Origin of the sequence: Aliivibrio sp. A6, from assembly GCF_028765505.1 — a bacterium.
Lineage (GTDB): Bacteria > Pseudomonadota > Gammaproteobacteria > Enterobacterales > Vibrionaceae > Aliivibrio > Aliivibrio finisterrensis_A.
Window position 1 is genome coordinate 57,672 of sequence record NZ_JARACR010000009.1, and the last position, 57,671, is coordinate 115,342.

Here is a 57,671-nt window from a genome sequence, read left to right on the forward strand (position 1 = left end):
GATAGTGATGTTTATAGCGCAATTCAGCGTGCTGCTCGAAAGCTAGCAACTCAAGGTCTTGTTGCTGTTGAGCTGCAAGGTCCAGAGTGGGATTTAGAGTCTATTTGGTCTTTTGTTCAGGGTTTTCGTGATTCAAAAAGCAATAATGACGTTACTTGGGCCGCACTTGTTGAGGTGGATGAAAAAGAGCTGAATGATCGCATATTAACAACTAACTGGACTCGTGAACTTATTAATAAGACGGCGGAAGAAGTCGCTCCTCGTCAACTTACCACAATGGCTGCTGAGTTTATTAAATCAGTTGCACCAGCCGGAACAGTAACGGCTAAAATAATTAAAGATAAAGATTTACTAACGGAAGGTTGGACAGGTATTTACGCGGTAGGTCGTGGTTCTGAGCGTACTTCAGCGATGCTGCAGCTAGATTACAACCCAACTGGCGATGCTGATGCTCCTGTTTTTGCGTGTCTTGTAGGTAAGGGTATTACCTTTGACTCTGGTGGTTACAGCATTAAACCTTCTGGCGGCATGGCGTCAATGAAAGCCGACATGGGAGGCTCTGCGCTAGCAACAGCTGGTCTTGCAATGTCGATTCTTCGTGGTTTAGATAAGCGCGTTAAATTGATTTTATGCTGTGCTGAAAATATGATTTCAGGCCGAGCATTAAAGCTAGGCGATATCATTACCTATAAAAATGGTAAAACAGTAGAGATCTTAAATACTGATGCAGAAGGTCGCTTAGTATTAGCTGATGGTCTTCAGTTTGCCTCAGCACAAAACCCAGAACTTATTATTGACTGTGCAACATTAACAGGTGCAGCAAAAATGGCGGTGGGTAATGACTTCCATTCTTTATTAAGCTTTGATGATGAGTTGAGCCAAAAAGCATTAACGTCAGCTCAAGAAGAAAATGAAGGACTATGGCGTTTACCGTTAATGGAATTTCACCGTACTATGTTACCGTCAAACTTTGCAGATTTAGCTAATATTGGCTCAGGAGCATATTCTCCAGGAGCAAGTACAGCAGCCGGCTTCTTATCTTACTTTGTTGAAGATTATCAGAAGGGATGGATGCATATGGACTGTTCGGCAACGTATCGTACCGCGCCATCAGATAAATGGTCAGCAGGGGCAACAGGCGTTGGTGTTAGAACACTTGCTAATATATTAACTAAGTAATTAATATAAGAAGTAAAAGAAACCTAAAGGAAAGTAGAATGACAATAGAACGTACTTTTTCAATTGTAAAACCGGATGCCGTTAAGCGTAACTTAATTGGTGCTATTTACCGTCGTATTGAAAAAACAGGTATGCAAATCGTTGCTGCTAAAATGCTTCGTTTAACTAAAGAACAAGCAGAAGGCTTTTATGCAGAGCATGAAGGTAAAGAGTTTTTTAATGATCTAGTCGCTTACATGATGTCTGGCCCAGTAATGGTACAGGTATTAGAAGGGGAAAATGCGGTGGCTCGCTACCGTGAGCTAATGGGTAAGACTAACCCAGAAGACGCTGCCTGTGGCTCATTGCGTGCCGATTATGCAATCAGCATGCGTCATAACTCAGTTCATGGTGCAGACAGTCCTGAATCTGCAGCACGCGAGATTGCTTACTTCTTTGCTGAAGATGAAATCTGTCCACGTCCAGCAGAGTAAAGGACTAAGGATTCAGATCGGTCGCAAGCTCCCTTGAAGGTTTCAGAGGAGCTTGCTGTTAGTCTGGTATTTAAAATAATATAGTCAATACAGTAAATTTTTCTTTTCTATAACAGATTAATCATACACCCGCTTTAAACCTCGACCCTCTAGTAATATTCTCTCAAAACTTGTACAATTCTGCGCCCGATATTCGCGGTGATGTTATTTATCAGAGAGGCAACATGACTACAGCTAAAATCAATCTACTGGACTTTGATCGTAAAGGACTTCGAGCATTTTTTTCTGAGGAATTAGGAGAGAAAGCATTCAGAGCCGATCAAATCATGAAGTGGATGTATCACTTTGGTTGTGATGACTTCGATCAAATGAACAACATCAACAAAAAACTTCGTGAAAAACTAAAGCACAAGTGTGAGATCCGCGCCCCTTATGTTTCAGAAGCTCAGCATTCGGTTGATGGCACCATCAAATGGGCGATGAAAGTAGGCGATCAAGATGTTGAAACGGTTTATATCCCTGATGGTGACCGTGCTACATTATGCGTATCTTCTCAAGTAGGTTGTGCATTGGAATGTAAATTCTGTTCAACTGCTCAACAAGGCTTTAACCGTAACCTTAAAGTGTCTGAAATTGTAGGCCAAATTTGGCGTGCAGCTCGTGAAATTGGTTTAGAAAAAGAAACGGGTCGTCGTCCAATTACAAATATTGTAATGATGGGCATGGGCGAACCGCTGCTTAATATGAAAAACTTAATTCCATCATTAGAAATTATGCTTGATGATCTAGGTTTTGGTTTATCTAAGCGTCGTGTAACGGTATCGACCTCAGGTGTTGTATCTGGCTTAGAGCAAATGATTGGGAAAATCGATGTAGCATTAGCGATCTCTCTTCATGCGCCAACGGATGAACTACGTAGCGAAATCATGCCAATCAATGATCGTTGGAATATTGATGCATTTTTATCGTGCGTTCGCGAATACATTGCATCATCAAATGCTAACCGTGGTCGTGTAACGGTAGAGTATGTCCTTTTAGATCATGTTAATGATGATATGAATCATGCAAGACAACTCGCAGAATTACTAAAAGATACCCCTGCAAAGATTAATTTGATTCCATTTAACCCATATCCTGGGTCACCATACAAAAAACCAAGTAATTCACGTATCGATCGATTCATGAAGACACTAATGGAATACGATTTTACGGTAACCGTTCGTAAAACTCGTGGCGATGATATTGATGCTGCTTGTGGTCAATTAGTGGGTGATGTAATCGATAGAACTAAACGTACTCAAGTTAAACAGCAAGGTGAGGCTATCCCTGTTAAAACTGTTTAACCTTGATGTATAACAGCAAGGGAAGGCAGTATGAGAAAATGGAGTGCGGCACTATTAACAATTGGAGTGTTAATCAGTGCTGGTTGTGTCACGGTAAATGAAGCCGATGACATGACCCAAGAAGAGATAATTCGAGCTGCTGAGGCTCGAATTACCCTTGGATTAAGCTATTTAAATGCGGGCAACATGATCAAAGCCCGTGAAAATTTGGAACTGGCTGTACAATACGCTCCCGACTATTACCGCTCTCAAACTTCCCTCGCTTATTATTACCAACAAGTAGATGAAGATGCATTAGCTGAAAAGGCTTACAAACGAGCATTACGTTCTTCATCAAAAAATGGTAATGTATTAAATAACTACGGCGTTTTTCTTTGTAAAAATGGCCGTTATGAGGAAGCTCAACAGAAGTTTGCTCAAGCAATAGACCAACCTTACTACTACCTTGTTTCGGCAAGTTATGAAAATGCAGCCATGTGCGCATTAAGTAGTGGGGATAAAGTGACAGCAAAAACGTATTTTGAGCGCTCACTGGCTCATGATCCGAATCGAGTTCGTTCCACCCTTCAATTGGCTAAATTGAATATTGATGAAGGTAACTATTCAGAACCGAGAATTGCGCTGTTTAAATTTACTAAGAAGTATGGATACAAACCCGTTAGCCTAAGCTTACTCATAGAATTAGAAAAAAAAGCAGGCAATACGCATTTGGTTAAAAAATACGTAAATATTCTCGGGAAAGAGTATCCAGACTCAACAGAATATCAGAATTATATAAATTATGACGATTGAACATATTGAAGAAAAAGTAGAAACATTGGTAGCTCCAGGCTTGTTACTTAAAGAAGCGCGTGAGGAGCAAGGGTTATCACTTGAAGATATCTCATCACGCTTACGTTTACGCGTTGAAGTTTTACAGCAAATTGAAGCTGATCAATTTGATATGGGTAAATTAGCGACGTTTACTCGTGGCTACTATCGTTCTTATGCCAAAATTGTCAATGTGCCTGAAATCAAAGTATTAAATGCTTTAGACCAATTAGGTAAAGCATTGATAGAAGAGCATGATATGCAGAGTTTTTCTCGTAAAACGAAAAGAGAAAAACACGATAACCGCATAATGAAACTGACATGGGTTATTTTTGCGTTAATTCTTAGTATGTCTGTTTTGTGGTGGTGGCAAGAGCAAGCTCAATTAGAGAGCAAACAAGACGCAGAATTAATTACAGAAGTGACATCTGAAGCACCAACTCAAGTGACAGAAAGCACGACTGGTGAAGATGGCGCTACAGATGAACATTCAGTGCTTAATGAGACGAATGCTCTTGAGGTTGATACTAAACTTTCAGAATTAGAAACAGCTTCTGAAGAACTTGAAGCACCTATTGCAGAAGACGTAAGTACCAATGAAGCAGTAGATGCAACTTCAGAAACAAAAGCTGAAGAAAAAGTCGCAGTAGTAGAGCCAGTAGCAATTGCTGAAGATGTACTAATGACCTTTAATAATGATTGTTGGCTACAAGTTCAGGACGCAGCAAATAACCGTCTATACTCAGGCGTGAAAAAAGCAAATCAAACACTAAAACTGACAGGTAAAGCGCCTTATAAACTAGTTATTGGTGCTCCAAGTGCCGTAACATTAACTTATAAAGGTAAACCTGTTGATTTATCTGCATATCCTGCCGGTAAAGTTGCACGATTAACCCTACCTCAATAATGAGTTGATTCCATGCATACAGAATCCCCAATTAAACGCCGTCAATCTACTCGCATTTATGTGGGTAATGTTCCTATTGGAGATGGCGCTCCGATCGCAGTTCAGTCAATGACAAACACGTTAACGACTGATGTTGCTGCGACAGTTGCTCAAATTAAAGCACTTGAGAAAGTCGGTGCCGACATTGTTCGTGTTTCAGTACCCACAATGGATGCTGCTGAGGCGTTTAAGCTAATTAAACAACAAGTATCAGTCCCTTTAGTTGCTGATATTCATTTTGATTATCGTATTGCACTAAAAGTTGCCGAGTATGGCGTAGATTGCTTACGTATTAATCCGGGTAATATCGGTAATGAGCAACGTATTCGCTCTGTTGTTGATTGTGCTCGTGATAAAAATATTCCAATTCGTATTGGTGTTAACGGCGGCTCATTAGAAAAAGACATTCAAGCTAAATATAAAGAGCCAACAGCAGAAGCGTTACTTGAGTCAGCAATGCGACATGTTGATATATTGGACAAAATGAACTTTGACCAGTTTAAAGTTAGCGTTAAAGCATCAGATGTATTTCTCGCAGTTGATTCATACCGCTTGTTAGCAAAACAAATCGCTCAACCACTGCATTTAGGTATTACTGAGGCTGGTGGTGCGCGCGCAGGCTCTGTAAAGTCAGCTGTTGGTTTAGGGTTACTATTATCTGAAGGTATTGGTGACACACTACGTATTTCTTTGGCAGCAGATCCTGTTGAAGAGATCAAAGTTGGTTTTGATATCTTAAAATCATTGCGTATTCGCTCTCGCGGCATTAACTTTATTGCTTGCCCTACATGTTCTCGTCAAGAGTTTGATGTGATCGCAACGGTTAATGAGCTTGAGCAGCGTTTAGAAGACTTAATCACACCAATGGATGTATCTCTTATTGGTTGTGTTGTAAATGGCCCTGGTGAAGCTGAAGTTTCGCACATGGGAATTGCGGGAAGTAACCGCAAAAGTGCGTTCTATGAAGATGGTATACGTCAGAAAGAGCGTTTTGATAATGATAATATTGTGGATAAATTAGAAGCAAAAATTCGTGCTAAAGCAGCAACGTTATCAAAAGAAAACCAAATTGATATTAATCAGATAGACTGATTAATTGTAGATATAAATAAACCCATTGGGAAGTGAACGTGGCTAAAGCAATCCAAGCAATTCGAGGCATGAATGACTGCCTTCCAACACAATCGCCATTGTGGCACAAAGTTGAAAATAGCGTAAAACGCGTTATCAGTGCATACGGTTATAACGAAGTTCGTATGCCTATCGTTGAGCAAACGAATCTTTTTAAACGAGCTATCGGTGAAGTTACTGATGTTGTTGAAAAAGAGATGTATACGTTTGAAGACCGTAATGGTGATAGCTTAACGCTTCGTCCTGAAGGGACTGCGGGTTGTGTTCGTGCAGGAATTGAAAATGGTCTACTGTACAACCAAGAGCAACGTTTATGGTACATGGGCCCAATGTTCCGTCACGAGCGCCCTCAAAAAGGTCGTTACCGTCAATTCCACCAAGTTGGTGTTGAAGTATTTGGTTTGAACGGCCCTGATATTGATGCTGAATTGATCATGATGACAGCGCGTTTATGGCGTGAATTAGGCATCGATCAACACGTTCGCTTAGAGTTAAACTCGATTGGTTCATTAGAAGCGCGTGCTAACTATCGTGTTGCACTTATTGCTTTTCTAGAACAACACCTAGATGTATTAGACGAAGATTGTAAGCGTCGTATGCACACTAATCCAATGCGTGTTTTAGATACAAAGAACCCAGATGTTCAAGCAATTTTAGGTGATGCACCTAAGTTATCTGAGTACTTAGATGATGATTCAAAAGCACATTTTTCTGGATTATGTGAACTACTTGACGCTGCTGGTATCCAATATCAAGTTAATGAACGTTTAGTTCGTGGATTAGATTATTATAACCGTACTGTTTTTGAGTGGGTTACTGAAAGTTTAGGCGCTCAAGGCACGGTATGTGGCGGTGGTCGTTATGATGGTCTAGTTGAACAACTAGGCGGTAAAGCAACGCCAGCGGTTGGTTTTGCTATGGGTCTAGAGCGTTTAGTATTACTAATGGAAACATTAGAATTAACTGACGTTCGTCGTTCAGTTGATGTGTACATGGTGACGTCTGGCGAAGGTACATTAATGGCTGGTATGAAACTGGCTGAGTCCCTACGTGAACAAGTACCAGGCTTACGCGTAATGTGCCACTTTGGTGGCGGTAACTTTAAAAAACAATTTAAACGTGCTGATAATGCCGGTGCCGCAGTTGCTCTTATCTTAGGTGAGAGTGAAGTCGCTGAGCAGACAGTTAACGTAAAAGATTTACGAACTGGCGAGCAAGAAACTTTAGCTCAAACAGACGTATTCGCAAAATTAGCTGATTTGATTTAAGAGGATAGGACGTGGAAGCCTACGAAACTGAAGAACAACAAGTTGAAGCCATTAAAAGTTGGTGGAAAGAAAATGGCAAGGCAGTCGTTGTTGGTGGCGTTGTTGGCATTGGTGCCATTTTAGGTTGGAAATATTACCAATCGGCGCAAATTGAAGCAAAAGATACAGCGTCAATGTCTTATGAGAAAACATTAACGACATTGCAAGCATCTGGTGCAGAAGCCGCTGAGTCAACTCAAGCGTTTATTAATGCAAATGCAAAAAGCGAATACGCAACTTTAGCGGCTCTTCAGCTAGCAAAGGTACAAGTAGAAGCTGGCCAACTTGATAATGCAATAACGCAGTTAAATTGGATTGCAAGTAACAGCAAAGATGAGTCTTTGATTGCTACGGCACAAATTCGAATTGCTCGTATTCAAGCACAACAAGAAGAATTTGATGCAGCACTAACAACACTAGAAACAGTGAAACCTGCAAGTTGGGCTGCGCGTGTTGCTGAAGTTAAAGGTGATATTGCACTTCGTCAAGGTGATATAGCAACAGCTCGCTCTGCTTATACAGAGGCACTGCAAGCTGGTATGAACCAAGCGGTTCAAATGAAACTGGATGATTTAGCAGAGTAAGGACAACTGAATGCGTAAGGTGTTAAAAAAAGCGGCATTATGTACCTTTGGTTTCTCGATGCTTTTTGGCTGTGCGAGTGAAGAAGATACAATCGTAATGGCACCGGTTCCTGTTGTTCAAAATCAATTTGAACCAACTACGGAATGGACAAGTTCAATTGGAGATGGCGTTGGGCATTATTTTTCTCGTTTAACGCCTGTTTACGCTTATCAAAAAGTTTATGTTGCAAGTCGAGATGGTTTGGTTAAAGCGCTTGATCCTGAAAATGGTAAAACAATTTGGGAGCAAGACTTAGAGCAAGATGATACCGCTCGATTATCTGGCGGCTTAACACTGACATACGGCAAGGTCTTTATTGGTTCTGAGAATGGTGAGCTTATCACTCTTGATGCAGAGACGGGTGAAGAATTATGGCGTGAGAAAGTGGATGGTGAAGTACTTGCAAAACCATTAGCTGATGAAGGTTATGTTATTATTCATACAAGTCGTGGAGCATTGGTTGCTTTTGATGCTGAAACGGGTGTAGAACAATGGCAAATTAACAGTGAAGTGCCTAACTTAACCCTTCGTGGTGACAGTGCACCAGTGAGTATCTCAGGTGGTGTGTTTTGGGGAATGTCTAATGGTCGTTTAGCAGCTGCTTTGATCTCTAAAGGTCAGCTATTATGGCAACAACCAGTAGGTACACCAAAAGGGGCAACAGAAATTGATCGCCTCGTTGATGTTGATGCATCTCCACTTATTTTAGGTGGGCGCTTATATACCATTGGCTACAATGGTCAGTTAATCGCATTAGATCTTCGTACAGGGCAACCTGTTTGGAAGCGTAATTACTCATCAGCGATGAATATGTCATCAGATGGAAAGCGACTTTTCTTAGTGACAGAAAAAGATCATGTTGTCGCTGTTGATGCACGAAGTGGTACCGAGCTTTGGAATAATGAAGAGCTTGAATACCGCCAGTTAACATCGCCAACGATTATTGATAATTACATCGTAGTTGCTGATAGTGAAGGCTACCTACATTGGTTGGATAGAGATACCGGGTTGTTTATGTCTCAGCAAGAGATTGACAGTGACGGTATCGCAGTATCCCCAATTTTGGTGGAAGATAGCTTTGTTATTGTGACTCGCGAAGGCGATATCAAAAAAATGCGAATTAAATAAGTTTTATTTGCTATAATTGTGAATTGGCTCCAAGTCCTTTGGCTTTGGAGCCTTTTATTGTTTTTAGATAGTGAAAGATAATCCAATTTGGTGATGGCTTTACTACTTGATAAATCCGTTAAAACCATCATCAAATTGGTATTAGCTCGCGCTATGCCTATGATTAAATAAAGAGGTATGTATGATTCCTGTTGTTGCTCTGGTAGGGCGTCCAAATGTTGGTAAATCGACGCTGTTTAACCGTGTTACACGCACAAGGGATGCATTAGTTGCTGATTTTCCTGGTTTAACTCGTGATCGTAAATACGGCCGTGCTAAGTTAGAAGAGCAAGAATTCATTCTTATCGATACCGGTGGTATTGATGGAACAGAAGAAGGTGTAGAGACTAAAATGGCAGAACAGTCATTAGCTGCGATTGAAGAAGCTGATGTTGTGTTATTTATGGTTGATGGCCGTGCTGGTTTAACATCATCTGATGAAGCTATCGCAAAACACTTACGTTCACGTGAAAAACCAACCTTCTTAGTAGTAAATAAGATTGATGGTATTGATGCAGATGCAGCAAGTGCTGAATTCTGGCAGCTAGGCATGAACAAGGTTTATCAAATTGCAGCTTCACATGGCCGTGGTGTTACATCACTTTTAGAACTTGCTCTAGCTCCTTTTATGGAAGAGCTTGTTGAAGAGTCTTTGAAAGATGAAAACGGTGAGATGACTGATCTTACTGAGTTTGAAGATTTCGAAGAAGAAGAAAAAGATCTAACTGAAGAAGATGCAGAAAGAGATTTTTCTCGTCTTCAAGATCAACCAATAAAACTTGCAATTATTGGTCGTCCTAACGTAGGCAAATCAACACTAATTAACCGTATTCTTGGTGAAGAGCGTGTGGTTGTTTATGACATGCCTGGCACCACTCGTGACTCTATTTACATTCCTATGGAACGTGAAGGTCAAGAGTATGTATTAATCGATACAGCAGGCGTTCGTCGTCGTGGTCGTATTAATGAAACTGTTGAGAAATTCTCTGTAATCAAAACTCTAAAAGCAGTAGAAGACGCTAACGTTGTGCTTTTGGTTATCGATGCGCGTGAAAATATTTCAGATCAAGATCTAAGCTTACTAGGCTTTGCATTGAACGCTGGTCGTTCATTAGTTATTGCTGTGAACAAGTGGGATGGACTTGATAATGAAGTTAAAGAGAAAGTGAAATCTGAGCTAGATCGTCGTCTTGGCTTTGTTGATTTTGCTCGTCTTCACTTTATTTCAGCTCTACATGGTACTGGTGTTGGTCATTTATATGAATCTGTACAAGAAGCATATGTGTCTGCAACTAAGCGTGTAGGTACGTCTGTTCTTACCCGTATTATGAAAATGGCTCAAGAAGATCACCAACCGCCAATGGTTCGTGGTCGTCGTGTGAAATTGAAATACGCTCACGCAGGTGGTTATAACCCACCGCTTATCGTTATTCACGGTAACCAAGTAAAAGAACTACCTTCTTCTTACAAGCGTTTCTTAATGAACTATTTCCGTAAATCATTAGAAATTATGGGAACTCCTATTCGTATTCAATTCCAGAATAGTGAAAACCCATTTGAAGATCGCGGTGGTAAATTGACTCTATCTCAAGAGCGTCAACGTAAGCGTCTAGTTGGCGCTGTGAAAAACCGCAATAAGAAGTAACCTAGAGCTACTTTATTAATATTATTCAATAATAAAACGCCCACCTATTTGTTGGGCGTTTTTTTTAGGTAAAAATCATGACTCAGCTATCAGCAACAGAGATTTTATTTTGTCATAACACGTGGCAATCTAATTCCATTGTGAAACTTATTAAAGAAACAGAGCAAGGAAAGTGGGTTGTTACTAAAGAAACTCCGTTTCATCCTGTTAGCCATATTTGGCCAGATCACCCAGAAGACAAAGGTGTACTTCAAATCAACAATGTTGAATACCCTGTACTTACTTGCCAAACAGGTGCAATCGAACTGTCTACAGGTGAGCTTTATATTGGTAAAGATATTCCAATTAAACGTGGAGAAGAGGGCTGGGTTTTTGTTGTTTCGCATTTAATATCTAAAGATGCCGATATAGCAGTAGAAAATACTGTTGAGCTAAAGGTTGATAAAGAATACCAAGACTCATTGAGTCGCGGACACAGTGCTGGTCATATCGCTTATTTAGCATTAAACAAAGTGCTTCATGCTAATTATTGGCGTAAAGATGCAGATAGAAAAGATGAACTGGGTCATTACAATTTCAATAGCTACGCTCAAGAAACCAGCTTTGTTACAGAAGATCATTGCGAAGATGTATACCGTTTAGGTAAAACATTACGTAAGCGAGGATTGAATAGTGCAGAGATGATGTCGGATCTTGAGAGTATTGCAGCGCAAGTGAATCAGCAGATTAGTGTGTGGCTTGCCTTAGAAAATGAAGTTTCTATTGAGTGTGAAGGTAAAGCGTTAACTGATTCACGTTACTGGATAGCAGACTTTGGTATAGATGGTGTTGCTAAGCTTCCTTGTGGTGGAACGCATGTCTCTTCTTTTAAAGAATATCAAGAGATTAACGTTCAGCTTAACGCACAAGGTGAGCAAGAATTATTAATGTTAACTCGCTCTACTAAGCGAGTATAAAGTCGAAATTACATGAGATGTAACTCTTCTTCTGTATTTGGTATTATTTCCATGTTTTCGACTGAAATAGAAAGGTTAATACTGATTGATGTGCTGGATCTTCTGTTTTGAATGAACTGTTTTGATATTTTATAGCGTTTAAAATTGAAAAACAGGATATGTAACTAATGCTTTCGGGGTGTGGTTATATAAATGTTCTTAAAGGGCATGATCGCTGATCAGATCCCTATAAGCATAAAGATCCACACTTTTAAATGCGTACAGAGACACTGTGTTTATTTGAAATTGATTAAGAAGGAAACAGCGATGCAAACAAACGAATGTCCTAAATGCCAGTCTGAATTGCGTTGGCAGCGAGAAGGATATCATTGTGATTTTTGTCAGGTTGATTTTACAAAAGTAGCTTATTGTCCAGATTGCAATAAGGAGATGGAAAAGCTTAATGCGTGTGGTGCAGCAAGCTATTTTTGTCATGATTGCAATGAGTTGAAATCTAAGTCTCGTGCAAAAACTAACTTTGTAGAGATGAGATCTAACTAGCCTAAGTTCAGGCTAGTTAATTATTGTTGAGGTAATTTCGCCATCAGCAAAACGAGTGGTTATGCTTTCACCAGTCACAACTTGTTTTGTTGAAGTGACAACCGCTCCTTTGTTATTACGAGTAATGGAATAGCCGCGTTGTAATGTCGCTAATGGACTAACGGTATCGAGCTTCTCTGCTGCTAATGCTAAGTGATGACGCTGCATTAATAGATTTCTGTCCATTGAATCGAGTAAACGGCGCTTTAGTTCCTCTATTCGTAATTTATCTTGAGATACTTTTTTGGCAGGAGATAGATTACTTAAGCGTAAAGTTAGGTTCTCAACCTTATATTGGTGACGTTGCAAACGTTGCTGCATATACGCCATCAAACGTTGATTCAAATCATCAAGCTTTTGGCTTTGATTGTTTAACTGCATTTGTGGGTGCTGTTTTTCAAGACGATGCTGAAGAGTTGATAGTTGACGCTGCTGTTTTGATAAATAGCGATCCATTGCACTGTTTAATCGTCGTTTCTGATGACTAACCGTTTGCAGTTGAGAAGACAAATCACGACTTACTAATTCAGCCGCAGCAGAAGGTGTTGGCGCTCGCACATCTGCGACAAAATCGGCAATGGTTACGTCGATCTCATGCCCAACCGCACTCACTATTGGGATCTCACTTGCCGCAATGGTTCTTGCCACGATCTCTTCATTGAAGCACCAAAGATCTTCCAATGAGCCTCCGCCTCGACCCACGATCAAAATATCACACTCATTACGAGTATTAGCACGTCCAATCGCTTGTGCAATTTGAATTGCTGCACCAGCACCTTGAACCATGGTTGGGTAAATGACTACGGGTAGGTTAGGATCACGTCGTTTCAATACGTTTAAAATATCAAATAAAGCAGCGCCTGTTTGCGAGGTAATGATACCGACACGTTTTGGCTGTTCTGGTAAAGGCTGTTTAGCCGTTTGTGCAAAGAGGCCCTCTGCAGCAAGTGACATTTTAAGCTGGTCAAACTCTTGTTGAAGGCGGCCATCGCCTTCGGGCTGCATACTTTCAATAATTAATTGATAGTCGCCGCGGGGTTCGTATAAAGAAAGGCGAGCTTTAACAAGAACTTGTTTACCGTTTTGAGGCTTAAAAGTAACCCGACGATTATTGCCTTTGAACATCGCACATTTGACTTGTGCTTGGCTGTCTTTAAGCGTGAGATACCAATGCCCAGAGACGGGAACAGTAAGGTTTGAGATTTCCCCAACAAGCCAAACAATGCCCATTTCATTTTCTAATAATAGGCGAACTTCAGAGTTAAGACGTGAGACTGTAAAGATGCGAGGATTAGAATCGAGAGACATGATAATGCCTTAGACATGGCTATAGGAATTAGCGGCAATATAATACATAGCAAGGGGGATAATGCAAATTAAAAATAAATAAATGTGTAGCCAAGCGATTGCGCCGTGCGTATAATCCGTCTGCAATATCAAATCCAAAACACTTTATTATGCGAAACGATAAAGTGGGATTTATTCCTTTAAACACTTATTGTTGTGAGATATTGCAAATGCTACGAATCGCAAAAGAAGCTTTAACCTTCGATGACGTTTTACTCGTCCCAGCACACTCCACAGTTCTTCCTAACACCGCTGATCTTCGCACTCAGTTAACGAAGACTATCTCTCTAAATATCCCTATGATTTCAGCATCAATGGATACAGTGACAGAAGCGCGCCTTGCTATTGCATTAGCGCAAGAGGGTGGCATCGGTTTTATCCACAAGAACATGTCTATTGAACAGCAAGCTGAACAAGTTCGCTTAGTAAAAATCTTTGAGGCAGGCGTTGTATCTGCTCCAGTAACCGTTCGTCCTGACGCAACTATCCAAGATGTGAAAGATCTGACTGAAAAGCACGGTTTTGCTGGCTTCCCTGTAGTAACTGAAACTAACGAACTTGTTGGTATCATTACTGGTCGTGATGTTCGTTTTGTAACAGACCTATCTAAGAAAGTTGACGTTGTTATGACGCCAAAGGCACGCTTAGCTTCTGTTAAAGAAGGTGCAACTCGTGAAGAAGTTCAAGAGAAAATGCATGAAGCGCGTGTTGAAAAAGTATTGGTAGTGAACGATGAGTTCCAACTAACCGGTATGATTACAGCAAAAGATTTCCACAAAGCAGAACGTAAACCAAATGCATGTAAAGACGAACGTGGTCGTCTACGTGTAGGTGCTGCTGTTGGCGCCGGCGCTGGCAATGAAGAGCGTGTTGCTGCTCTTGTTGAAGCGGGCGTTGATGTTCTACTTATCGATTCATCTCACGGTCATTCAGAAGGCGTCTTACAACGTATTCGTGAAACTCGTGCATCTTTCCCAGACCTACAAATTATTGGTGGTAACGTTGCTACTGGTGCGGGCGCTAAAGCATTAATCGATGCTGGTGTAAGTGCTGTAAAAGTAGGCATCGGCCCAGGTTCAATCTGTACTACTCGTATCGTTACGGGTGTGGGTGTTCCTCAAATTACGGCTATTTCAGATGCAGCAGAAGTTGCAACGGCTCACGATATTCCAGTCATTGCAGATGGCGGCATCCGTTACTCTGGTGATATCTGTAAAGCGATTGCAGCTGGTGCATCATGTGTAATGGTTGGTTCAATGTTTGCGGGTACAGAAGAAGCACCGGGTGAAGTGATTCTTTATCAAGGTCGTTCATACAAATCTTACCGTGGCATGGGCTCTCTTGGTGCGATGTCTCAAGGTTCTTCAGACCGTTACTTCCAATCTGATAATGCAGCGGACAAGCTTGTGCCTGAAGGTATCGAAGGTCGTATCGCATACAAAGGTCGTCTAAAAGAGATCGTTCACCAACAAATGGGTGGTTTACGTTCAAGCATGGGCCTAACAGGTTCAGCAACAATTGAAGACATGCGTACTAAAGCTGAATTTGTTCGTATTTCAGGTGCAGGGATGAAAGAGTCTCACGTACATGATGTTCAGATCACGAAAGAAGCACCTAATTATCGTTTGGGTTAAAAGAAGCGCCTAGGCTAATTTTTCTTAATTTTCTTTGCAGAATCTTCCGATTTCGTTGTCAAAGGTGCTCATTTACACTTGTAAACTCCGTGCCTTTTTCTAGAACTCGAATGATTCTGCTGTGAAATATAAAGAAAAAACTTTGTACCAAATTCAATTTTAAGCGTGTGGTTTTATAGTGAAACCACACTAAATAAATGACTTTTTGAGAAAGACTAATGACGACTAATATCCACGATCAACGCATTCTTATTTTAGATTTTGGTTCTCAATACACGCAGCTTGTTGCGCGTCGTATCCGTGAGATTGGTGTTTACTGTGAGCTTTGGAGCTGGGATGTAGAAGAATCTGACATCCGTGATTTTAACCCAGATGGCATCATCTTATCTGGTGGTCCTGAAAGTGTTACTGAAGCAAATTCTCCTCGTGCTCCTCAATATGTATTTGATTCTGGTGTTCCTGTATTTGGTGTGTGTTACGGCATGCAAACAATGGCAGAACAACTTGGCGGTAAAGTAGCAACGTCTACTGAGCGTGAATTTGGTTATGCTGCGGTACAAGTAACAGGTGAATCAGCGCTGTTTAAAGATCTTGAAGCAACTCAAGATGTTTGGATGAGCCACGGTGATAAAGTTGTTGAAATCCCATCTGATTTCGTAAAAATTGCAGAGACAGAAACTTGTCCTTACGCAGCAATGGCGAACGAAGAGAAAAAATACTACGGTGTTCAATTCCACCCAGAAGTAACTCATACTAAAAACGGTCTAAAAATGCTTGAGAACTTTGTTCTTAATGTATGTGGCTGTGAAGGTCTGTGGACTTCAGCATCAATCATTGAAGATGCCGTTGCTCGAATTAAAGAGCAAGTAGGCGATGATGAAGTGATTCTTGGTTTATCTGGTGGTGTAGATTCATCAGTAGTCGCTATGCTTGCTCACCGTGCAATCGGTGACAAACTAACGTGCGTATTTGTTGATAATGGTCTACTTCGTTTAAATGAAGCAGAGCAGGTAATGGAAATGTTCGGTAACAAGTTTGGTCTTAAGATCATTCATGTTGAAGCTGAAAAGCGTTTCCTAGATGCACTTGAAGGTGAATCAGATCCTGAAGCGAAACGTAAGATCATTGGTCACGTATTTGTAGATATCTTCGATGAAGAGTCGAAGAAACTATCAAATGCAAAATGGTTAGCTCAAGGCACTATCTACCCAGATGTTATCGAATCAGCAGCATCGAAAACAGGTAAAGCACACGTTATCAAATCTCACCACAATGTTGGTGGTCTTCCTGATGACATGGAGATGGGTCTTGTTGAGCCATTACGTGAGCTATTTAAAGATGAAGTGCGTAAGATTGGCCTAGAATTAGGTCTTCCATATAACATGCTTTATCGTCACCCGTTCCCTGGACCAGGTTTAGGTGTTCGTGTTCTTGGTGAGATTAAGAAAGAGTACTGTGACTTATTGCGTCGTGCTGATGCTATCTTCATTGAAGAGCTGCACAATGCGGATCTTTACCACAAAGTATCTCAAGCGTTCACGGTATTCTTACCAGTACGCTCTGTAGGTGTAATGGGTGATGGTCGTAAATACGATTGGGTTGTGTCTCTACGAGCAGTAGAAACTATCGACTTTATGACAGCGCATTGGGCACATTTACCATACGATTTCTTAGGTAAAGTATCTAACCGCATTATCAATGAAGTAAGTGGCATTTCTCGTGTTGTTTACGATATTTCTGGTAAGCCACCAGCAACAATCGAATGGGAATAATCTCTGATTCAATGAATCTGATTTAATTTAAGAAAGCGCCGGAAGGCGCTTTTTTTGTTTCAGTTGTAAAGTATAATAATTTATATTGTTAGTTATATGTTTCAATGAAAACTTATCTTACAAAATATATGTTTGCACTTCTAAATTATTCAACTAAATGCTCTATTTCTTTCTTAAGTGGTTTACACTGTTTCAGCAAAAGAAAAGTTAAGAGAAGTCACATAATTTCCAAATTCTTTTCTGAAAATACAACATTAATAATAGATGGAGTTACGGATGAGTAACCAAGCAGCAGAGAAAGCATCTAAGCCAAGTGGTATGGATCGTTTTCTAAATACAATCGAACGAGTAGGTAACAAGATCCCAGATCCTGCACTACTGTTTTTCTGGGGCCTTTTAATTGTTTGGGGTCTTTCAGCGCTATTATCACAAGTACAATTTGACTTGATTCATCCTGTTACTCAAGATGCAGTTCAAGTGAAAAACCTTTTAACTGGTGATTCTTTAGCAAACTTTTTAGCAACAATGGTGAAAAACTTCACCGGTTTTGCTCCACTAGGTATCGTATTAGTAGCGATGCTAGGTGTTGGTGTTGCTGACTCTTCAGGCTTTATTCAAACTGGCCTAAAGAAAATGCTTAACTTCACTCCAGCGAAACTATTAACGCCAATGCTTATTCTTGTTGCTATCGTGTCACACACAGCAGCAGATGCAGGTTACGTTTTAGTTATCCCACTAGGTGGTATCATTTTCCACGCGGCAGGTCGTCACCCATTAGCGGGTATCGCAGCTGCATTTGCGGGTGTATCTGGTGGTTTCTCTGCAAACTTTATCCCATCGGGAATCGATCCATTACTGGCTGGCTTTACACAAACAGCAGCACAAGTACTCGATACGACTTACATTGTTAACCCATTAGCAAACATTTACTTTACAGGCCTTTCTTCAATTCTAATTGTTGCGATTGGTTGGTATGTAACTGATAAAATTATCGAACCACGTTTAGCAAATACTCCTGTTGATGAAGATGCAGAAACAGCACCGGATTTAGGCTCTTTTACAGAGATTGAATCGAAAGCATTTAAGTTCGCTGGTTGGGCAATGGTTGCTGGTATCGCACTGTTAATTGCACTTATTTATCCTGAAGATTCAGCACTGCGTTCTCCTGATGGCCAAATTACGTCATTCTCAGCGCCTTTAATGCAGTCAATTGTACCGCTTATTTTCATTCTGTTTATTATTCCAGGTATCGTTTATGGACGTGTATCAGGTACATTTAAAAGCAGTAATGATGTAATTAAAGCAATGTCAGAAACGATGGGCACGATGGGGGCATACATGGTTATGTCATTCTTCTGTGCACAATTCTTAGTTGCTTTCAGTCAATCAAACATCGGTACAATTTTAGCAATGTACGGTGCTGATTTCTTAAAAGCATTAGATCTTCCTGGTCAATTAACGATTATTGGTATGATCTTACTAACGGCATTCGTTAACTTGCTTATCGGTTCGGCATCAGCGAAATGGGCTCTAATTGGTCCTGTATTAGTTCCAATGTTAATGGGTGTTGGTATCTCTCCTGAGCTTTCTCAAGCGGCATACCGTGTAGGTGATTCTGTTTCAAACATCATCTCACCATTAATGGTATTCTTCCCGTTAGTTGTGGTTTACTGCCAACGCTATGTTAAATCAACGGGTATCGGTACATTGGCTTCTCTAATGATGCCTTTCTCTATCGCAATGCTAATTGGTTGGACAATCTTCTTACTAGCATACTGGGCTCTAGGTATTCCACTAGGTATCCAAGCGCCATACACATATAACCTTCCTGGTTAATTTGTATTAGTAAAAATAAAAGCCCTGAGAATGGTAAGTTCTCAGGGCTTTTTTATGAAAGTGAAGAAGAGGAGGGGAGATTACTTAAATTTTCTTAGATAACGATACACAGAGTCTTTCGACACATTAAGAATATTGGCGGTGATCTGAGTAGCGTCTTTGATATTGAATGCACCTTGGTGGTGTAAACGTTCAACAATGGTTCTGACTCTTCGAGAGACGGCTATACTTTCATCTTCTAACACTTCACTCTGTATTCTTGAAATCGAATCCGTTAGCATTTCTATACTGTCCTTTGCAAAGGTTTCTGGTGACGCTGCTAACTGAGCTGATTGTGGAAATAAATCCATAAAAAAGCTGTTCATTGGTACATCAAGATTTGAGTTAATGCAAAGTAAAGCAATAGGTATACCTGCCTCATTTCGAATCATCGAAGTAACAGAACGCATTAATTCGCCTTTATCTGTTCGTGTGAAATAAGGGGTTGATACATCAGAACCCGCTTTTAACTTTTCTAATGCTAAGTTGGTTATAGGCGCGCCAATACCACGGCCCGTGACATGCCCATTAGCAATTTTAATGATTGATGGATTGTCTGAATCTAAAGAGTGCAATACGACTTCGACATGTTTTCCAAACATAGCAGCAATGCCATCAACGATACTAAAGGTTGATTGAAGAATTAGCTTATCGGCGGTAGATAGTTTATGTAGCATAGATACTCTTATGTTAGTGGAAAGTGATGTCACTAGCTAATAGTGACATCTTTTCATTATGATGCCATTATTTCAATGATTTCATGGTCAATATTCGGCATGCCTGTTGTTATCATTCTACCTATATTTTTAATGGTTTTTTCTACATCTTCTGCGATAACACCTTGCTTTGTTACACAATGGTCATTCAAAGCAAGAAGAGATGATTTCATGGCTGATTGAGCACTACTGCCGACTTTCATTGCACAGGTTGATTTCGCTCCATCACAGATCATTCCACTCGTATCACTAATGGTATTTTGAATCGCAGAGCAAGATTGTTCGAATGTCCCACCAGCTAAATAAACCATTGCCATAGCGGCGGCGGCTGAGGTTACAGCATTGCCACAAAATGCCGATAGTGGTGGGTAATGAGATTTAATGTAAATAGCACCAAGATGACTCATGATAAAGGCTCTTGCTAATGCTTCGTCATCGGCATTATAAAAATCAGCCATTTTTACCACAGGGATTGTTGCTGCGATACCTTGGTTACCACTGCCATAATTAGACATCGCCGGTAAGGTCGCACCGCCCATTCGTGCATCAGATGCTGCTGAGGTATAAATTAAAATATCACTATCTAAACTTTTTGATAGCAAGCCAGTTTCAATATTTTTTTGATAGGTACGGCCAACTTCTAAGCCGTATGGATTCTTTAATCCTTCTTGAGCGAGTGCAATATTGAGTTCTTTAGCTTTAAGAATAAATTTAATGTCATCAAATTCAGCCTGAGTAGCGAAGTTATAAATTGATGATATTGTGATATCTACGCCATCACAAATAGAAGCCGTAGAAGCTTTTGGTAATAAAGAATCAAGGGAAAAAATGATATTACCATTTAGACGTTTTTCAACAATGAGCGTATGACCTCCGCTGATCGTTACTTCTGCTCGCTGTTGTGAGCTTTTAACGATAACGCGACAATAGATAAATTCATCTGTGGCTTCTCGTTTTACTTGAACGTGTCCTGCATCAATCAGCTGCTGAGCTTCGTTGAGTTGAGATTCGTTTAATTTTGCTAGTACTTCCAACCCGGCTTCTGGATCTCCGCCAGTAGCTCCTGTAGCTGCAGCAATGGCAAGACCAACTCTACCTGTTCTTGGAACAAAAACACCCATACTATTTTTATACAAATTATCAGAGACAAAAACATCAATAGTTTCTGGTTTTTCTCCAAGCATCTGTGTTGCTACGCTTGTCGCATAGGCTGCACAAATAGGTTCAGTACACCCAAGGGCTGGTTTCACAACATTTTTTAAAATAGTGATGTATTGTTTCCAGGTAGAGTTCATTTTGTTCGCCTTTATCTAATTATTATTTTTGATGCGCAATTGCTTCTACTTCAACTAATACGCCAAGCGGAAGATCTTTTACCGCAAAGCAAGAGCGTGCAGGGCAGTCGGTATGAAAAACGGTTTTATATACTTCATTAAATGCAGCGAAATCAGTGATGTTAGCAAGGTAGCAGGTTGTTTTTAATACCGTATTTACATCGCCATTTGCTGCTTCGATTACTGAAATTAAGTTTTTAAGAGACATTTCAGATTGAGCAGCAATTCCCCCTTCAACAACTGAGCCTGTTGAACCATCTACCGGTAATTGACCCGATGTAAAAATAAGCCCATTAAATGCGGTGCCGTGAGAGTAAGGACCGATTGCTTCTGGTGCTGATTTTGCCACGATAATTTGCTTCATATGTATTGTCCTTTTTTTTGCAACTATTTTTGATTTTAAGTTTTAGTTTAAAATATGCAAAAATAATTGCATTTAGTTTGTGTGAGTTGAATTTATGCTTATTTGTAAGGGATTGCAATGACTTTGTAGTAAATTTTTGTTTGTTTTACGAACTGAGATCTCGCTATAATTTCAAATAAAATTGCATTGTTATTTTTAGATTAGAGAGTAAATTCTTCAAAAGTTGCAAGTTGGCGGCAATTTGTCGCTTTAAAATTATAAGAATAGTGATCCCTACAAAGATGGAGTTTTATATGAACACAGCTACATTAGCAGGACTTGGTCGTGATCAAAGTAATATGACTGATTCTGAATGGAAAAAAGCCACTAAATTTGACAGCACTGATATTGGTTGGATAGTGATTAGTATTGGTATGGCTATTGGTGCGGGTATTGTTTTTCTACCTGTTCAAGTAGGTATTATGGGACTTTGGGTTTTCCTTCTATCTTCAATTATTGGCTATCCAGCCATGTATTTGTTTCAAAAACTTTTTATTAATACTCTTGCCGAAGCAAAAACATGTACAGATTATCCAGGTGTCATTACTGGTTATTTAGGTAAGAACTGGGGAGTGGCCTTAGGTGTCCTTTATTTCATTATGTTGGTTATTTGGGTATTGGTTTACTCATTAGCGGTAACCAATGACAGTTCTTCATACTTACACTCGTTTGGTGTAACGGAAGGGCATTTAAATGACAATGTTTTTTATGGTTTAGGGCTGATCTGTGTTCTTGCTTTTATTGGCTCTAAAGGTGAGAAAGTACTATTTAAACTATCTGGCTTTATGGCTGTAACGGTACTTTCATTAGTTGCAGTTATGGGTTTATTACTGGTTTCTCGTTGGGATTTTTCTAATATCCCAGCAATGGGATCGTTTGGTCCAATGTTAAAAGATGCGATTATTACGCTTCCATTTACCCTAACGTCTATTCTTTTTATTCAATCTCTTAGCCCTATGGTTATCTCGTATCGTTCACGTGAGAAATCAATTGAAGTTGCGCGTTATAAATCATTAAGAGCGATGAATATTGCTTTTGCTATCTTATTTGTTGTTGTGTTCTTTTTTGCAGTGTCATTTACCTTTGCAATAAGTCAAGAACAAGCGGTTGAAGCAATGAATAAAAACATCTCTGCATTAGCGATTATTGCTCATTACTTCCCAGGAAGTTGGGCAACGGTTACCGGCATTGTGATTAATATTTTTGCTGTCGTAACTTCATTCTTTGGTGTGTTTATGGCATTTCAAGAAGCGTGTCGTGGTATTGCAATGAACTTATTGTTAAGACGTATGGATGAGTCTGTAATTAATAAAGAGTTAGTAAATAAACTCATTACGGTGTTTATTATTTTGCTTGCGTGGTCTGCTGTTGCGTTAAATGCGCCTATCTTATCTTTTACTTCGATTTGTAGCCCTGTTTTTGGTCTAGTAGGTTGTTTAATTCCAGCTTACCTTGTGCATAAAGTGCCAACACTTCATAAGTACAAAGGCTTATCTACTAATCTAATTATTGTTACAGGTATTCTTCTTTGTATCTCTCCAGTGTTAGCGTTTATCTAATTATAGAAAATTAATATATAGACATAAAAAATCCCAGAGGAAGGAGAACCTACTCTGGGATTTTTCTATTTATACTTTGCTTATTTTAAATCAGTATTATTTATTTAAATAAGCAGCATGAAACTCTAAATGCTCATCAATAAAAGTAGAAATGAAGAAGTAGCTGTGGTCGTAACCTGGTTGCATTCTTACTTCTACATCGGCACCAGATTGCTCTGCTGAAGAAAGTAGGTATTCCGGTTTTAACTGTTCTTCCAAAAAGCCGTCCGCTTCACCTTGGTCAACTAAGATCGGAAGTTTTGAGTCTTTTTTAAGAAGTTCAGCACTGTCGTATTCTAACCAAGCTTCTTTATTATCACCTAGGTATAAACCTAACGCTTTTTGTCCCCAAGGGCAGTTAATTGGACTAGCAATAGGACTAAATGCAGAAATTGATTGGTACATATCTTGGTTTTTTAAACCGATAGTAATAGCACCATGACCACCCATACTGTGACCAGAAATCGATTTTTTATCTGATACCGGAAAGTGTTCTTCGATTAATGATGGTAGCTCTTTTGTCACATAGTCATACATATGATAATGACGGTTCCAAGGAGCTTGAGTTGCATTTAAGTAGAACCCAGCACCTAGACCAAAATCGTATGCGCCTTCTGCATCATCAGCAACGTCTTCACCACGAGGGCTTGTATCCATAGCAACAATCGCAATGCCTAATTCAGCCGCTTTTTTGAATGCGCCCGCTTTTTGCATGAAATTTTCATCGGTGCAGGTCAAGCCTGATAACCAGTATAAAACAGGAACTGGGTTTGTCTCAGAAGCGTTTGCAGGAAGAAAAATAGCAAATCGCATATCGCAATTTAATGCTGATGATGTATGTGTGTATTGTTTGTGCCAACCACCGGCAACTTTTGCTTGGCTGATATTTTCGATTGTCATGATGAGCCCTTTTATATTTTGATTCATATCAGCGAGATCACTGTATTGAATAGAAATCTACTGGTTGATTTTGAAGTGCTTTAAAATAAAGAATGGAGCATTCAGTAATGCTTATCTATAAATTACGCTACCCACGCAGATAAACATACCGTCTTTATATAAAGCACTTAGAGATCAAAAGTAGAATAGGGGCTAGAGTATCTACCCCCTCACTTTTACTTATTTATCCATATGTAGAACAGTACGGATAGATTTACCTTCGTGCATTAGATCGAACGCCGCGTTTACATCCGCAAGACCCATAGTGTGAGTGATGAAATCATCAAGAGCGAACTCACCTTGCATGTAACGGTCAACGATACCTGGAAGCTCAGTACGGCCTTTAACGCCACCGAATGCAGAGCCACGCCATACACGACCAGTCACAAGTTGGAATGGACGAGTTGAGATCTCTTGGCCAGCACCAGCAACACCGATGATGATTGATTCACCCCAACCTTTGTGACAACACTCAAGAGCAGCACGCATAACGTTTACGTTACCGATACACTCAAAAGAGTAATCCACGCCGCCGTCAGTCATTTCAACAATCACTTCTTGAATTGGCTTATCGAAGGTTGTTGGGTTGATGCAATCAGTCGCGCCTAATTTTTTAGCTAGCTCGTATTTGCTTTCGTTCAAGTCAACACCGATGATGCGACTTGCACCCGCCATTTTAGCGCCGATGATAGCTGAAAGACCGATACCACCTAGGCCGAATACAGCAACCGTGTCGCCTTTTTCAACTTTAGCCGTGTTAAGAACCGCACCCATACCAGTCGTTACGCCACAACCTAGAAGACACACCTCTTCAAGAGGGGCATCTTTAGATACTTTCGCTAAAGAGATTTCAGGAAGTACTGTGTATTCAGAGAACGTAGAGCAACCCATGTAATGGAAAATAGTTTCACCGTTAATAGAGAAACGACTTGTTCCATCAGGCATAAGGCCTTGACCTTGAGTTTCACGAACCGCCTGACAAAGGTTAGTTTTGCCAGATTTACAGAATTTACACTCACCACATTCAGCAGTGTAAAGAGGGATAACGTGGTCACCGACTTCAAGACCCGTTACGCCTTCACCCACCATTTCAACAATACCGCCACCTTCGTGACCTAAGATTGAAGGGAAGATACCTTCTGGATCATCACCAGATAGAGTGAATAAGTCAGTGTGACATACACCAGTAGCAACGATGCGAACTAAAACTTCGCCTGCTTTAGGAAGTTGAACATCCACTTCTTCCATTTTAAGAGGTTCGCCAGCAGCCCAAGCTACCATTGCTTTAGATTTGATGTGAGTTTGACCAGGTTTAATATCAAGAGCCATTGGATTTTCCTTATTGGGATAATGTAATCGACGACATATATGCAAGTTTCATTTTAAGCATAGTGCTATTTTTTGTTTGTGCTCGTCGTCTTGTTGGGTGCCATTATAAGTATTTCGCATCAATTGATAATACGGTAGAATAGTAAATAATTTTTACGAATATGTAATAATACTAGTGGGGAATTGCCTGTGATTGATTGGGAAGGGGTAACTGAGTTTGTTGCCGTTGCTGAAGCGCAAAGCTTTACCGGAGCGGCCAGAGCTCTTGATACATCAGTGGCTCAAATTAGCCGTAAAGTTGCTGCGTTAGAAGATCGTTTATCAATTAAGTTATTGATCAGAACAACGCGAAAGGTGTCGGTAACTGAAGCAGGACAAACTTATTATCAGCATTGTCGTCATTTAGTTGAAGGATTAAAACAAGCAGATAGAGCGATCACTGAGCTTAATGCAACACCTCAAGGACGCTTAAAAATCACATCGTCGGTGACGTATGGTGAGCAGTTAATTGCGCCATTGCTTAGTGATTTTATGCTGATGTACCCACAGCTTGAGCTTGAACTTGTTTTATCAAATCAGACATTAGATTTGGTTGAGCAAGATTTTGACCTGGCGATTCGATTAGGCCGTTTAACCGATTCAACTATGATGGCAAAGCGCTTATCAAGTCGACAGGTTAGAGTGTGCGCTTCTCCTAGTTATATTGAAAAACATGGTGAGCCTCATACCTTATCTGAATTATCTCAGCATAACTGTTTGATTGGTAGTTTGCCTATTTGGCGTTTTATTGAAAAGAAAAAAGAAAAAAGCGTAAGAGTGAAAGGGTCTGTTCATTGTAATAGCGGTGCAGCCTTAACTAATGCAGCGTTAAAAGGCTTAGGTATCGTTCAATTGCCTGATTTTTATGTTCAGGAATCAATGGATAAAGGTGAGTTGGTTGAAATACTCGTACCTTATCGTGAGCCAAAAGAGGGGATTTGGGCGGTGTATCCAAATAACCGACATCTTTCCACTAAGGTTCGTTTATTGGTTGAATTTTTAGCCCAAGAGTTAGCTGAATAGATGAGTGTTGAAAAAGAAAATAAAGATGCGAACTTCTATATGCAGCGAGCAATAGAACTGGCCGCAATTGCTGAAGAGGAAGGTGAAGTTCCTGTTGGTGCTGTGATTGTCTTAGATGGTGAAATCATAGGTGAGGGGTGGAACCGTTCAATTGGTTCTCATGATGCAACGGCACATGCCGAGATGATGGCGATTAAACAAGCGGGAAGTAAAATTGAAAACTATCGCTTAGTTGATGCGACGTTATACGTTACGTTAGAACCATGTCCTATGTGTGCTGGTGCGATTGTGCATAGTCGTATTAAGCGTGTTATTTTTGGTGCATCAGATATGAAAACAGGCGCATCTGGCAGTGTGATTAATTTATTTACGTCAGCAACCGCATTTCATTTTGTAGAGTGTGCTTCTGGAGTGATGGAAGAAGAGTGTAGAGCACAGCTACAAGCTTTTTTTAAACGCAGACGTAAAGAGAAAAAAGAAGAGCGAAAGTTACAGCGGGAAGCTGAATTGAAAAATCAGATGATGGAATAATCTAGAAGATAAAGTAAATGTAAGAGAGGGCAAATTGAATTATCGCAATTTGCCTTTTTACTGTGTGCGCATAAAAAACGCTTGCCTAAAGATTATCGACAAGAGAACGGTTCACCTTCATCAAACAGTGACATAGCATAAGTTCGTTGACGATGAAGCACTTTCTTGTGGTTATTTAACAGCTTACGTCGACGTTGAGTACTGCCTTTTAGTGAGGTACTTGGTTTAAGTTTTCTTCTATTAGAGAGCATAGGCTCCCCCTTAATTTAACGAATAAAAATTAAAGTACGTTTAATACCAATTCCAGTAATTATCTGATCATTATTACTGGTTAAATCACTTAGTAATTTCGTTAAAAATTTTTATTGTAGAATAACTACTTATAAGAATTTTTGCCTTATTCTTAAGCGATTTTCCTGCGTAATAAATAGATCATTTAATTAATTACATTGGTATAACTTTAATTGGCATGATCTTGAGAACAAGTAACTCAGAGTATGTGTTAATTGTTACCGTAACATGAACATGCCATTTAGTAAGTTTTTTTAACAATTTTTATTACCAGCAAATAGAAAGTTATTTGCTAGATGTGGCATTATACCAATCTACATAAGTATTTGATCATTCTTGCTTGTTAAAATCGATTATATCTGCGTTATAAATTTTGTAATTAGAACCACTAGTTACTGTAATTTATGCCTTGCTCTAATCGATTTTTCCTACGCAATTATCTGATCAACTATTTATCCAGAATGGTATTACTAATCGTCGCAGCTGCAGAAGAAAGTGGCACATCAATTACGGTTAAATCTTCAACCGTAATTTCTTCTTGGATCAACTTGTTTGCTTGTTCTTGTTCATAGCCAATAATACTTTGGTAATAACGGCGAATGTTCTCTACATAATTCTGAGCTTCATCACCACGAGCAAAACCATAGCGAAGGTACTTGTAATAACGCTTTTGACGTAATAGTGGCAGGTTATCTTTAACATCTGTCCAAGAGTCAGGATCTCCACCTAAACGTTGAGTTAGACGTCTTGCATCCATCATATGTCCAAAGCCTATATTGTATGAAGCAAGTGCAAACCAAATCTTCTCATGTTCAGTAATTGAGTCAGGAACCCGCTTTACAATTCTGCGTAAATATTCAGCGCCACCACGAATACTCTGTTCTGGATTTAAACGGTTTTTAACACCAACAGATTGGGCCGTTGGTAGTGTTAACATCATCATGCCACGAACGCCTGTTGGGGATTTTGCAAGAGGATTCCAATGAGACTCTTGGTAAGAAAGAGCAGCAAGGAAACGCCAATCAAAGTCACCTGCGTATTTTTTAAATAGTGGTTCCCATTTTGGCAACTTACTTTCTAGTGCTCGAATAAAAGCACGAGTGTCGACATAATCAAACGACTCAACATGACCAAAGTATTTCTCTTCAAGAAGCGCTAGTTTGCCACTCTCTTTTAACTCACCAAAGAATTCAATGAGTAGGGCTTGTAAGCTGTCATCTTCTGTTTGTTGTATAAACCATGCAACGGGTTGATCTTCCGTTAATTCAAAAGCGACAGCCAATTCAGGATGAATACGTTGTGTCAGTGATAATTCAACAGAATCAGCGATCGTGTAGTGTATTTCGCCAGTCGCTACTTTTTTTAGTAACTCGCTAACATCAGTATCCGCTTCAGTATGCCACTCTAATTTCGGGTGCTTTTCTTTAAGCTTTGTTACCGTACCCTCAAAACTTGAATCTTTAACAATGGTGATATTTTCATCAAGTTGAGTTAGGTTTTTGATATTACGAGGGCGCCAGCTGCCTTTTTTATATACCACTTGTTGGCTGACATAGTAGTAGACAGGTCCCGGACGAAACTTTTGTAAGCGTTCAGGGGTAATTGTCATATTGGCCGCGATAATGTCGACTTCATTACGCTCTAACGCAGGAAACAAGCCTGAATAAGTATATGCAGGGGTGATCTCGAGTTTGACTTCTAGTTTTTCAGCAAAGGCTTTTGCCAGATCGTAATCTAGTCCGGTTGGGCCATTAGAACCAATGTAATAAGAGAGTTGGTTATTTAACGTACTGACTCGTAAAACACCACGTTCCCTGATTTGCTCTAGCTTTGTTTTTGGTTCTGATTCTACTTGGCATCCTGTAAGGGTGAAAACCAGTGTAGAAATGACAAGGCAAGATTTTAGAAGACGATGATATGGGATGCGGCTCAAGTCAGAATGCTCTTTTAAATAAGTAAGGCGTAGTTATATCAAATGGCATATCAAGAGGCAAAAGCACGGTAACAAATTACAACAATTATTAGAGATTGAGACAGTTTATTTTTCCTTACGCCTGTTTTTTGCGCAATAATTTTAAATTTAAAGGTCATTTACACTTTTTTCAAAAAAAACACGCAAACGGTTGCTTTTGGTGTTACTTCACAAAACAAAATCCTTTATAATGCGCTCGCAATACCAGAGGTAACATCGGCATAGTCACTATGAGTTATGAATAATTAATCGAGTTAACTATTTTTAACTACATGAAACTATTCCAATATTACCTTTAATTCATTGCCAAAGAGACCTAAGTACATGAGAATTTTGCGTGGTTCACCTGCTCTATCTGAATTTCGTGTTAACAAGCTACTTGAGCTTTGTCGCGAGCTAAATTTACCTGTTACTGGTATTTATGCTGAGTTTGCACACTTTGCTGATCTAACGGCGGACTTAGATGCGTCTGAAGTTGAGAAGCTAGAAAAATTACTGACTTACGGTCCAACGATTGAGGAGCATGAACCTGAAGGTTTATTGCTACTTACTACCCCTCGCCCAGGTACTATCTCGCCTTGGTCTTCAAAATCTACTGATATTGCTCATAACTGTGGCCTAGCTACAATCGCACGTTTAGAGCGCGGTACTGCTTTTTATATAGAAACGTCTGAAACGCTTTCTGAACTTCAATTAGTTGAACTTAAAGCCATTCTCCATGATCGCATGATGGAAGTGGTATTTACCGATTTTGAATCAGCGTCAGCATTGTTTGCTGTGGCAGAACCTGCGCCATATGCAGAAGTTGATCTATTAGCCGGTGGCCGTAAAGCGCTTGAAGACGCAAACGTTACCCTAGGTCTTGCTTTAGCAGAAGATGAGATTGATTACTTACTTGAAAGCTTTACTGAAAAGCTAGGTCGTAACCCAACAGATATCGAATTAATGATGTTTGCACAAGCGAACTCAGAGCATTGTCGCCACAAGATCTTTAACGCGGATTGGACTATCGATGGCGTTAAGCAAGAAAAATCATTGTTTAAAATGATTAAGAACACCTTTGAAGTGACCCCTGATCACGTATTGTCGGCTTATAAAGATAACGCAGCGGTAATGACCGGTTCTGAAGTCGGTCGTTTCTTCCCAGATCCAGAGACTCGCCAATACAGCTACCATCAAGAGAAAACACACATCTTGATGAAAGTTGAAACGCACAACCACCCAACCGCAATTTCTCCTTGGCCGGGCGCATCTACAGGTTCAGGCGGTGAAATTCGTGATGAAGGCGCAACGGGTATTGGTGGTAAGCCAAAAGCCGGTCTTGTTGCTTTCTCTGTATCTAACCTTAAGATCCCGAACTTCGTTCAACCTTGGGAAACTGATTTTGGTAAGCCAAGCCGTATCGTTACTGCTTTGGATATCATGCTTGAAGGTCCTCTAGGTGGCGCAGCATTCAACAACGAATTTGGTCGTCCAAACCTACTTGGCTACTTCCGTACTTACGAAGAGAAAGTAAACTCTCACGCAGGTGAAGAAGTGCGTGGTTACCACAAACCAATCATGCTAGCTGGTGGTCTTGGTAACATCCGTGACGAGCATGTTCAGAAAAAAGAGATCCCAGTCGGTGCAAGCCTAATTGTTCTTGGTGGTCCTGCGATGAACATCGGCCTTGGTGGCGGTGCCGCTTCTTCAATGGCATCAGGCCAATCAGCAGAAGATCTTGATTTCGCTTCAGTACAACGTGAAAACCCAGAGATGGAGCGTCGTTGTCAGGAGGTTATTGACCGTTGTTGGCAGCTAGGTGATGCGAATCCAATCGCATTCATCCACGATGTGGGTGCGGGTGGTATCTCGAACGCACTTCCTGAGCTAGTAGACGATGGTGAGCGTGGCGGTATCTTCAACCTACGTGACGTACCAAACGATGAGCCGGGCATGAGCCCACTTGAGATCTGGTGTAACGAATCTCAAGAGCGTTACGTAATGGCGGTTGCTGATAAAGATATGGCCACGTTTGATGCGATTTGTAAGCGTGAGCGTGCACCATACGCCGTGGTTGGTAAAGCAACAGAAGAGCGTGAACTTAAACTTGAAGATTCACACTTCGACAACACGCCAATCGACATGCCAATGGACATCCTATTAGGTAAAACACCTAAGATGCACCGTGACGCGACAACGCTAAAAGTGAATAACCCTGCGATTGATCGTTCTGGTATTGAAATGAACGAAGCGGTTGACCGTGTTCTTCGTCTACCAACAGTCGCTGAGAAAACCTTCCTTATCACTATCGGTGACCGCTCGGTAACAGGCCTTGTGGCTCGTGACCAAATGGTTGGTCCATGGCAGGTTCCAGTTGCAAACTGCGCAGTAACAGCGGCAAGTTACGACTCTTACCACGGTGAAGCAATGTCTCTTGGTGAGCGTACGCCAGTGGCACTACTAGACTTTGGCGCATCGGCTCGTCTAGCGGTTGGTGAAGCAATCACAAACATCGCTGCGACCAACATCGGCGATATCAAACACATTAAATTGTCGGCGAACTGGATGTCTCCAGCTGGTCACCCAGGTGAAGATGCCGGTCTTTACGAAGCGGTAAAAGCAGTTGGTGAAGAACTATGTCCAGCACTGGGCTTAACTATCCCTGTGGGTAAAGACTCAATGTCGATGAAGACTCAGTGGGAAGAGAACGGCGAGCACAAAGAAGTCACGTCTCCGCTATCTCTGGTTATCACTGCGTTTGCACGTGTTGAAGACGTTCGTAAGACGATTACGCCTCAACTTCGCACCCCTGATAACCTTGAAGGACTAGGCGACACTTCACTAGTACTTATCGACCTAGGTAACGGCAAAAACCGTCTAGGAGCAACGGCTCTAGCGCAAGTTTACAAGCAGCTTGGTGACAAGCCAGCAGACGTAGACAATGCAGCACAGCTAAAAGGTTTCTACGAAGGCGTTCAAGCACTTGTTGCTAACGATCAAGTTGTGGCTTACCACGATAAAGGCGACGGTGGTTTATTCGTAACGCTAGCAGAAATGGCATTCGCAGGTCACTGTGGTGTTAATGCAAACATTGAAGCGCTGGGTGAAGACACGCTAGCAGCACTATTCAACGAAGAACTAGGTGCGGTAATCCAAGTTCGAAACGATGACCTAGATGCTGTTCTTTCTACACTTGCTGCAAACGGTCTAGAAGCGTGTTCACACGTCATTGGTTCTGTTGAAGACTCTAACGAACTAGTGATTAAGTCTGGCGAGTCTGTAGTCATTGAACGTAACCGTACTGAACTACGTACTATCTGGGCAGAAACGACACATAAAATGCAAGGTCTACGTGATAACCCAGTATGTGCTGATCAAGAACACGAAGCGAAGAAAGACAACTCAGACCCAGGTCTGAACGTAAAACTAAGCTTTGACGTGAACGAAGACATTGCAGCGCCATTCATCAACGCTCCTATGATAAATAAGGGCGCTAAGCCTAAGATGGCAATTCTACGTGAGCAGGGTGTTAACTCTCACGTTGAAATGGCAGCAGCATTCGACCGTGCAGGCTTTGAAGCAACTGATATTCACATGAGCGACATCCTAACGGGTCAAGCGGTACTAGAAGAGTACAACGGTCTTGTGGCTTGTGGTGGCTTCTCTTACGGTGACGTACTGGGCGCTGGTGAAGGTTGGGCTAAATCGGTTCTGTTTAACGACTCTACGCGTGATCAATTTGAAAACTTCTTCAAGCGTGAAGATACCTTCTCTTTAGGTGTGTGTAACGGTTGTCAGATGTTGTCTAACCTGCGTGAACTTATCCCTGGAGCTGAATACTGGCCACGTTTTGTTCGCAATGAATCTGAGCGTTTTGAAGCTCGTTTCAGCCTCGTTGAAGTTCAGAAGTCTGATTCTGTATTCTTCAATGGCATGGAAGGTTCTCGTATGCCAATCGCAGTTTCTCACGGTGAAGGCCGCGTAGAAGTGCGTGACAACGACCACCTAAACGCGATTGAAAACTCAGGTACGGTTGCTCTACGTTACGTTGATAACAACGGTAACCAAACGCAGCAATACCCGAATAACCCGAACGGTTCGCCAAACGCTATCACTGGTTTAACAACGACGGATGGCCGTGTGACTATCATGATGCCTCACCCAGAGCGTGTATTCCGTACGGTTGCTAACTCTTGGTCTCCAGAAGGTTGGGGCGAGAATGGTGCTTGGATGCGCATGTTCCAAAATGCACGTAAGAATGTGGGTTAATTGAGCAATAAAGAATAGAGTCTTAATCCTTATAATCAGTTAGTTATCACGATTTTTTAAAAATGTGATTAAAATCTGAAAAATAAATAAGCACTCTGTTCTATAATAAATAAAAGAGTTGGGTAAAGACGGCTTTTTTAAATAAAACCGCTGAAGTTTAGGCTTCAGCGGTTTTTTTGTTAGAATAGCTTTTTACTTTATCTGTTGGAACAAACAATGAAAAATTCGCACGTAACGATTGGCTTGAGTAATCCTAAAAGCCCGACAAATGTTGGTGCAGTAATGCGTGCAGCGGGCTGCTATCAAGTTGATGATGTTCGCTATACTGGTGAGCGATATGATCGTGCCGCTAAGTTTCAAACGGATACTAAAAAAGTGGCTAAGAAAATCCCATTAACGAGCGTAAATTGCTTATTGGATGATTTACCAAAAGACATGAAGGTCGTTTGTGTTGAGTTAGCTGAAGGTGCAACGTCGCTTCCTGAGTTTGTACATCCAGAAAAAGCAATTTATGTGTTTGGCCCTGAAGATGGTTCGATTACACAACAAGTTGCTGATCGCGCCGATCATGTGGTTTATGTTCCAACCGTTGGATGTATGAATCTAGCTGCTACAGTCAATGTGCTGTTATACGACCGATTAGCAAAATCAGTGGACATTGTTAAAGGGGATGAGTTAATCCGCAGTAGTCGCGATAATCGCAATCATTTGGTCGTAAAAAAATAAGACTTACTTCTCTTTTAAAGTACTTATAGATTGACATCTTTTTGATGCATTTTTGGCTAGATGTGTTCTAATAGCGGGCATTAAAGGGAATGCAGATATTAACCTGCAGTTATAGATGGATTTTCTAATAATGATCTATCCCTTAACTATCGAATTCTAGGAAATAAAAATGGCAAAATTTGATTACCGTATTGTAGAAAAACGTAACGCTTGGGCTGCTGAAATTACGCGCCAAGTAACTTCTCGCAGAACGGTTGTATCTAAGCGTCAGCTTGGTTTTGAAACTGAAGCAGAAGCAGTTGAATGGGCAGAGAAAGAGCTTGTTGAATTTGCTAAAACGCAAGCGGTTCGTAATGATCGTAAAGCGGAACAACGTAGCGAAAAAGAAGAAATGATCGCACGTAAGAGAGAAAAAGCAGCGGCACAAAAAGCTGAATATGAAGCAGCTCGTGATGCAGAAGAAGACGAATACGACTTCGACGAAGAGTAATTTGTCATCACAGAAATGTGATTGAAAAACAGATACCATAAAATGGCAGTTATTCGTAACTGCCATTTTTTATGTCTTTATATCAATCTACATAAGTATTTGATCATTCTTGCTTGTTAAAATCGATTATCTGAACAACTACTTATCCAGAATGGTATTAATAAAGTAAAATTACTCATGATAGAAAAAGAAGCATTATTAGAATCAATCATCCAAGCGTTGCGTGATGTGCATCAAATGGCGGTAGAGGCAACTCAACGAGCGATTGATCAAGCAACTGATAAAGAAGCGATAGCGCGAAGTAAGTATGAAACGTTTGGATTAGAAGCATCATATTTAGCACATGGCCAAGCGTTACGAGTCGCTGAATGTGAAGCGGATATTTTGGCGTATCGTAAATTACCACGTTTAGACTACTCAGAATCAACGGCGATTAATCAATGCGCTTTAGTGACTCTAATTAATCAAGATGATATTGAAAGTCGCTTCTTTATTGGTCCTTCAGCGGGTGGAGTTAAGGTTTCTTACCAAGGCGTGGATTTCTCATTGATCACACCGACGGCCCCGTTGGGAAAAGCGATAATAGGTTTGCAACTCGGTGATGAATTTGAGTTAAATTTAGCGGGGAAAAAGCAACAATACGAAATTATTGATGTTAAATAATTTTATTTGTGATCAAAAAAAGAGAGGCAAGCCTCTCTTTAGAATGTAATTTTGACTACGTGATTAAACGCTAGGAACTGCGATTTGACCATTAGTCAGCTGATCTGTATCCGCTTCAATGATTTCATCAATGTAGGTTTCTACTGCTTGACCAACCATTTCGTCATCTTCAGTAAAGTAAGCAAGATGGAAAACAGCATCACCTTCATTAACTAAAGGTAAGGTTTGTTGACCGATAACGATGCCGCCTTTATGAGCGCGAAGTTCAATTTCACTATGACCTAATGGTGCGCTGATGTAAGCCAAAACTTGGCCTTTTTCAACTTGTTCACCCAGAGTTACAACAGTACGTAAAATACCATCGCTTTCTGCACGTAACCAACTTGTAGATTTAGCAATGACCGCTTCTGGTAAGCGTTTTCTGCTCGCCTTTAGCATGCCAATAGCTTGCATTACACGTTGTACACCCACATAACCCGCATTGATTGCAATTGGTTCAAAGCGTAATGCTTCACCTGCTTCATACGTTAATACTGGGATGTTACATTTTTCAGCTTCACTACGAAGTGAGCCATCTCGAAGAGGTGAATCAACAATCACTGGTGTACCGAATGCGTGTGCAATACGTAACGTCTCAGGATTACTTAAATCAGCTCTTAGTTGAGGCAAATTCGTTCTGTGAATAGCACCAGTATGTAAATCAACAATATAATCACAACGTTGCGCAATCTGAGTGAAGAAGGTGTTTGCCATACGAGATGCCAAAGACCCTTTTTCAGAGCCAGGGAAGCAACGGTTTAAGTCACGACGATCCGGAAGATAGCGTGATTTATGAATAAAGCCAAAGACGTTAACAATAGGCACAGCAATTAATGTGCCTTTTAGTTTCTTCGGATCAATGTTATTGATTAATTGACGTACAATTTCAACACCATTAAGTTCATCACCATGAATGGCAGCATTTACCATCAGGATTGGGCCAGCATGCTGGCCATTAATGATCTCAACAGGGATCGATAGAGGTGAGTGCGTATAAAGCTTAGCGGCTTCAATCTCAATTACCTTTCTTTCACCAGGTGCAACCGAGTGCGTTAGTATTTCAAACGCTTGATTTTTTTTAGCCTTTGCCACGAGTTTTAGTCCTTTTAGTCGCTGCAGTTTTTTCAATAAAATCAATAATTAGGCCAGCAACGTCTTTACCAGTTGCCTTTTCAATGCCTTCTAAGCCCGGAGATGAGTTCACTTCCATAACCAGTGGACCACGCTCAGAGCGAAGTAAATCTACACCTGCAACATTTAATCCCATAATATTTGCAGCAGCTACCGCTGTCTTACGCTCTTCAGGAGTCAATTTAACAAGTGATGCTGAACCACCACGGTGTAGGTTAGAGCGGAATTCGCCTTCTGCACCTTGACGTTTCATAGCAGCAATTACTTTGCCACCAATAACGAAACAACGGATATCTGCACCGCCAGCTTCTTTGATGAACTCTTGAACCATAATGTTCGCTTTTAAGCCCATGAAAGCTTCAACAACACTTTCTGCTGCTTTACGCGTTTCTGCAAGAACAACACCAATACCTTGAGTGCCTTCTAAGAGCTTGATCACAACTGGCGCACCGCCAACCATGTCTAATAGGTCTTTAACGTCATCAGGCTTGCTTGCGAAGCCTGTAATCGGCATACCAATACCTTTACGAGAAAGTAATTGCATTGAACGCAGTTTATCGCGAGAACGAGTGATCGCAACTGATTCATTTACAGGGTATACACCCATCATCTCAAACTGACGTAGTACGGCAGTACCGTAGAAAGTAACAGAAGCGCCGATACGAGGAATGATCGCATCGTAATCAACCAGTTCTTCACCTTTAAAGTGAATTTGAGGTTTTTCTGAATTGATATTCATGTAGCAACGTAGTGCATCAATCACTTTAACTTCGTGTCCACGACTCTCTGCGGCTTCAATTAAGCGGCTAGTAGAGTAAAGAGATTGGTTGCGCGATAAAATACCGATTTTCATTATACAGTTTCCTCAAAATCAACAAGGTAAGACGACGATGGATCTACAACAATACGATCTTGCATTGCTGTTCTTCCTAGTAACATGCGAAACACCATTGTTTCTCGGTTACTTAATGTAATTTCAACTGGCCACTCTTGGCCTGAGACTCGGATCGTTGTTTTAATAACGTAACGTAGCTCTTCTTGACCGCTTGAGCTTTTTACTTTTCGGCGGTCAACGATTGGTGCTTCACAAATTTGCACGAAATCGTTATTACGTTTTTCTGGATGAATCCAAAAGCGGACCCAGTCTTCACCATCCTTTGTGAAGGGCTCTACTTTAAAAGCATGCAAGCAAGAAGTTTTAGCGCCAGTATCAACTTTTGCCTTAATTAATTTAATACCAAGTTCTGGAAGGCTAAGTGATTCGCGCCATCCAACAATGATTTTATCAGTCATTAATTTGTCTCAAATAGAAAAAATCCACGTTAAGTATAGTTGATACTTTGTGGATATCTAACCCATTTGGCTACCATCTAATTGTCTGAGTGTATTACTCAGTAGTCTGGAGTTTGGTGGAGTAAGTAGAGAGGTGTTATAGGATGTGTACACCGTGACTCAATGACGGCGAATTTATCAGTAGTTTTTAATTTCGTCAAATAAAATATTGATTATAATTTTGACGCTTTTGGATTACTTTTTCTAATGCTTGTTTGTTATTAGAGGAATACGTTATATATTCCTTTTGTTTAAAAAAAAAGCATATTTTATTGTGGTTTTATGAAAATAAATGAATGGATATATTGTTGCTATTGAAAATAAATCAGAAGAAATCACCTCAAATTTTATTTTATAAGAAATTAATCAACAGCTTTGATAATTTTTTCTGGTTTTTAATGAAATCCGAGGTAATATAATTGCATTGTACTAGTTGAGTGATGCGTTTAATGAGCAGTAATAGAGAAAGTTTTAGTTCACGATTAGGTTTTATATTGGCAGCAGCAGGGGCTGCGGTTGGTCTTGGCAATATTTGGGGCTTCCCAACACAAGCCGCAAGTAATGGTGGTGGTGCCTTTTTACTTGTTTATTTAGTTATGATTTTAGTTGTTGCTTTTCCTATGTTGGTTGTCGAAATGGCAATTGGTCGTCATGGTCAAGCAAACCCAGTTGATAGTATGCGTTCACTTACCTCTAATCCATTAGGTAAGAAATTTGGTGCGTTTGTCGGTTGGATTGGATTAAGTGTTCCTAGTGCGGTATTAATGTTTTATAGCATTGTTGGTGGATGGTTAATCTGTTTTCTACTTGGTGCGATGGCTAATGTCATTGGTTTACATGACGTATCTGAGTGGTTTAAAGGCTTTAGTATTGAACGTAATTTGCTTGGTACAATCATTTTTTATGTATTAACTATTCTAATCGTACAAGGTGGAATTAAAGACGGTATTGAGAAGTGGTCGACACGTTTAATGCCTGCATTATTCATTTTATTTGGTCTATTATTTGTTTATATCGTGATGCAGCAGGGTGCTGTAGAAGGATTAAAGCACTACCTTATCCCTGATTTTGAAAAGGTAATGGACAAAAAATTGATCTTAGCTGCGATGGGGCAGGGCTTTTTCTCTCTAACCATTGGTGGTTGTTCAATGTTGATTTACGGTTCTTATTTAAGTAAAAAAGAGAACCTACCAAAGATGGCGATGAATGTAACGTTAGTAGATACCGCCGTTGCTTTTATTGCTGGTCTTGTTGTTATGCCAGCGATGTTTGTTGCAATGCAAAAAGGCGTTCAAATTTACGCTGAAGATGGTTCTCTATTAAGTTCAGATACTTTGGTGTTTACTGTATTACCAATGATGTTTGATAGCTTAGGTTTGTTTGGTGATTTATTTGCGATTGTATTTTTCTTATTGTTAACGATTGCTGCATTAACGTCATCAATATCTATGCTTGAGTGTTCAGTATCATTAGTTAGCGAGCGATTTGAAACAAAAAGAACGCCAACAAGTTGGGTGTTAGGTTTATTGATTGCTGCTTTCAGTGTCGTGATTGTCTTTAATTTTGGTGAGTTATTTGGTCTGGTCGCGATGGTTGCAACTCAATATCTACAACCTGTTGCAGCGCTATTGTTCTGTGTATTTGGTGGCTGGGTATGGAGTCGTCATTCTAAAATTAAAGAACTTGAGCAAGGGTATCCTGAATTTCAACAAGGTTTCTTTGGTAAAATTTGGCCTTTATATGTGAAATTTGTGTGTCCTATTTTAGTTATCACTGTTTTATGGGCATCGTTTTAAATTAATGATGTGATAGCTTTTCTATCAGGTATAAAAAAGCCAGCATATTAATGCTGGCTTCTTATTTTTATTATTGTGGATTATTCATCCAATGATAAACAATTATAGTTTATCCCAAGCATCAGCCCAGAATTGGCTTTCTGCTGGTGCGTAAGCAGAGCTTGAACACCATGCAGTGTAAGGCCAAGGCTTACATTGGTAAACATCACCGTCTGTTGCTAATACTTTATCGCCCGCAGAATAATTTACACCCGCTTCGTACGCAGGAACATCACTTGGTGGTGGTGTTGGCGTAGATGTATCTTCCGCAATAAGGTTAAAACTGTAACGAGCATCAATAGAATCACCATCGTTTGATGCAAGTAGACGCATCGAGTAATAACCTTCTTCAACATTGCTTAACTTCAATGATACAGATTGTGAGCCATTCACAGATGTTGAGTAATCAGCTACTGAGTAACCAAAACGGTCGATTACATCAATTTTGATAGATGCCATTTCGTTTGTTGCTACTGTAAATGAAACGATAGCAGTTGCATCTGTTACAGAGTATTCGTTTTTAAGATCTGTAATTTTAGCCGTTAATTCTACTTCTGGATCTGGTGTTTCGCCACCACAATCGCTGTCACCAATTTGTTTCCATACACCCCATTCACCAGTGGTTCCTGGCTCATCACCTTGAGTCCACCAACCCGCTTGCCATGTTTTACCGTTGTGAGTCGTTGTCTCATCAGCTAGGTATACTTGGTCTGCTTTCCAAGGGTTAACACAAACTTGTGAACCATCATTTACTGTCACTGTACGTGTTGCAGTTACTGTTTGCTCAGCGCTGTCTTTTACTGTGTACGTTAACGTGTATTTACCAGCAGTCGTTGTGTCAACAGAACCTTCAAGGCTAATAGTAGAGGTTAGATCACCATCTTCAGCATCTGTTGCTTTAACGCCAGCTAGAGCGTTGAACTCAGTGCCAATTTTTACGGTTGTGTTTGCTACACCAGAAAACTCTGGTAATGCGCTGTACACTTCTACATTACGAGCTTGCTTTGTTTCGTTACCGTCAGAGTCAATCACGCTGTAAGTAAGAACGTTATCACCAAGAACGTGAGTGTTTACTGAACCTTCAACAAGGATAGATGCAGAAACATCACCGTCTTCTTTATCCATTGCTTTAACGCCAGCTAGTGGGTTAAATACCGTACCGTGTTGAACACGAACATCAGTTAGACCAGTGAACACAGGCTTACCAGCAACTGGTGGCGGTGTTGTTTGGCTGTGAATGTACGGGCCGTAAGCATTAATAAAGCTGCTGTTGTATGGTGTACCCGCTGAGTTTGTACCGATATCCCAGTTGATTGACCATGTCATTACACCACGTAGTGGTTGACCTTGTTTCTTCAGTGCATCAAACGCATTGTATAGTGCTTGAGGCTCTTTTACGAAACCTGATGCTGCTGCGTCATTGTTTGTTGGAATACCAAAAACTAATTTGTCGTGTGGGATCTTGTGGAAGCCACGAGTACCGTTGATTAATGAATCAGAGATGTAGTAAATGAACTTCTCTTTCATTGCATCGTTGTTTTGAGTGATCCATGCGTTTTCTTCGTCAACCCAAATACCGTCACCACCTTGGTTGTAGAATTGTGGGTTGATCCAGTCGTAGTAACCTTCTAGGCGCTCAAGGTATGGAACGTATTTGTCACCACTTTTCAGGTATGGGAACTCAGGAGCCATTGTTATTAAGAAGTTTTTACCTTGTGCACGGTAGTGATCTTTAACAATTTTCAGTGCTTCAGGGATTACCCATTGGTTATCTGCTGCAGTCACGGCTGCTTGCTCTAAATCGATATCTAGACCATCAAAACCGTATACTTCTACTAAGCGGATTACTTCTTCAGCAAAAGCAACTTCATCACCACGCTTTAATTCGATGTGTGCATCGGCACCACCAAGAGCGATCAATACTGAACGACCTTGTGCGTTTAGTTCTTTAATTTGGTCGATGAATTCTGCTTCAGTCAGACCTACTGCTGGGTCAAGACGGAAAGTTGGAATGCGGCCTTCAGCTGTGTCATATACTTTCATGAAAGACACATCAACCACGTTGTACATAGGGTTTGTTTCTTCAAGTGTCATACATGGAGCATTACCTGCTTGATAACCACGACCATCACACCAGTTGTGCCAGTAACCAACAACCACACCACCTTCTGGGTTAACCATGTCGTCGTTTGCTTGAGCTTGAACAGAGAAGCCTGCACCAAATAGGGCTAAAGCGATTGCATTAAGTTTTATTTTTTTTGTTAGTAATGTCATGTTTTTTTTATTCACTTTAAAGAATTAAGACCAGAAGCAATGTTAATTAAACGTAACGTCTTTTTTTCTGGCTCCTTGCTGATGGAGTGAAATTTACCAGTGAATTCTCAAATTAGTGACACTATAAGTGTAACAAAATGTAACTAGGTAATAATCGAAAAAAAACATGCATTATTACTGTGCTTTCCTGCATGATATAAAACTGAATTGTTTGTGTATATTGTTGATTTTATTGGTTTTTGTCGTTGTTTGTTAAGGTTTTTAAAATGAATAAGTATGATAAAGAGGGAAATTGAAAAATTATTTTAGAGCTTTTATATTAATTTTCAGACGGTTTATCACCTGAATTAAGATCTCATTTTTTGATCGTGTGATTTGACTGGGTTTGATTTTAATGCTTTCTTATTGTGTTTAATATTTATTCGAAATAAACAAATACGACATTTCTTATTATCATTTTATTTACGCTGTATTTTTCCAGTCAACGCGAGTGTCAATAATGGAACTAATATCAAAAAAATATTGTTCGTTATTTAGCCATGTTTGATTGTTTTAAATAAAGGATACAGATAAAAATAAATGGTTTTGTGTGTTTGAAAGGGAATATGATGTGTGATTAAGTGAGATTTTATACTCATAGATATAAATATTTAGTCATTTATTTTTTCACAGGAAATAAAAAGGAGAAGGCATGGTTAGCTCTTCTCCTTTATTACGCTAAGAAAACGTATTGTAAGATAATGCCTGTTAGCATTAGATGTTATATCAATGGCATTAATGCATAGGTATTATCTAAATTGTTTTGCTTCTTCTAGGTAGTCAAACCCGGCGTCAGCTAGCTTTTTAATGAGAACGTCTTTATCTAATTCATAGAATTTAACGTAGCTATTTAGATCACCAAATTCATCACGGATCTTCATATTAACTATGCTCATTAGCATAACAGGATCCATTGAAGCCATTTTTTCAGGTGTCATTACTCATCCTCAAAATCAGAAATTAATAAATTTGCAGCGGCAAATGCGGCTTTTTCACGAGTAGCTTTTGGTAGAGACTCATCTGCAGCGATGTCGTTTAATGACTTAACAGCACACGTAATGGCTTGAGGAATATAGCCTTGATCACCACTGCCAATTAAAGAATACAGCTCACGTACCATGTCACAACAATCATATACTTTCATTAGACTTTCCATTTTAAAATGATAATTATGATGAAGTTTACACTGAGCAATTTTTATTACCAATCATCAAATGTTTTAAATTGCTAATACATTGATTTATACCAATCACAGTAAGTAAGTGCTCAGAAATAGCGCAGGAAAAATGCTTGAGAACAAGACGAAATTTTTTGATAAGTAGTTATTCTACAATCAAAAATTTCAACGTAGTTATCGAGCATTTTAACCAGTTAGGATGATCAGTTATTTACTACGATTGGTATTAGATAAAACAAAGCCTCAAAACAAGCCTGTTATGGCATAACTTGTTATGAGGCTTTAACTTATCTAGGAAGGATTCTATTGATGTTCGTTTATCGCAATTCGCTTAGCGTTATTATTTTGCGTCTAACATGCCGCGATCAATGATGAATTCGATGATTTTATCTAAACCAACGCCTTTTTTCAGGTTAGCAAACACGTAGGGACGCGTTGGACGCATACGTGCCGTGTCTGATTCCATCACTTCAAGAGACGCACCAACATACGGTGCTAAGTCGATTTTGTTGATGATTAATAGATCAGACTTTGTGATACCAGGACCACCTTTACGAGGGATTTTCTCACCTTCAGCAACGTCAATCACATAGATGGTTAAGTCTGCTAATTCAGGACTGAAAGTTGCACTTAGGTTATCGCCACCACTTTCTACAAATACCACATCAAGGTTTTTATGGCGTTGTGCTAACTCTTCAACGGCCGCTAAGTTCATTGATGCATCTTCACGAATGGCAGTGTGAGGACAGCCACCGGTTTCTACACCAATGATACGGTCCGCATCTAATGCTTCTGCTTGAGTTAGGATCTTAGCGTCTTCTTGCGTGTAGATATCGTTGGTTACTACAGCGATTTGGTATGTATCGCGCAGTGTCTTACACAGTACTTCTAATAGTGCTGTTTTGCCTGAGCCAACAGGGCCGCCAACACCAATACGTAAAGGTTGTTTGTAATCTTGCATTTTATTTTCTCACGATCTAAATAGTCGAGTGTATTGGCTCTCGTGTCGAGAACTTGCCAATACTTGCGCTGGAGTGAAGCTTCCAATCAGGTGTTCAGGCCAGTGCTGTGATTTTTCTACTGCTTGTGGGATAACCTCTGCCATTTCTAATAACAACTGTTGTCCGGCACTTTGCCCTAATGGAACCAACTTAATACCAACGATCACGGCATTTTCTAACCATCCCCACGCATACGCTGCGGCGAGTTTAGTTGGTGTTAAGTTCCAATGGTTAGCGGCTAACGCAAAAGCGGCAACTTGAGTTTGTTTTACCATTGGTAGGGTGGTTTGATTTAATTCGATCCCTAATTTTGGCAATAACATAGAGAAGGCGAGTCCTCTTTGTCTTTCTTCAAGTCGTAACTCTTTGGTTTCTCGATTGGCAATAATAAAATCACACCAATCTTGAGCGTGTTGCCACTCTTCTTGCTGCAGTAATTGAGTTAATTTAGCTAAAACAGGCAGCTCTAACGTCGCTAAGCTGTCCATCAATTGATTATTCAACCAATGTTTTAGCTCAGTCACATTGGTCACCCAACCTTTTTCAATCGCCCATTCTAATCCTTGCGAATAGGTGAATGAGCCAACGGGTAACGATGGGCTAATTAATTGGTAGAGCCGTAAATCCTCTAACACAATGGCCGCCCTTAGTGGTGATGACCATCGTGTGAGCCTGCACTTGAGCCACCGTAAGCACCTGGCTCTGGTTGGTATTTCGCTTGCTCAACTTTTACGTTTAGCCCTAAGCGTTGCACCATGTCATCTAGTACGTGATCGTGCAGGTAGCGGCACCAACCAGCTTCAACTTGTAGAGGAACATGACGGTTACCTAAGTGATAACACGCTTTTGCAAGTAGCAATAAGTCGTCGCTGTAAACCGTTGATACGGTTTCTTCAGCAGCGGTGATCATCGCTTGGATACCGTCGTCACTTTCAACGATATCGTGCTCTTTTAATACGGTGCCACGAGGTAAAAATAGACCCGCTTCAGAGCCATCACTTAAGGTCACTTTTAGGCGACTTTTGGTGCGCTCTTGCATCGTTAAACAAATGGTTAGTTCAGCGGTGTTGTGCGTATGTTCTTCACCGTGATGATGCTCATCATGATGGTGATGTACAAGGTGAGTAAATTTAATCATGGTTGTTCACTCTAAAAAGTGCCCCGCCGGTAAATAGGTAGAAAACCAGCGAGGCAGGGGGTTAGAATAAGAAATAACGTTGTGCCATTGGTAACTCTGTTGCTGGTTCGCATACAAGAGGAACGCCATCGGCTTTTACTTCATAGGTTTGGCTGTCTAATTCAATATTTGGTGTATAACTGTTATGAATCATCGATTTTTTCGAGATGTTACGACACCCTTTGACTTCACCAATTTGGCTTTGTAGATTCAACTTCTCAGGCACTCCCGCTTCGATACTTGCTTGAGATAGGAAGATCATTGAAGACTTGAATTTCGCTTTGCCGTAACAGGCGAACATTGGACGATAATGTACTGGCTGTGGTGTTGGAATTGCGGCATTGATGTCACCCATAGGGGCGTAAGCGACTAAACCACTTTTCATAACAAGCGCCGGTTTTACACCAAAAAACGCTGGGTTCCATAACACTAAATCAGCCAGCTTGCCTTTTTCAACAGAGCCAACTTCATGTGAAATACCATGAGCAATCGCTGGGTTGATGGTGTATTTAGCCACGTAGCGTTTAATTCGTTCGTTATCGTTATGCTCGTTATCACCTTCTAAAATACCACGTTGAAGTTTCATTTTATTCGCACACTGCCAAGTACGAATAATCACTTCACCAACACGGCCCATGGCTTGTGAGTCCGATGACATCACCGAGATTGCGCCCATATCATGAAGAATATCTTCAGCAGCAATGGTTTCACGACGAATACGAGATTCCGCAAAAGCCACATCTTCTGGAATAGATGGATCTAAGTGGTGGCAGACCATCAACATATCCAAATGTTCATCAACGGTATTGATGGTATATGGCATGGTTGGGTTGGTTGATGCCGGTAAAATATTAGGTTCGCCCACTGACTTAATCACATCTGGAGCGTGACCACCGCCAGCGCCTTCGGTGTGGAATACGTGAATAACACGATCACCAATGGCTTTAACGGTTTCTTCGTAAAAACCACCTTCATTTAAGGTGTCTGAGTGAATGGCAATTTGAATGTCCATTTCATCAGCTACGTTTAAGCAGTTATGAATAGCAGCAGGGGTTGCGCCCCAGTCTTCATGGATTTTTAACCCCATTGCACCGGCTTCAATTTGTTCACGCAGTGCTTCAGGCTTACTTACACAGCCTTTACCAAATAGACCAACGTTAATGGGTAAATCATCAACCGCTTCTAACATGCGGTGTATATTCCAAATACCTGGCGTTACCGTGGTTGCATTGGTACCAGCTACTGGGCCTGTACCACCGCCAATAAAGGTAGTGACACCAGAGGTTAAGCCTTCTTCCGCTTGTTGAGGGCAGATAAAGTGAATATGCGTATCAACGCCACCAGCGGTAATGATTTTGCCTTCACCTGCGACCACTTCGGTTGCTGGACCAACAACGATATCGACATTCGGTTGAACATCAGGATTGCCCGCTTTACCAATACCAAAGATACGACCATCTTTAATACCGATATCGGCTTTAACAATACCCCAGTGATCGAGAATTAATGCGTTGGTAATAACCACATCAACGCATTCACTATTAACCACTTGGCTTTGACCCATGCCATCACGGATCACTTTACCACCGCCGAATTTCACTTCTTCGCCGTAGGTTGTAAAATCTTTTTCTACTTCTAAAAACAGTTCAGTGTCTGCTAGACGAAGGCGGTCGCCTGTTGTCGGCCCAAACATATTGGCATAAGCCGTACGAGAAATATGCGCCATTACTTCACCTCTTTATCGTCAGGAATTGTTGCAGTGATGTGCTTATCGACATTACCCATGATTGCGGCTTGGAAACCGTAGATTTCACGTTTACCTGCAAATTCAACCAGTTCAATGGTGCGACGTTGGCCGGGTTCAAAACGAATCGCCATGCCCGCAGGGATATTTAAACGGAAGCCTTTTGTTGGCTCACGGTCGAAATGAAGCGCTTCATTAACTTCATAAAAATGGTAATGAGAGCCAACTTGAATAGGGCGGTCGCCGTAATTTGCGACAGATAATGTGTGTGTTGTGCGGCCCACGTTCAATTCTATTTGACCTAGGTCGTTATTAACTCTTAATTCGCCAGGGATCATCATTTGCTCCTTAAACAATAGGATCGTGAATTGAAACGAGTTTAGTACCGTCAGGGAAAGTACATTCAACCTGAACATCTGGGATCATCTCAGGGACGCCTTCCATTACATCATCAGCGGTTAAAATGGTACGACCGTAGTTCATAAGATCAGCCACTGTGCGTCCGTCGCGTGCGCCTTCCATAATTTCAAAACAGATTAAGGCGATAGATTCTGGATAATTCAGTTTTAGTCCACGCGCCTTACGTCTTTCAGCGATCATGCCCGCAGAAGCAAGCAGCAGTTTGTCTTTTTCTCTTGGTGTTAATTCCATTGCTATTCCAACTAATTATGTAGCCCAGATGCGTGGGACTTCGGGTAAGGAGCCTAACCAATGTTGGCGAGTGTGTTGCCATAGAGTGCTGAAACACGCCATCATTGGCTCTGTTTGGTGACCTAAATAACGGATAACCAATAAGCCATCAATTTCAGTAATTCCACAAATAGGATCGCTATTGCCAAATAACCCAGTTTGTTCATGGAAATGTTCATTAATCAGTGTTCTTAATTTATCTTCTAGTGTTTCAGATGCAGGGTAGATATACAGATTTCCAAGCATTGGGTAATCTCGCATTCCTGCTGCGTGCTTAATTTCATTAATGGCGTCGATATACATGGACTCTGAAAGCAGTAATTTGCCATCAATGTGAATATTGGTTCGCCCTGTCACCATGCCTTTTTCAAAAATTTCATTGAGTACAGGACGGCCAAAGCAGTTCATTTCCCAACCAATAAAATGCGAATTTTTATGTAGAGCAACTTGAGTATTTAAGTGTGCTTGGCTATCTGGGAAAAAAATGTTTTCTTGAGGTAACCACTCTAAGAAGCCTTTTTCTTCGACATTTAAGCGCTGTGTTTGGCTTGATGTTGCGCCAGAGCTACGATAAAACTTAGTGGCCCCTGGTGTTGTTATTAATGAGTGAGCCTCTGGTGCAACATGAATATTAATATTGAGTTGATCACCACCGACTACGCCACCGGGTGGGTGAAGTAAATAGGTATGAGAAACCCCAATTTCTGGATAAAAAGGACGCTGCACCATTAATGGACCAACTTGTTCACGACGAACTAGTTTGGTATTTGAGCCTCTTTTTTCATAGAAAAGGGATATGTCTGCTAACCAACCAGAGGGGGATGTATTTATTTCAGGCATATTTAACCCTGCCGCTATGGCATATTTTCCTCAAAAGAAGTAATGAAAATAAATAGCAAACATCTCCAGTTTAAAACTAGAGAGATAAGTATTCTAAATAAATTGTAATTGCCTAAATTACGGCAGTGTTGAGTTAAGTACTCATATTTACAGTAAAGGTAATCTAATTTGAGTGAACATGAATATGAAAAATAGATTAACTTTAGAGAAGATTTTTGAACGCTTTATGATCTGGATATTAATCCTATATTTTAGACTTGGCAACAGAAATATAATGAAAAATAGAACTTTTTTAGGGTTTTAAATTTGTTAAATATAAGTAGAAAATTTATTCTAAAAACAGGTCGATATCTTTGAATAAAACTTCTTAATTAATAGTAATTATTTTATGACAAATAGAGTTAAGTAAGGCTTTTTCATGAGAAATAATTAATAGTCCCATGTTTTTTTCCTGACACAGTTGCAGTAGTTGTTCCCAAATTGTTTTTTGAGTAATGGGATCGAGTTGAGCTGTGATCTCATCACACAGTAAGTATTGAGTTGTGGGCAATAATGCGCGACATAAAGCTAAACGTTGTAGCTGTCCGCCAGATAGCTCTGCTGGATAACGAGACAACCACTCTTTATCAATACTAAAGCGCTCTAAGTATTCATCAAAAGGATTATCACGAAAGCTCTCTTTTAAAGATCGTAATAATGTCCACTTAGGATTGAATGAGCGTTCTGGATGTTGGCCAATCCATTGAACTGGATTAGGTGTATTTTTGTTGTATTCAGGTATCGTTACACTCCCTGAGTTAGGAGTCATAAAACCAGCCAATAGCATGGCGACGGTTGATTTACCGCTGCCACTGATCCCTGAGAGTCCAAGAATCTCTCCCTGTTCTAGGTTGATATTGGGCAGCGAAAGTGGTTTATTTTTGTAGTGAATACAGGTGTTAAGTAATTGAATCATATTATTCCCAGTGGCTAGGTAAGGCTTTCCATAACGCTTGGCTGTATGGTTGGCTTTTTCCTTCCTTAATGTGTTTTGGGCTCGTGTACTCTATGGATGACAGTTGGTTTCCATCATCATTATTATTTAATACAAGAATTCGATCGGCAATATCAATAACGTGTTTTAAGTCATGACTGATGATGATGACACCTTTTTTCTCATTATGAGCGAGGTGTTGATAGTGCTGAAATAAAGGTTCAACATATTCATCATTAATACCACAGCTTGGTTCATCAGCAATAATAACGTCTGGGTTTTGAATGAAAGCCAGCGCAGAGAGCACACGTTTCGCCATACCTCCTGATAATTGATAAGGGTACAAACTAGCGACAGATTGAGGTAATTGAGCAAAAGTGAGAGCCTTATGAATAGCGGTTGTATTTTTGCGTTGATACCATTTTTTTGTAGGGTCAAATTGCGCTAGTTGGGAACCAATTTTTGCTGTCGGATTTAAAGCACCAATGTACTGTGGAACTAAAGCCATTTGTACTGTTGGATCAATATTAATCTCTCCTGTGACGCTGAAATCAGAGGAGAGGGAGTTCATAATGGTGTTAATTAATACACTTTTTCCACAACCACTGGCTCCGATGATCGCTAAAACTTCACCTTTATCAATAGATAAAGAAAGGTTGCTGAGCAGCGGGATTTGGTGATCTTTTTGTTTGATATGTAGTGCACTAATTTGAATCATTGCCAGCTCCTTATTTTCTTGTATTAGCGCCAATTTGCATCAGCAGTAATGAGCTAATGATTAACATTATCCCCGGGAATAAAGCCAGCCACCATTGGCCACTAAGTAAGTATTTACTTGCTTCAGAGAGCATTCCCCCCATGGAGGGCGTGGACGGTTCAATACCAAAGCCTAAAAACGTCAATCCGGCACCATGAACTAATGCTTGAGGGTATAAGATTAACATTCCGGTTAGCATTTGTGGCAAAAGGTGAGGCGTTAAATGCGTTACATAGCTGTGCAATTTAGAGTGCCCAAAAGCCAGTGAATGCAATACATAAGGCTTTTGGCGTAACTGTTCAATTTCAACTTTAAGCAAGCGCGTCAATTTAGGCCAATGACTAAAGGTAATAGCAACCACTAACCCTTCAAAACCACCACCAACTAAAATGGACAGTACAATCATGACTAAGATGTGTGGTAAAGCACTCCATACATCAATTAGAGTATTAATTAGGTAGCTACAAGTTGCATTGATATTTCCAATCAAAGCCAAACACATCGAAAGCAATGAGCAGAAGAGAGAGGCTAGCCCTCCCATAGCAAGGCTGAATAAAAGCGCTTTGAGAGTTCGGCTAAAGACATCTCTGCCTAACCAGTCGGTTCCAAACCAATAATGGGCGTTTGGCATAAGGTTTTTATTGAATAAATCAATGTTCTCGCCATTATTTTGCCAAGAGAGGGAAATCAGTAATAAAAGACAAAATAAGGTTAAAGGAAGATGCTTCTTTAACATAATAAATATTCTTTAAGGTTAAAATGAGGCGGACAAAGAGAGCCGCTTACTGAGTAGCGAGGCTAGGGCATTACCGATAAAAACAAAGATGGCACAACAAAAAGTGATCCCCAGCAGCAGTGGCGTATCTCCACTAAGGCCTGCTTTTACTAAGGTTTGCCCTATGCCTGGAAAATTAAAGACGGTTTCAACAATGACTGATCCACTTAATAATTCAGAGAACCCTGCTAATTGAATGACTAAAGCTGGGACCAGGGTGTTTCTTAATAAATGGTACCGAACAATAGAGAAAATAGATTGACCATGAAGGCGAGCATATTGCACATGCTGGCTATGACTCACTTCAATGACCTTTTCTCTCGTATGTAAAATAATGGGTGCCATTAAGCTAAAGCATAAGGTCACTAATGGTAATACGAAGTAAGGTGCTTTTTCATATAAAGATAAACTCTCAGGATCAATTCCTAAAGGAGAAACACCGCCGATAGGAAACCAAACTAATTTTATAGCAAAAACACTGATTAGGATTAAACCAACCCAAAAACTAGGGATGGCATTCATCATTAATGTAATGTGAGTAAAAACGTTACTCCATTTCTTTGTCGGAAATAAACCAAGTAACAGCCCCATGGTATAGCCAAGGATAAGTGATAAAGCACTCGCGCTAGCCATTAGCATGATGGAATAACGACTGCGTTGCCAAATGATCTCACTGACTGGCTCTTGATAGTGATAAGAGTAACCAAGATCACCTGACAGTAATGACGTTGTAAAATCTATCATGCGCTCCAAGGCGGTTTGGTTTAGGCCTAGTTGTTCGATAAGCTGTATTTTTCGCTCGCCAAACACAGCGAGCGCGTTACCATCAAAATACGCACTGATGGGATCAATCGGTGATAAGGCCAAGAGTAGCGTTATCATTACAAGAGCCAAACACAGTTGAATCACAAGGCGAGTTAAACTTACGCACACACGACTTGAATGTTGGGTGTTTATTGACACGTCCAACGCCACTCTTCGATATTTGCGGTTAGCGGCCAGCCATGATCATGTGGTTCAGTAATTGGTTTTCCTAAATCTAAGCAATTTTTAGCCATATAAAGGTGCTGGATATTAACTAACCAAGTCCATGGGCGATCTTGTTGTATCTGCTGTTGTGCTTGTTGCCAAAAAGGCAATGATGCATCCCATGATGGTGCTTTAAGGGCTTTATCAATCGCTGAGTCGACCTGTGGATTTCGATAACCGCCGGAGTTATAGAAATCAGTATGCGCATAACGAGAGTGATAAACATAAGTTACTTCACTTGCAGAGTGACTACCAAAGCCCATAAGGACGGGAGTTGTCGTCATTTGGAGGGCAATATCATTCCATTCGAGACCTTTAACATTAATGTTAATACCGACTTTAGCCGCCATTGAACTGATTGCTAATGCCAACTGTTCTCTGACACTATCTCCTGCTTTATAGAGCAGAGAAAAAGAAGCTTCATGACCTTGTTTATCTAGCGTCCCATTATTATTACTGTCACTCCAACCCGCTTGTGCAAGCAAAGCGTTAGCATGGCTTAGGTTTACTTTTTTAGAAGTAATATCTTGGGTATCCAAACCCCAAGGCATATTATCTGCGATGGAATACGCAGGTGTTGCATAACCATCTAATAATTTATCTACAATTAATTGCTTATCAATTAAGTAATCAAATACTTCCCTTATGGCAGGGTCGGCTGTGATGTAAGTCATTTCAGCATTTTTGTTGTAGTGCATTGGCCAGACAATACCACGATTATCTAGTGTCGGTACTGACCATAGCTTATAGCCTTTGAGTGTTTGATTTGCATAGCGTTGAGGTACAACACTTAAATCTAATTGGTGTGTTTTTAGTTGAATAAAACGAGACTCTTCACTTCCAAAAACAGCGATTAACTGTGAGAAATGAGGTGTTTTCCCATAATAATATGGATTCAATTTCATACTAACGTACTGGTTTTTTACCCACTTGGTTAGGACATAAGGACCAGAGCCTACCGGGGATGAGCCATAACGAAAACTATTATCTTGCTGTTGATAAACGTGTTTTGGAACGATTCCAATAGAGGAGAATCGGTCTAGAAATGTAATGTCACATTGAGTCAAATGGAAGGCTACCGAATAAGGAGTTAAAGGCTCTGCCATTTTTAATGCACTGAGATCATGGGTGCTGCTTTGCTGCAAAATTTGATTGTAAGTGAAAGCGACATCTTCTGCTGTCAGTGGAGTACCATCACTGAATTGAACGTCATTTCTTAAAGTGACAATCCAGGTCAGTTTATTATTGGTTAAGCGCCATTTTGTCGCTAAGTCGCCAACAAAATTTAATTCTTTATCTCTTTTTAATAGGGTAGATTGGAATAACGGATTGCCGTATTTACCCCAACCAAGGATCGGGTCAAAGCCGGAAGCGGGTTCACTACCAAGGGCAACTTTTAAAATATCTGGTTTTTTAACTTGAGGTTCAGAAGCGAATGTTGAAAGACTGAACGTAGTAAAAACAGAAATGATTAATGGAAATAGAAAATAAATGAATAGATTTTTATTTCCATTTATTAATTTAAATAATGTATTCACAACTTGTTTCCAATATAAAAGAAGTAGTGCAGGTAAATGAGAGAATGCATTTACGAACTGCATTAGAAATTAAGTGGCGATCTAAACTCATCACACGAATATAACGATTGTTGATTCAGTTATATTTGAGACAATACGAAGCACCTTAATAAAAAGGTAATTACACATTAGTTGTTATAGTGCTAAATACGTATAGATTGATGGTAAATAATATCAGATCGAATTTGATGGTATTAACAAATAGAGAGTTAAATTCATCGGTATATAAAAATCGCAAGCCGTAGAACAACGGTAAAAAAAGAGAGCGATCTTGTTGCTGCGGATTCTATCAGTAGATGTAAAGTAATCAAGAAATAAATGAGTAAAAGTAACATTATTTCATGGATATAAAAAAGGCTAAGTAAATCTACTTAGCCTTTGGTATTTAAAAGGTGATGAAATTAGCTTAATTGAGCTTTAATGTGCTCAACGATGTTTGCAATTTCAACCACTTCTTTGCTGTTTGCACGACGGTTTTTATATTCGAAGTTACCTTCATCCATGCTACGGTCGCCAATAACAACCGTATGTGGAATACCGATAAGCTCGATGTCTTTAAACATAACACCTGGACGCTCTTTACGGTCATCAAATAGTACATCGATGCCCATTGCTGTTAGTTCTGCATACAGTTTTTCTGCTGCTTCTTTAACGCGCTCAGATTTGTGCATGTTCATCGGTACGATAGCAACCGTAAATGGTGCAAGCGCTTCTGGCCATACAATGCCGTATTCGTCGTTGTTTTGCTCGATAGCTGATGCAACAACACGTGAAACACCAATACCGTAACAACCCATCTCAAGGATAGAGTTTTTACCGTTAGCATCAAGCACGCCACAGTTCATTGCTTCTGAGTAGGCTGTGCCTAATTGGAAGATGTGACCGACTTCGATGCCGCGTTTCAGTTGTAGAGTACCTTGACCACATGGGCTTAGATCGCCTTCAACAACGTTACGTAGATCTTCAACTTGACCAAGCTGTACATCACGCTCCCAGTTAACACCAAAGAAGTGCTTACCATCGATGTTTGCGCCTGTACCAAAGTCACTCATTACTGCAACAGAGCGGTCAACGATGAATGGCAGTTCTAGGCCTACAGGACCAAGAGAACCAGCACCAGCGCCGATTAGGTCACGAAGTTGTGCTTCGTCAGCCATCTCTAGTGGAGAAGCAACTTCTTTTAGGTTTTCAGCTTTAACTTCGTTAAGTTCGTGATCACCACGGATGATAAGAGCGATGATATCAGCGTCAATTTCATCAGATGCTTTAACAAATAATGTCTTAACTGTTTTTTCAATCGCGATACCGTGTTGCTCAACCAATTCTGCAATTGTTTTTGCGTTTGGTGTATCAACCGTTGTCATCTCTTGAGTAGGAGCAGCACGTTCAGTTGTTGGTGCTAGAGCTTCTGCTTTTTCGATGTTAGCTGCGTAATCAGATTCTGTTGAGAATGCGATTAAATCTTCGCCGCTTTCAGCAAGTACGTGGAACTCTTGAGAACCACTGCCGCCGATAGCGCCTGAGTCAGCCAATACTGGACGGTACTCAAGACCCATACGGTCGAAGGCTTTACAGTAAGCATCGTGCATTGCATCGTAAGACTTTTGTAGGCCTTCTTTATCGATATCAAAGCTGTACGCATCCATCATGCAGAATTCACGTGCACGCATAACGCCAAAACGTGGGCGACGTTCATCACGGAATTTAGTCTGGATTTGGTACAAGTTTAGTGGAAGTTGCTTGTAAGAGTTAACTTCGTTACGAACAAGGCTCGTGATAACTTCTTCAGCTGTTGGGCTAAGTACAAACGGACGAACATGACGGTCAGTAAAGCGAAGAAGCTCAGGACCCATCTTTTCAGAACGGCCTGTTTCTTCCCAAAGCTCAAACGGTTGAACTACGGGCATCAAAGTTTCGATTGCACCTGCATTGTCGATCTCTTGACGAACGATGTTTTCGACTTTACGCAATACACGTAGACCAGTCGGTAGCCAAGTATATAAACCTGAAGCTAGACGACGGATCATACCTGCACGTAGCATTAGCTGGTGGCTAACTACTTCTGCGTCGTTTGGAGTCTCCTTCAGTGTTGAAAGAAGGTATTTGCTAGTGCGCATGTTTTCATCCATTTGTTAGTTATGAATATTGGAATAGCTCGACTTAAACAGTTAAATCGAGAGTTCAATCTTAGTTATGGTATGTTCTTTAATGAGAACAGGATCAATCTAAAATTAAGCTTTCTATGATATCAGCCTAAAAGCGATCTCAAAAGCGATCAATTGCAGTTACCGTGATCGAATTGCTATCTACAGTGAATTTTACGTTCAAATCAAACAAATTTACCGCATATTCTTTGTTATCAGCTTTCCCTTTTTTATAAGCTGGTCGTGGATCTTGTCCAAGAACCTCTTTTATGACCGCTTCTATCTGCGCTTTCTGTGGGTGTGAACTAAGTGATTTTTGGGCCTCTATTGATAAATACACATTAAGAACATCAGGTTCTTTCTCTGCAAAACCACCGAGTGCATCAGGGATAGAATCGGAATAGGGGATGTAAGGTTTGATGTCTATGATTGGTGTGTTATCCACCAAATCAATGCTGCCCAATTCTAAATAGGTTTGATTACCTTCTTGAACCACGCCTTTTAATTCGACGGCTGACATACCAATGCCATTGGGACGAAAGGTCGCACGTGAAGCAAACACACCAATGCGCTCGTTGCCTCCCAAACGTGGTGGACGAACCGTTGGTCTCCATCCCGCCTCTAAGTTTTGGTCAAATAAGAACAATAACCATAGATGAGAGAACTGCTCAATTCCACGAACGGCTTCTGGTGAATTAGCCTCTCCCACTAATTTTAGGCGAGATGTGGCGCTAGGTGCTAAGCGAGGTTGACGAGGAACGGCAAACTTTTCTTTGTAAGGTGATTGGATAAAACCAACAGGATCGATGTGATAAGTCATTGAAGTATTCTTTATGAATAATAATCTTTAGATATTAAAAAAGGTTGACGCTCTCACGTCAACCTTTTGTAGGTTAGCTTATTAAAAGAAGGGGATTACCAACCTTTAACTACGCCACCTTTAAATGTTTTAAGTGCTGCTTGGTAAACTTCTTCTGATTGGTACGCTTTAACAAACGTTTTTACGTTTTCAGTGTTTACGTTGTCAGTACGACCAACAATTAGGTTTACATACGGAGAGTCTTTATCTTCAACAAAGATGCCATCTTTCTCAGGTGTAAGGTTTAGGCTACTTGCGTAAGTTGTGTTGATTACAGACAGTGCTACATCATCAAGAGAGCGAGGAAGCTGTGCTGCATCCAACTCAACAATAGTGATGTTTTTAGGGTTAGCCGTAATATCACGAACCGTTGCAGCAAGACCAGAACCATCACGTAATGTGATTAGCCCTTGTTCTTGAAGAAGAAGTAAAGAACGACCAAGGTTCGTTGGATCGTTTGGTACCGCAATACGTGCACCATCTTCAATTTGGTCAACTGAAGTTACTTGCTTAGAGTAACCAGCAATTGGGTAAACAAATGAATTACCAGCGATTTCAATTTTGTAACCACGATCAGTCACTTGTTGATCTAGGTATGGTTTGTGTTGGAATGCATTTAGGTCAATAGAACCATCATCCAATGCTGCGTTTGGTGTTACGTAATCGGTAAAAGTTACTAATTCAACATCAAGACCGTATTGCTCTTTTGCCACTTTAGCTGCAACCTCAGCAACTTGCGCTTCAGCACCCGCCATTACACCCACTTTAATTGAGTTTGTGTTTGCTTCTTCTTGACCACAGCCAGTTAGGATAAGTGTTGATGCTAGGCCAGCAACTGCTGCCAGTTTTTTTAGATTCAATTTCATTATTTACTCCTTAAAAATGAATTCCATATTAAATAAAATTAACGGTGATCGACTTTTTTAACTAAAGAATCACCAACAGATTGAATGATTTGAACCAAAACAATCAGCATTACAACAGTCACAGCCATGATAGTTAAATCATAACGGTGGAAACCATATCGAATAGCAACATCACCTAAACCGCCGCCGCCAACCGTACCTGCCATTGCAGAGTAGCTAACTAGCGTTACTAGAGTGATAGTCACTGCATTTAAGATTGTTGGTAGTGCTTCAGGAAGCAATACTTTAGTAATAATTTGTAGCGGTGTTGCGCCCATAG

The 57,671-nt window shown here is 40.4% G+C and carries 53 protein-coding genes (2 of these 53 cut by a window edge); 23 read left to right on the top strand and 30 right to left on the bottom strand.

All coding sequences use genetic code 11. From position 1 onward, the window contains the following. The 12 genes from pepB to PVK70_RS07585 form a co-directional block, all read left to right on the top strand. A protein-coding gene (pepB, locus tag PVK70_RS07530) for an aminopeptidase PepB (RefSeq protein WP_130047257.1) crosses the window boundary here: on the top strand, positions 1-1,179 show its 3' portion. The gene continues 108 nt to the left of window position 1, outside the view; only the last 1,179 of its 1,287 coding nucleotides appear in the window; its start codon lies off the left edge, out of view; it ends in the stop codon at positions 1,177-1,179. 38 nt (positions 1,180-1,217) lie between these two features. Next, complete coding sequence (ndk, locus tag PVK70_RS07535) at positions 1,218-1,652, top strand: nucleoside-diphosphate kinase (RefSeq protein WP_130044648.1); 435 nt, start codon at positions 1,218-1,220, stop codon at positions 1,650-1,652. A gap of 224 nt (positions 1,653-1,876) precedes the next feature. Beyond that, positions 1,877-2,995, top strand: coding sequence for a bifunctional tRNA (adenosine(37)-C2)-methyltransferase TrmG/ribosomal RNA large subunit methyltransferase RlmN (locus tag PVK70_RS07540; RefSeq protein WP_060993652.1), 1,119 nt, complete (start codon positions 1,877-1,879; stop codon positions 2,993-2,995). 30 nt (positions 2,996-3,025) lie between these two features. After that, positions 3,026-3,787 carry a type IV pilus biogenesis/stability protein PilW gene (pilW, locus tag PVK70_RS07545; RefSeq protein WP_130047256.1) on the top strand — a complete coding sequence of 254 codons (762 nt, stop codon included), beginning with the start codon at positions 3,026-3,028 and terminating at the stop codon, positions 3,785-3,787. After that, positions 3,777-4,712: a cytoskeleton protein RodZ gene (gene rodZ, locus PVK70_RS07550; protein WP_130047255.1), complete on the top strand. Its 936-nt coding sequence runs from the start codon at positions 3,777-3,779 to the stop codon at positions 4,710-4,712. The genes pilW and rodZ overlap by 11 nt, the downstream gene beginning before the upstream one ends. A 12-nt stretch (positions 4,713-4,724) precedes the next feature. After that, complete coding sequence (gene ispG, locus PVK70_RS07555; RefSeq protein WP_130044651.1) at positions 4,725-5,843, top strand: flavodoxin-dependent (E)-4-hydroxy-3-methylbut-2-enyl-diphosphate synthase; 1,119 nt, start codon at positions 4,725-4,727, stop codon at positions 5,841-5,843. A 38-nt stretch (positions 5,844-5,881) separates the two neighbouring features. Further along, the gene (hisS, locus tag PVK70_RS07560) at positions 5,882-7,150 is read left to right on the top strand and encodes a histidine--tRNA ligase (RefSeq protein WP_130047254.1); all 1,269 of its coding nucleotides are present in this window, start codon (positions 5,882-5,884) and stop codon (positions 7,148-7,150) included. Positions 7,151-7,161: 11 nt separating this feature from the next. Continuing rightward, positions 7,162-7,773 carry a YfgM family protein gene (locus tag PVK70_RS07565; RefSeq protein ID WP_130047253.1) on the top strand — a complete coding sequence of 204 codons (612 nt, stop codon included), beginning with the start codon at positions 7,162-7,164 and terminating at the stop codon, positions 7,771-7,773. A 10-nt stretch (positions 7,774-7,783) separates the two neighbouring features. Beyond that, positions 7,784-8,941 carry an outer membrane protein assembly factor BamB gene (gene bamB, locus PVK70_RS07570; protein WP_130047252.1) on the top strand — a complete coding sequence of 386 codons (1,158 nt, stop codon included), beginning with the start codon at positions 7,784-7,786 and terminating at the stop codon, positions 8,939-8,941. Between the two features lie 181 nt (positions 8,942-9,122). Further along, complete coding sequence (gene der, locus PVK70_RS07575; RefSeq protein WP_130047251.1) at positions 9,123-10,625, top strand: ribosome biogenesis GTPase Der; 1,503 nt, start codon at positions 9,123-9,125, stop codon at positions 10,623-10,625. Between the two features lie 77 nt (positions 10,626-10,702). Further along, positions 10,703-11,581 carry an alanyl-tRNA editing protein gene (locus tag PVK70_RS07580; protein WP_130047250.1) on the top strand — a complete coding sequence of 293 codons (879 nt, stop codon included), beginning with the start codon at positions 10,703-10,705 and terminating at the stop codon, positions 11,579-11,581. A 306-nt stretch (positions 11,582-11,887) separates the two neighbouring features. Further along, a complete protein-coding gene (locus PVK70_RS07585; protein ID WP_130047249.1) occupies positions 11,888-12,121 on the top strand; it encodes a zinc ribbon domain-containing protein in 234 nt (77 codons plus the stop codon). Positions 12,122-12,133: 12 nt separating this feature from the next. On the opposite strand, the gene xseA is transcribed toward PVK70_RS07585, so the two are convergent. Then, entirely contained in the window at positions 12,134-13,468 is a 1,335-nt protein-coding gene (gene xseA / locus PVK70_RS07590) for an exodeoxyribonuclease VII large subunit (RefSeq protein WP_130047248.1), read from the bottom strand. Positions 13,469-13,677: 209 nt separating this feature from the next. On the opposite strand from xseA, the gene guaB reads away from it, so the two are divergent. The 3 genes from guaB to PVK70_RS07605 all read left to right on the top strand — a co-directional run bounded on the left by guaB (position 13,678) and on the right by PVK70_RS07605 (position 18,749). Next, on the top strand, positions 13,678-15,141 hold the full coding sequence (guaB, locus tag PVK70_RS07595; RefSeq protein ID WP_130047247.1) for an IMP dehydrogenase: 1,464 nt from the start codon (positions 13,678-13,680) through the stop codon (positions 15,139-15,141). 218 nt (positions 15,142-15,359) lie between these two features. Next, positions 15,360-16,913, top strand: a complete 1,554-nt coding sequence (gene guaA, locus PVK70_RS07600; protein ID WP_130047246.1) for a glutamine-hydrolyzing GMP synthase — start codon at positions 15,360-15,362, stop codon at positions 16,911-16,913. Positions 16,914-17,189: 276 nt separating this feature from the next. Beyond that, positions 17,190-18,749, top strand: a complete 1,560-nt coding sequence (locus PVK70_RS07605) for an AbgT family transporter (RefSeq protein WP_130047245.1) — start codon at positions 17,190-17,192, stop codon at positions 18,747-18,749. A gap of 80 nt (positions 18,750-18,829) precedes the next feature. On the opposite strand, the gene PVK70_RS07610 is transcribed toward PVK70_RS07605, so the two are convergent. Genes PVK70_RS07610 through PVK70_RS07620 form a run of 3 tightly spaced genes read right to left on the bottom strand, consistent with a single transcriptional unit; the run spans position 18,830 to position 21,202 of the window. Further along, on the bottom strand, positions 18,830-19,465 hold the full coding sequence (locus PVK70_RS07610) for a helix-turn-helix transcriptional regulator (protein ID WP_130044662.1): 636 nt from the start codon (positions 19,463-19,465) through the stop codon (positions 18,830-18,832). Positions 19,466-19,521: 56 nt separating this feature from the next. Continuing rightward, entirely contained in the window at positions 19,522-20,799 is a 1,278-nt protein-coding gene (locus PVK70_RS07615; RefSeq protein ID WP_130047244.1) for an L-cysteine desulfidase family protein, read from the bottom strand. 22 nt (positions 20,800-20,821) lie between these two features. After that, positions 20,822-21,202: a Rid family detoxifying hydrolase gene (locus PVK70_RS07620; protein WP_130044664.1), complete on the bottom strand. Its 381-nt coding sequence runs from the start codon at positions 21,200-21,202 to the stop codon at positions 20,822-20,824. A 293-nt stretch (positions 21,203-21,495) separates the two neighbouring features. On the opposite strand from PVK70_RS07620, the gene PVK70_RS07625 reads away from it, so the two are divergent. Continuing rightward, positions 21,496-22,800: an amino acid permease gene (locus PVK70_RS07625; RefSeq protein ID WP_130047243.1), complete on the top strand. Its 1,305-nt coding sequence runs from the start codon at positions 21,496-21,498 to the stop codon at positions 22,798-22,800. A gap of 96 nt (positions 22,801-22,896) precedes the next feature. Here PVK70_RS07625 and fghA read toward each other — a convergent pair whose 3' ends face one another. Together fghA and PVK70_RS07635 are read right to left on the bottom strand one after the other, a co-directional pair. After that, a complete protein-coding gene (fghA, locus tag PVK70_RS07630) occupies positions 22,897-23,739 on the bottom strand; it encodes an S-formylglutathione hydrolase (RefSeq protein ID WP_130047242.1) in 843 nt (280 codons plus the stop codon). Positions 23,740-23,958: 219 nt separating this feature from the next. Continuing rightward, positions 23,959-25,107 carry an S-(hydroxymethyl)glutathione dehydrogenase/class III alcohol dehydrogenase gene (locus PVK70_RS07635; RefSeq protein ID WP_130047241.1) on the bottom strand — a complete coding sequence of 383 codons (1,149 nt, stop codon included), beginning with the start codon at positions 25,105-25,107 and terminating at the stop codon, positions 23,959-23,961. Between the two features lie 189 nt (positions 25,108-25,296). Here PVK70_RS07635 and PVK70_RS07640 point away from each other — a divergent pair, with 189 nt between their 5' ends. Then, positions 25,297-26,169, top strand: a complete 873-nt coding sequence (locus tag PVK70_RS07640) for a LysR substrate-binding domain-containing protein (protein ID WP_130044670.1) — start codon at positions 25,297-25,299, stop codon at positions 26,167-26,169. Then, on the top strand, positions 26,170-26,700 hold the full coding sequence (gene tadA, locus PVK70_RS07645) for a tRNA adenosine(34) deaminase TadA (protein ID WP_130044671.1): 531 nt from the start codon (positions 26,170-26,172) through the stop codon (positions 26,698-26,700). It begins immediately after the preceding gene. Positions 26,701-26,792: 92 nt separating this feature from the next. Here the strand turns inward: tadA and PVK70_RS07650 are convergent, their stop codons facing one another. Then, positions 26,793-26,951 carry a hypothetical protein gene (locus tag PVK70_RS07650; protein ID WP_165366855.1) on the bottom strand — a complete coding sequence of 53 codons (159 nt, stop codon included), beginning with the start codon at positions 26,949-26,951 and terminating at the stop codon, positions 26,793-26,795. A gap of 488 nt (positions 26,952-27,439) precedes the next feature. Then, positions 27,440-28,924, bottom strand: a complete 1,485-nt coding sequence (gene mltF, locus PVK70_RS07655; RefSeq protein WP_130047240.1) for a membrane-bound lytic murein transglycosylase MltF — start codon at positions 28,922-28,924, stop codon at positions 27,440-27,442. Between the two features lie 363 nt (positions 28,925-29,287). Between mltF and purL the strand changes: the two genes are divergently transcribed. From purL to PVK70_RS07675, 4 genes are all read left to right on the top strand, one after another. Further along, entirely contained in the window at positions 29,288-33,214 is a 3,927-nt protein-coding gene (gene purL, locus PVK70_RS07660; protein ID WP_130047239.1) for a phosphoribosylformylglycinamidine synthase, read from the top strand. Between the two features lie 216 nt (positions 33,215-33,430). Continuing rightward, the gene (locus PVK70_RS07665) at positions 33,431-33,940 is read left to right on the top strand and encodes an RNA methyltransferase (protein WP_130047238.1); all 510 of its coding nucleotides are present in this window, start codon (positions 33,431-33,433) and stop codon (positions 33,938-33,940) included. 169 nt (positions 33,941-34,109) lie between these two features. Then, positions 34,110-34,430 carry a DUF3622 domain-containing protein gene (locus PVK70_RS07670; protein ID WP_130044675.1) on the top strand — a complete coding sequence of 107 codons (321 nt, stop codon included), beginning with the start codon at positions 34,110-34,112 and terminating at the stop codon, positions 34,428-34,430. Between the two features lie 177 nt (positions 34,431-34,607). Next, positions 34,608-35,093 carry a GreA/GreB family elongation factor gene (locus PVK70_RS07675; protein ID WP_130044676.1) on the top strand — a complete coding sequence of 162 codons (486 nt, stop codon included), beginning with the start codon at positions 34,608-34,610 and terminating at the stop codon, positions 35,091-35,093. Positions 35,094-35,156: 63 nt separating this feature from the next. Here the strand turns inward: PVK70_RS07675 and PVK70_RS07680 are convergent, their stop codons facing one another. The 3 genes from PVK70_RS07680 to PVK70_RS07690 are packed head-to-tail and all read right to left on the bottom strand — an operon-like array spanning position 35,157 to position 37,556. Then, positions 35,157-36,224 (bottom strand): succinylglutamate desuccinylase/aspartoacylase family protein, encoded by a 1,068-nt coding sequence (locus PVK70_RS07680; RefSeq protein WP_165366856.1) that lies wholly within the window; start codon positions 36,222-36,224, stop codon positions 35,157-35,159. Then, positions 36,211-37,116: a 30S ribosomal protein S6--L-glutamate ligase gene (rimK, locus tag PVK70_RS07685; protein ID WP_012533521.1), complete on the bottom strand. Its 906-nt coding sequence runs from the start codon at positions 37,114-37,116 to the stop codon at positions 36,211-36,213. The genes PVK70_RS07680 and rimK overlap by 14 nt, the downstream gene beginning before the upstream one ends. Next, on the bottom strand, positions 37,116-37,556 hold the full coding sequence (locus tag PVK70_RS07690; RefSeq protein WP_130047237.1) for an ATP-dependent zinc protease family protein: 441 nt from the start codon (positions 37,554-37,556) through the stop codon (positions 37,116-37,118). The genes rimK and PVK70_RS07690 overlap by 1 nt, the downstream gene beginning before the upstream one ends. A gap of 488 nt (positions 37,557-38,044) precedes the next feature. On the opposite strand from PVK70_RS07690, the gene PVK70_RS07695 reads away from it, so the two are divergent. Further along, a complete protein-coding gene (locus tag PVK70_RS07695) occupies positions 38,045-39,391 on the top strand; it encodes a sodium-dependent transporter (protein WP_130047236.1) in 1,347 nt (448 codons plus the stop codon). 102 nt (positions 39,392-39,493) lie between these two features. Here the strand turns inward: PVK70_RS07695 and PVK70_RS07700 are convergent, their stop codons facing one another. From PVK70_RS07700 to PVK70_RS07790, 19 genes are all read right to left on the bottom strand, one after another. Then, positions 39,494-41,704 carry an immunoglobulin-like domain-containing protein gene (locus PVK70_RS07700; RefSeq protein ID WP_130047235.1) on the bottom strand — a complete coding sequence of 737 codons (2,211 nt, stop codon included), beginning with the start codon at positions 41,702-41,704 and terminating at the stop codon, positions 39,494-39,496. Between the two features lie 788 nt (positions 41,705-42,492). After that, positions 42,493-42,681: a DUF4250 domain-containing protein gene (locus PVK70_RS07705; protein WP_130047234.1), complete on the bottom strand. Its 189-nt coding sequence runs from the start codon at positions 42,679-42,681 to the stop codon at positions 42,493-42,495. Then, positions 42,681-42,887, bottom strand: coding sequence for a YaeP family protein (locus PVK70_RS07710; RefSeq protein ID WP_130044681.1), 207 nt, complete (start codon positions 42,885-42,887; stop codon positions 42,681-42,683). Before PVK70_RS07710 ends, PVK70_RS07705 begins: the two co-directional genes overlap by 1 nt. A 373-nt stretch (positions 42,888-43,260) precedes the next feature. Further along, positions 43,261-43,881: an urease accessory protein UreG gene (gene ureG / locus PVK70_RS07715; RefSeq protein WP_130047233.1), complete on the bottom strand. Its 621-nt coding sequence runs from the start codon at positions 43,879-43,881 to the stop codon at positions 43,261-43,263. 9 nt (positions 43,882-43,890) lie between these two features. Next, positions 43,891-44,556: an urease accessory protein UreF gene (locus PVK70_RS07720; protein ID WP_130047232.1), complete on the bottom strand. Its 666-nt coding sequence runs from the start codon at positions 44,554-44,556 to the stop codon at positions 43,891-43,893. Positions 44,557-44,567: 11 nt separating this feature from the next. Beyond that, entirely contained in the window at positions 44,568-45,059 is a 492-nt protein-coding gene (ureE, locus tag PVK70_RS07725) for an urease accessory protein UreE (RefSeq protein WP_017018617.1), read from the bottom strand. A 61-nt stretch (positions 45,060-45,120) separates the two neighbouring features. Beyond that, the gene (gene ureC, locus PVK70_RS07730; RefSeq protein WP_012533253.1) at positions 45,121-46,824 is read right to left on the bottom strand and encodes an urease subunit alpha; all 1,704 of its coding nucleotides are present in this window, start codon (positions 46,822-46,824) and stop codon (positions 45,121-45,123) included. Continuing rightward, positions 46,824-47,180 (bottom strand): urease subunit beta, encoded by a 357-nt coding sequence (locus tag PVK70_RS07735; RefSeq protein WP_130047298.1) that lies wholly within the window; start codon positions 47,178-47,180, stop codon positions 46,824-46,826. Before PVK70_RS07735 ends, ureC begins: the two co-directional genes overlap by 1 nt. Positions 47,181-47,190: 10 nt before the next feature. Beyond that, a complete protein-coding gene (locus PVK70_RS07740; RefSeq protein ID WP_130047231.1) occupies positions 47,191-47,493 on the bottom strand; it encodes an urease subunit gamma in 303 nt (100 codons plus the stop codon). Between the two features lie 15 nt (positions 47,494-47,508). Next, the gene (locus PVK70_RS07745) at positions 47,509-48,372 is read right to left on the bottom strand and encodes an urease accessory protein UreD (RefSeq protein ID WP_130047230.1); all 864 of its coding nucleotides are present in this window, start codon (positions 48,370-48,372) and stop codon (positions 47,509-47,511) included. 367 nt (positions 48,373-48,739) lie between these two features. Beyond that, complete coding sequence (locus PVK70_RS07750; protein ID WP_130047229.1) at positions 48,740-49,327, bottom strand: ATP-binding cassette domain-containing protein; 588 nt, start codon at positions 49,325-49,327, stop codon at positions 48,740-48,742. Between the two features lies 1 nt (position 49,328). After that, complete coding sequence (locus PVK70_RS07755; protein ID WP_130047228.1) at positions 49,329-50,063, bottom strand: ATP-binding cassette domain-containing protein; 735 nt, start codon at positions 50,061-50,063, stop codon at positions 49,329-49,331. A gap of 10 nt (positions 50,064-50,073) precedes the next feature. After that, complete coding sequence (locus PVK70_RS07760) at positions 50,074-50,838, bottom strand: ABC transporter permease (protein ID WP_130047227.1); 765 nt, start codon at positions 50,836-50,838, stop codon at positions 50,074-50,076. An 18-nt stretch (positions 50,839-50,856) separates the two neighbouring features. Next, the gene (locus tag PVK70_RS07765) at positions 50,857-51,759 is read right to left on the bottom strand and encodes an ABC transporter permease (protein WP_242504744.1); all 903 of its coding nucleotides are present in this window, start codon (positions 51,757-51,759) and stop codon (positions 50,857-50,859) included. Between the two features lie 71 nt (positions 51,760-51,830). Next, a complete protein-coding gene (locus PVK70_RS07770) occupies positions 51,831-53,507 on the bottom strand; it encodes an ABC transporter substrate-binding protein (protein ID WP_130047225.1) in 1,677 nt (558 codons plus the stop codon). Positions 53,508-53,884: 377 nt separating this feature from the next. Next, positions 53,885-55,600, bottom strand: coding sequence for a proline--tRNA ligase (locus tag PVK70_RS07775; protein ID WP_130047224.1), 1,716 nt, complete (start codon positions 55,598-55,600; stop codon positions 53,885-53,887). 148 nt (positions 55,601-55,748) lie between these two features. Then, positions 55,749-56,447 carry a tRNA (N6-threonylcarbamoyladenosine(37)-N6)-methyltransferase TrmO gene (gene tsaA, locus PVK70_RS07780; protein ID WP_165367132.1) on the bottom strand — a complete coding sequence of 233 codons (699 nt, stop codon included), beginning with the start codon at positions 56,445-56,447 and terminating at the stop codon, positions 55,749-55,751. A gap of 95 nt (positions 56,448-56,542) precedes the next feature. Beyond that, positions 56,543-57,352: a MetQ/NlpA family lipoprotein gene (locus tag PVK70_RS07785; RefSeq protein ID WP_130047222.1), complete on the bottom strand. Its 810-nt coding sequence runs from the start codon at positions 57,350-57,352 to the stop codon at positions 56,543-56,545. 38 nt (positions 57,353-57,390) lie between these two features. Beyond that, positions 57,391-57,671, bottom strand: the 3' end of a protein-coding gene (locus PVK70_RS07790) for a methionine ABC transporter permease (protein ID WP_130047221.1). Its footprint extends 397 nt past the window's final position; 281 of the gene's 678 nt are visible here — the last part of the coding sequence; its start codon lies beyond the right edge, outside the window; the stop codon is at positions 57,391-57,393.

Bases quoted from the DNA above. Each gene is read 5' to 3' on its own strand.
- ndk (WP_130044648.1), top strand. From the start codon at position 1,218: ATGACAATAGAACGTACTTTTTCAATTGTAAAACCGGATGCCGTTAAG.
- PVK70_RS07540 (WP_060993652.1), top strand. From the start codon at position 1,877: ATGACTACAGCTAAAATCAATCTACTGGACTTTGATCGTAAAGGACTT.
- pilW (WP_130047256.1), top strand. From the start codon at position 3,026: ATGAGAAAATGGAGTGCGGCACTATTAACAATTGGAGTGTTAATCAGT.
- rodZ (WP_130047255.1), top strand. From the start codon at position 3,777: ATGACGATTGAACATATTGAAGAAAAAGTAGAAACATTGGTAGCTCCA.
- ispG (WP_130044651.1), top strand. From the start codon at position 4,725: ATGCATACAGAATCCCCAATTAAACGCCGTCAATCTACTCGCATTTAT.
- bamB (WP_130047252.1), top strand. From the start codon at position 7,784: ATGCGTAAGGTGTTAAAAAAAGCGGCATTATGTACCTTTGGTTTCTCG.
- der (WP_130047251.1), top strand. From the start codon at position 9,123: ATGATTCCTGTTGTTGCTCTGGTAGGGCGTCCAAATGTTGGTAAATCG.
- PVK70_RS07580 (WP_130047250.1), top strand. From the start codon at position 10,703: ATGACTCAGCTATCAGCAACAGAGATTTTATTTTGTCATAACACGTGG.
- PVK70_RS07585 (WP_130047249.1), top strand. From the start codon at position 11,888: ATGCAAACAAACGAATGTCCTAAATGCCAGTCTGAATTGCGTTGGCAG.
- xseA (WP_130047248.1), bottom strand. From the start codon at position 13,468: ATGTCTCTCGATTCTAATCCTCGCATCTTTACAGTCTCACGTCTTAAC.
- guaB (WP_130047247.1), top strand. From the start codon at position 13,678: ATGCTACGAATCGCAAAAGAAGCTTTAACCTTCGATGACGTTTTACTC.
- guaA (WP_130047246.1), top strand. From the start codon at position 15,360: ATGACGACTAATATCCACGATCAACGCATTCTTATTTTAGATTTTGGT.
- PVK70_RS07605 (WP_130047245.1), top strand. From the start codon at position 17,190: ATGAGTAACCAAGCAGCAGAGAAAGCATCTAAGCCAAGTGGTATGGAT.
- PVK70_RS07610 (WP_130044662.1), bottom strand. From the start codon at position 19,465: ATGCTACATAAACTATCTACCGCCGATAAGCTAATTCTTCAATCAACC.
- PVK70_RS07615 (WP_130047244.1), bottom strand. From the start codon at position 20,799: ATGAACTCTACCTGGAAACAATACATCACTATTTTAAAAAATGTTGTG.
- PVK70_RS07620 (WP_130044664.1), bottom strand. From the start codon at position 21,202: ATGAAGCAAATTATCGTGGCAAAATCAGCACCAGAAGCAATCGGTCCT.
- PVK70_RS07625 (WP_130047243.1), top strand. From the start codon at position 21,496: ATGAACACAGCTACATTAGCAGGACTTGGTCGTGATCAAAGTAATATG.
- fghA (WP_130047242.1), bottom strand. From the start codon at position 23,739: ATGACAATCGAAAATATCAGCCAAGCAAAAGTTGCCGGTGGTTGGCAC.
- PVK70_RS07635 (WP_130047241.1), bottom strand. From the start codon at position 25,107: ATGGCTCTTGATATTAAACCTGGTCAAACTCACATCAAATCTAAAGCA.
- tadA (WP_130044671.1), top strand. From the start codon at position 26,170: ATGAGTGTTGAAAAAGAAAATAAAGATGCGAACTTCTATATGCAGCGA.
- PVK70_RS07650 (WP_165366855.1), bottom strand. From the start codon at position 26,951: ATGCTCTCTAATAGAAGAAAACTTAAACCAAGTACCTCACTAAAAGGC.
- purL (WP_130047239.1), top strand. From the start codon at position 29,288: ATGAGAATTTTGCGTGGTTCACCTGCTCTATCTGAATTTCGTGTTAAC.
- PVK70_RS07665 (WP_130047238.1), top strand. From the start codon at position 33,431: ATGAAAAATTCGCACGTAACGATTGGCTTGAGTAATCCTAAAAGCCCG.
- PVK70_RS07670 (WP_130044675.1), top strand. From the start codon at position 34,110: ATGGCAAAATTTGATTACCGTATTGTAGAAAAACGTAACGCTTGGGCT.
- PVK70_RS07675 (WP_130044676.1), top strand. From the start codon at position 34,608: ATGATAGAAAAAGAAGCATTATTAGAATCAATCATCCAAGCGTTGCGT.
- rimK (WP_012533521.1), bottom strand. From the start codon at position 37,116: ATGAAAATCGGTATTTTATCGCGCAACCAATCTCTTTACTCTACTAGC.
- PVK70_RS07690 (WP_130047237.1), bottom strand. From the start codon at position 37,556: ATGACTGATAAAATCATTGTTGGATGGCGCGAATCACTTAGCCTTCCA.
- PVK70_RS07695 (WP_130047236.1), top strand. From the start codon at position 38,045: ATGAGCAGTAATAGAGAAAGTTTTAGTTCACGATTAGGTTTTATATTG.
- PVK70_RS07700 (WP_130047235.1), bottom strand. From the start codon at position 41,704: ATGACATTACTAACAAAAAAAATAAAACTTAATGCAATCGCTTTAGCC.
- PVK70_RS07705 (WP_130047234.1), bottom strand. From the start codon at position 42,681: ATGACACCTGAAAAAATGGCTTCAATGGATCCTGTTATGCTAATGAGC.
- PVK70_RS07710 (WP_130044681.1), bottom strand. From the start codon at position 42,887: ATGAAAGTATATGATTGTTGTGACATGGTACGTGAGCTGTATTCTTTA.
- ureG (WP_130047233.1), bottom strand. From the start codon at position 43,881: ATGCAAGATTACAAACAACCTTTACGTATTGGTGTTGGCGGCCCTGTT.
- ureE (WP_017018617.1), bottom strand. From the start codon at position 45,059: ATGATTAAATTTACTCACCTTGTACATCACCATCATGATGAGCATCAT.
- ureC (WP_012533253.1), bottom strand. From the start codon at position 46,824: ATGGCGCATATTTCTCGTACGGCTTATGCCAATATGTTTGGGCCGACA.
- PVK70_RS07735 (WP_130047298.1), bottom strand. From the start codon at position 47,180: ATGATCCCTGGCGAATTAAGAGTTAATAACGACCTAGGTCAAATAGAA.
- PVK70_RS07740 (WP_130047231.1), bottom strand. From the start codon at position 47,493: ATGGAATTAACACCAAGAGAAAAAGACAAACTGCTGCTTGCTTCTGCG.
- PVK70_RS07745 (WP_130047230.1), bottom strand. From the start codon at position 48,372: ATGCCTGAAATAAATACATCCCCCTCTGGTTGGTTAGCAGACATATCC.
- PVK70_RS07750 (WP_130047229.1), bottom strand. From the start codon at position 49,327: ATGATTCAATTACTTAACACCTGTATTCACTACAAAAATAAACCACTT.
- PVK70_RS07755 (WP_130047228.1), bottom strand. From the start codon at position 50,063: ATGATTCAAATTAGTGCACTACATATCAAACAAAAAGATCACCAAATC.
- PVK70_RS07760 (WP_130047227.1), bottom strand. From the start codon at position 50,838: ATGTTAAAGAAGCATCTTCCTTTAACCTTATTTTGTCTTTTATTACTG.
- PVK70_RS07765 (WP_242504744.1), bottom strand. From the start codon at position 51,759: ATGATAACGCTACTCTTGGCCTTATCACCGATTGATCCCATCAGTGCG.
- PVK70_RS07770 (WP_130047225.1), bottom strand. From the start codon at position 53,507: ATGCAGTTCGTAAATGCATTCTCTCATTTACCTGCACTACTTCTTTTA.
- PVK70_RS07775 (WP_130047224.1), bottom strand. From the start codon at position 55,600: ATGCGCACTAGCAAATACCTTCTTTCAACACTGAAGGAGACTCCAAAC.
- tsaA (WP_165367132.1), bottom strand. From the start codon at position 56,447: ATGACTTATCACATCGATCCTGTTGGTTTTATCCAATCACCTTACAAA.
- PVK70_RS07785 (WP_130047222.1), bottom strand. From the start codon at position 57,352: ATGAAATTGAATCTAAAAAAACTGGCAGCAGTTGCTGGCCTAGCATCA.